Source organism: Candidatus Thiodiazotropha sp. AKIB8 (assembly GCF_058244675.1).
On sequence record NZ_JBSYOO010000041.1, the window covers coordinates 1 to 57,671 of the forward strand.

General features: G+C 48.2%; 43 protein-coding genes and 1 pseudogene (1 of these 44 running past the window's edge). 33 read left to right on the plus strand and 11 right to left on the minus strand.

All coding sequences use genetic code 11. The features are described 5' to 3' along the window. Positions 1-551 precede the first annotated feature (551 nt). Positions 552-1,073 carry an IPTL-CTERM sorting domain-containing protein gene (locus tag AC4IFB_RS13835; RefSeq protein WP_490780464.1) on the plus strand — a complete coding sequence of 174 codons (522 nt, stop codon included), beginning with the start codon at positions 552-554 and terminating at the stop codon, positions 1,071-1,073. A gap of 1,080 nt (positions 1,074-2,153) precedes the next feature. Here AC4IFB_RS13835 and AC4IFB_RS13840 read toward each other — a convergent pair. Next, positions 2,154-2,314, minus strand: a pseudogene (locus AC4IFB_RS13840) (transposase); the annotation flags it as partial. A gap of 249 nt (positions 2,315-2,563) precedes the next feature. Between AC4IFB_RS13840 and AC4IFB_RS13845 the strand changes: the two are divergent. Continuing rightward, entirely contained in the window at positions 2,564-3,001 is a 438-nt protein-coding gene (locus tag AC4IFB_RS13845) for a cupin domain-containing protein (RefSeq protein ID WP_490780465.1), read from the plus strand. A 146-nt stretch (positions 3,002-3,147) separates the two neighbouring features. Then, entirely contained in the window at positions 3,148-3,504 is a 357-nt protein-coding gene (locus AC4IFB_RS13850; protein ID WP_490780466.1) for a hypothetical protein, read from the plus strand. A 73-nt stretch (positions 3,505-3,577) separates the two neighbouring features. On the opposite strand, the gene AC4IFB_RS13855 is transcribed toward AC4IFB_RS13850, so the two are convergent. Further along, positions 3,578-4,504, minus strand: a complete 927-nt coding sequence (locus AC4IFB_RS13855) for a hypothetical protein (RefSeq protein WP_490780467.1) — start codon at positions 4,502-4,504, stop codon at positions 3,578-3,580. A gap of 424 nt (positions 4,505-4,928) precedes the next feature. Next, positions 4,929-5,552, minus strand: coding sequence for a hypothetical protein (locus AC4IFB_RS13860; protein ID WP_490776491.1), 624 nt, complete (start codon positions 5,550-5,552; stop codon positions 4,929-4,931). 1,067 nt (positions 5,553-6,619) lie between these two features. Between AC4IFB_RS13860 and AC4IFB_RS13865 the strand changes: the two genes are divergently transcribed. From AC4IFB_RS13865 to AC4IFB_RS13890, 6 genes are read left to right on the plus strand one after another with little or no spacing between them, the layout of a single operon-like run. Next, entirely contained in the window at positions 6,620-7,372 is a 753-nt protein-coding gene (locus AC4IFB_RS13865; RefSeq protein WP_490776492.1) for a B12-binding domain-containing protein, read from the plus strand. A gap of 24 nt (positions 7,373-7,396) precedes the next feature. Then, positions 7,397-8,764 carry a methyltransferase MtaB domain-containing protein gene (locus AC4IFB_RS13870; protein ID WP_490776493.1) on the plus strand — a complete coding sequence of 456 codons (1,368 nt, stop codon included), beginning with the start codon at positions 7,397-7,399 and terminating at the stop codon, positions 8,762-8,764. Between the two features lie 12 nt (positions 8,765-8,776). Next, the gene (locus tag AC4IFB_RS13875; protein WP_490780468.1) at positions 8,777-10,435 is read left to right on the plus strand and encodes a methylamine methyltransferase corrinoid protein reductive activase; all 1,659 of its coding nucleotides are present in this window, start codon (positions 8,777-8,779) and stop codon (positions 10,433-10,435) included. Between the two features lie 3 nt (positions 10,436-10,438). After that, the gene (locus AC4IFB_RS13880; RefSeq protein WP_490776495.1) at positions 10,439-11,227 is read left to right on the plus strand and encodes a DUF1638 domain-containing protein; all 789 of its coding nucleotides are present in this window, start codon (positions 10,439-10,441) and stop codon (positions 11,225-11,227) included. Next, positions 11,224-17,478, plus strand: a complete 6,255-nt coding sequence (locus tag AC4IFB_RS13885; RefSeq protein WP_490780469.1) for an AAA family ATPase — start codon at positions 11,224-11,226, stop codon at positions 17,476-17,478. The genes AC4IFB_RS13880 and AC4IFB_RS13885 overlap by 4 nt, the downstream gene beginning before the upstream one ends. 3 nt (positions 17,479-17,481) lie before the next feature. Beyond that, positions 17,482-18,513, plus strand: coding sequence for an HD domain-containing phosphohydrolase (locus AC4IFB_RS13890; protein ID WP_490776497.1), 1,032 nt, complete (start codon positions 17,482-17,484; stop codon positions 18,511-18,513). On the opposite strand, the gene AC4IFB_RS13895 is transcribed toward AC4IFB_RS13890, so the two are convergent. Beyond that, positions 18,497-18,718 carry a GGDEF domain-containing protein gene (locus AC4IFB_RS13895; protein ID WP_490776552.1) on the minus strand — a complete coding sequence of 74 codons (222 nt, stop codon included), beginning with the start codon at positions 18,716-18,718 and terminating at the stop codon, positions 18,497-18,499. The genes AC4IFB_RS13890 and AC4IFB_RS13895 overlap by 17 nt on opposite strands. 151 nt (positions 18,719-18,869) lie before the next feature. Next, entirely contained in the window at positions 18,870-19,577 is a 708-nt protein-coding gene (locus AC4IFB_RS13900; RefSeq protein WP_490776498.1) for a hypothetical protein, read from the minus strand. Between the two features lie 145 nt (positions 19,578-19,722). Between AC4IFB_RS13900 and AC4IFB_RS13905 the strand changes: the two genes are divergently transcribed. The 3 genes from AC4IFB_RS13905 to AC4IFB_RS13915 all read left to right on the plus strand — a co-directional run bounded on the left by AC4IFB_RS13905 (position 19,723) and on the right by AC4IFB_RS13915 (position 22,579). Continuing rightward, positions 19,723-21,150, plus strand: coding sequence for an MBL fold metallo-hydrolase RNA specificity domain-containing protein (locus tag AC4IFB_RS13905; RefSeq protein WP_490780470.1), 1,428 nt, complete (start codon positions 19,723-19,725; stop codon positions 21,148-21,150). Positions 21,151-21,302: 152 nt separating this feature from the next. Next, entirely contained in the window at positions 21,303-21,947 is a 645-nt protein-coding gene (locus AC4IFB_RS13910; protein WP_490780471.1) for a hypothetical protein, read from the plus strand. Between the two features lie 257 nt (positions 21,948-22,204). Further along, the gene (locus AC4IFB_RS13915) at positions 22,205-22,579 is read left to right on the plus strand and encodes a hypothetical protein (protein ID WP_490780472.1); all 375 of its coding nucleotides are present in this window, start codon (positions 22,205-22,207) and stop codon (positions 22,577-22,579) included. A 274-nt stretch (positions 22,580-22,853) separates the two neighbouring features. On the opposite strand, the gene AC4IFB_RS13920 is transcribed toward AC4IFB_RS13915, so the two are convergent. Continuing rightward, positions 22,854-24,674, minus strand: a complete 1,821-nt coding sequence (locus tag AC4IFB_RS13920; RefSeq protein WP_490780473.1) for a sigma-54 interaction domain-containing protein — start codon at positions 24,672-24,674, stop codon at positions 22,854-22,856. Between the two features lie 154 nt (positions 24,675-24,828). Here AC4IFB_RS13920 and AC4IFB_RS13925 point away from each other — a divergent pair, with 154 nt between their 5' ends. The 5 genes from AC4IFB_RS13925 (at position 24,829) to AC4IFB_RS13945 (ending at position 27,578) form a co-directional block, all read left to right on the plus strand. Next, positions 24,829-25,035 (plus strand): hypothetical protein, encoded by a 207-nt coding sequence (locus AC4IFB_RS13925; RefSeq protein WP_490776503.1) that lies wholly within the window; start codon positions 24,829-24,831, stop codon positions 25,033-25,035. 53 nt (positions 25,036-25,088) lie between these two features. Continuing rightward, on the plus strand, positions 25,089-25,826 hold the full coding sequence (locus AC4IFB_RS13930; protein ID WP_490780474.1) for a cysteine hydrolase family protein: 738 nt from the start codon (positions 25,089-25,091) through the stop codon (positions 25,824-25,826). A 38-nt stretch (positions 25,827-25,864) separates the two neighbouring features. Beyond that, positions 25,865-26,119, plus strand: a complete 255-nt coding sequence (gene grxC, locus AC4IFB_RS13935; RefSeq protein ID WP_490780475.1) for a glutaredoxin 3 — start codon at positions 25,865-25,867, stop codon at positions 26,117-26,119. A 193-nt stretch (positions 26,120-26,312) separates the two neighbouring features. After that, positions 26,313-26,789: a nuclear transport factor 2 family protein gene (locus AC4IFB_RS13940; RefSeq protein WP_490780476.1), complete on the plus strand. Its 477-nt coding sequence runs from the start codon at positions 26,313-26,315 to the stop codon at positions 26,787-26,789. A 258-nt stretch (positions 26,790-27,047) separates the two neighbouring features. Beyond that, a complete protein-coding gene (locus AC4IFB_RS13945; RefSeq protein WP_490780477.1) occupies positions 27,048-27,578 on the plus strand; it encodes a GNAT family N-acetyltransferase in 531 nt (176 codons plus the stop codon). A 102-nt stretch (positions 27,579-27,680) separates the two neighbouring features. Here AC4IFB_RS13945 and AC4IFB_RS13950 read toward each other — a convergent pair whose 3' ends face one another. Next, positions 27,681-31,385 carry a coiled-coil domain-containing protein gene (locus AC4IFB_RS13950; protein WP_490780478.1) on the minus strand — a complete coding sequence of 1,235 codons (3,705 nt, stop codon included), beginning with the start codon at positions 31,383-31,385 and terminating at the stop codon, positions 27,681-27,683. A gap of 871 nt (positions 31,386-32,256) precedes the next feature. Here AC4IFB_RS13950 and AC4IFB_RS13955 point away from each other — a divergent pair. The 4 genes from AC4IFB_RS13955 to msrA all read left to right on the plus strand — a co-directional run bounded on the left by AC4IFB_RS13955 (position 32,257) and on the right by msrA (position 36,871). Further along, the gene (locus AC4IFB_RS13955) at positions 32,257-32,961 is read left to right on the plus strand and encodes a P-loop NTPase family protein (RefSeq protein WP_490780479.1); all 705 of its coding nucleotides are present in this window, start codon (positions 32,257-32,259) and stop codon (positions 32,959-32,961) included. 288 nt (positions 32,962-33,249) lie between these two features. Continuing rightward, the gene (gene rsgA / locus AC4IFB_RS13960; protein ID WP_490776511.1) at positions 33,250-34,296 is read left to right on the plus strand and encodes a ribosome small subunit-dependent GTPase A; all 1,047 of its coding nucleotides are present in this window, start codon (positions 33,250-33,252) and stop codon (positions 34,294-34,296) included. A 166-nt stretch (positions 34,297-34,462) separates the two neighbouring features. Beyond that, positions 34,463-35,323, plus strand: coding sequence for an alpha/beta hydrolase (locus tag AC4IFB_RS13965; protein WP_490780480.1), 861 nt, complete (start codon positions 34,463-34,465; stop codon positions 35,321-35,323). A gap of 252 nt (positions 35,324-35,575) precedes the next feature. Then, complete coding sequence (gene msrA, locus AC4IFB_RS13970; protein ID WP_490780481.1) at positions 35,576-36,871, plus strand: peptide-methionine (S)-S-oxide reductase MsrA; 1,296 nt, start codon at positions 35,576-35,578, stop codon at positions 36,869-36,871. Between the two features lie 40 nt (positions 36,872-36,911). On the opposite strand, the gene AC4IFB_RS13975 is transcribed toward msrA, so the two are convergent. Both AC4IFB_RS13975 and AC4IFB_RS13980 read right to left on the minus strand, forming a co-directional pair. After that, positions 36,912-38,288: a sigma-54-dependent transcriptional regulator gene (locus tag AC4IFB_RS13975; RefSeq protein ID WP_490780482.1), complete on the minus strand. Its 1,377-nt coding sequence runs from the start codon at positions 38,286-38,288 to the stop codon at positions 36,912-36,914. Next, the gene (locus AC4IFB_RS13980; RefSeq protein WP_490776515.1) at positions 38,281-39,789 is read right to left on the minus strand and encodes an ATP-binding protein; all 1,509 of its coding nucleotides are present in this window, start codon (positions 39,787-39,789) and stop codon (positions 38,281-38,283) included. The genes AC4IFB_RS13975 and AC4IFB_RS13980 overlap by 8 nt, the downstream gene beginning before the upstream one ends. 212 nt (positions 39,790-40,001) lie before the next feature. Here AC4IFB_RS13980 and AC4IFB_RS13985 point away from each other — a divergent pair, with 212 nt between their 5' ends. The 3 genes from AC4IFB_RS13985 to AC4IFB_RS13995 all read left to right on the plus strand — a co-directional run bounded on the left by AC4IFB_RS13985 (position 40,002) and on the right by AC4IFB_RS13995 (position 43,276). Continuing rightward, a complete protein-coding gene (locus AC4IFB_RS13985; RefSeq protein WP_490776516.1) occupies positions 40,002-40,550 on the plus strand; it encodes a hypothetical protein in 549 nt (182 codons plus the stop codon). A 65-nt stretch (positions 40,551-40,615) separates the two neighbouring features. Beyond that, a complete protein-coding gene (locus AC4IFB_RS13990) occupies positions 40,616-42,604 on the plus strand; it encodes an SLC13 family permease (protein ID WP_490776517.1) in 1,989 nt (662 codons plus the stop codon). Positions 42,605-43,078: 474 nt separating this feature from the next. Beyond that, the gene (locus AC4IFB_RS13995; protein ID WP_490776518.1) at positions 43,079-43,276 is read left to right on the plus strand and encodes a putative motility protein; all 198 of its coding nucleotides are present in this window, start codon (positions 43,079-43,081) and stop codon (positions 43,274-43,276) included. A 70-nt stretch (positions 43,277-43,346) separates the two neighbouring features. Here the strand turns inward: AC4IFB_RS13995 and AC4IFB_RS14000 are convergent, their stop codons facing one another. Continuing rightward, entirely contained in the window at positions 43,347-45,716 is a 2,370-nt protein-coding gene (locus AC4IFB_RS14000; RefSeq protein WP_490780483.1) for a putative bifunctional diguanylate cyclase/phosphodiesterase, read from the minus strand. 97 nt (positions 45,717-45,813) lie between these two features. Beyond that, the gene (locus AC4IFB_RS14005; protein ID WP_490780484.1) at positions 45,814-48,699 is read right to left on the minus strand and encodes a proline dehydrogenase family protein; all 2,886 of its coding nucleotides are present in this window, start codon (positions 48,697-48,699) and stop codon (positions 45,814-45,816) included. 377 nt (positions 48,700-49,076) lie between these two features. Here AC4IFB_RS14005 and urtA point away from each other — a divergent pair, with 377 nt between their 5' ends. The 9 genes from urtA to ureC form a co-directional block, all read left to right on the plus strand. Next, positions 49,077-50,378 carry an urea ABC transporter substrate-binding protein gene (urtA, locus tag AC4IFB_RS14010; RefSeq protein ID WP_490776521.1) on the plus strand — a complete coding sequence of 434 codons (1,302 nt, stop codon included), beginning with the start codon at positions 49,077-49,079 and terminating at the stop codon, positions 50,376-50,378. 263 nt (positions 50,379-50,641) lie between these two features. Beyond that, a complete protein-coding gene (gene urtB, locus AC4IFB_RS14015) occupies positions 50,642-52,261 on the plus strand; it encodes an urea ABC transporter permease subunit UrtB (protein WP_490780485.1) in 1,620 nt (539 codons plus the stop codon). 98 nt (positions 52,262-52,359) lie between these two features. Further along, complete coding sequence (urtC, locus tag AC4IFB_RS14020; protein ID WP_490776523.1) at positions 52,360-53,448, plus strand: urea ABC transporter permease subunit UrtC; 1,089 nt, start codon at positions 52,360-52,362, stop codon at positions 53,446-53,448. After that, on the plus strand, positions 53,445-54,287 hold the full coding sequence (gene urtD, locus AC4IFB_RS14025) for an urea ABC transporter ATP-binding protein UrtD (protein ID WP_490780486.1): 843 nt from the start codon (positions 53,445-53,447) through the stop codon (positions 54,285-54,287). The genes urtC and urtD overlap by 4 nt, the downstream gene beginning before the upstream one ends. Positions 54,288-54,291: 4 nt before the next feature. Beyond that, on the plus strand, positions 54,292-54,987 hold the full coding sequence (urtE, locus tag AC4IFB_RS14030; RefSeq protein ID WP_490780487.1) for an urea ABC transporter ATP-binding subunit UrtE: 696 nt from the start codon (positions 54,292-54,294) through the stop codon (positions 54,985-54,987). Positions 54,988-55,010: 23 nt separating this feature from the next. Then, positions 55,011-55,199 (plus strand): hypothetical protein, encoded by a 189-nt coding sequence (locus tag AC4IFB_RS14035; protein ID WP_490776526.1) that lies wholly within the window; start codon positions 55,011-55,013, stop codon positions 55,197-55,199. Positions 55,200-55,262: 63 nt separating this feature from the next. After that, entirely contained in the window at positions 55,263-56,096 is an 834-nt protein-coding gene (locus AC4IFB_RS14040; RefSeq protein ID WP_490780488.1) for an urease accessory protein UreD, read from the plus strand. Between the two features lie 22 nt (positions 56,097-56,118). Next, the gene (gene ureA / locus AC4IFB_RS14045; protein WP_490780489.1) at positions 56,119-56,757 is read left to right on the plus strand and encodes an urease subunit gamma; all 639 of its coding nucleotides are present in this window, start codon (positions 56,119-56,121) and stop codon (positions 56,755-56,757) included. 3 nt (positions 56,758-56,760) lie between these two features. Beyond that, positions 56,761-57,671: the 5' portion of an urease subunit alpha gene (gene ureC / locus AC4IFB_RS14050; RefSeq protein ID WP_490780490.1), read on the plus strand. Its footprint extends 793 nt past the window's final position; 911 of the gene's 1,704 nt are visible here — the first part of the coding sequence; the start codon lies at positions 56,761-56,763; its stop codon lies off the right edge, out of view.

Here is a 57,671-nt window from a genome sequence, read left to right on the forward strand (position 1 = left end):
ACGCTTAACCTCTGACCTTACGGTCAGCGGCCCATGACTCGGGGGCCCGGCGGTTCGCTACACCTTTCCGGGTAGAGGACTTTCACCTCCAATCTCTTGCCGATTTAGCTCGGCGCACTGGGTGTCCAGATTGTTCTGGTTGGTGTCCAGATTGTTCAGTTATCGGTGGGTGTCCAGATTGTTCTGGCGCATTTCCAAACTATTAGAAAAAAATCAGATTTTTTCTAAAGTACAAGTTAACATTGCCGAAAAGGTGTAAACAGCCTTTATTTATATTTCAGATCTGTATGTTTTTAAAATGGAATTTAATCATCAATTATTAATTCCATATTTTTTATAACAACACTTATATTCTTACATTCATCATGTGTTGTTTGCACTGGAAGGAGTAATTGATGATTCACACTTGTAGCATCGCTCGATTCTTAATACGTGTTACCTCCCTGTGTATACTCTCTGCTACCGCAATCTCAGCGCCTTACTCCATCACGTACACTAGCACGATAAGTAATAGCGGCTATCCGGAAATTATTAATGGAGAGTCTTATACATTGACTTTCGTACTGGACAATGGCGGTACGACTGCGAACAGCCAAACCTGGAATATAACGGATCTACAATGCGCTCACTGGTCTATGAATGATGCCGGGAACGTACGTTTTGAGCACGACTTGTCGGGAGCGGGAGAGATCGCCGAGTTTTTAGGAGCTGTCGAGACAGACGCAGGTGGTGCCTTAATCGACAATTTCAGCCGTGTGATTGCCGATCCTGCAACGCCAGCTGCCTACACAGCGATTGGTTTCACACCACCCGATCCTATTGGCTGGTATGCAAATAGCAGCAACGGAATATTCTATTCTCCGACTTATGTAAATCACTTTGATGATCTTGCAGGTGGTGTTCTTATGGCGATTGGCAACTGGAGTAATCCTATACCTTATGCTGGAGTCGGCTGTGCTCTACCAGTGGTTGAACCAATGAGCGTACCCACGCTAACGGAGTGGGGCATGATCTTAATGACTGGCTTGTTGGGCATTTGCGCCTTATTCGCTATTCGGAGGTGTTCCGATTAAAAAAGCATCCGATCGGATAGTTAAAATCTGACCAATAACACCCGTCTTCTATGGCATTGAAGATAAAAGATAATGGTGTCACCCATCAGGATCAAGCTGTCTGTTGACAACCCTTGCTTCCGCTCCAGAATAATATCGGCACCATGCGCAGTCCAATGAAATAACAGATCTTGAGTCTCTATGTACCAACCTTCAGTGGCTCAACGCTGGGGTACATATTTTTAAACCCAGTTATGAATGAAAGAGCCGGACCAATCAAGTCGATTGGTTTCACCATCCTCTAAGCATGGCTCACCAGCACTTTCATGATCAACCAAAAACTAACGTTACGTCCAAACTAAACAAACACCCATACATATTCCTCCATTCATTCGAGCAAGCAAAACGGGATAGCCACCCCCTCTCGTCATAAATAATGGCGCTACCAGGGACTTGTTGAGTGAATAATGTACCTATCTTCAATTGTAAATAGGTACATTATTGGTATTTCTCAACATTAGATACACCGTCAGCCCAGCCCGCACTGACCTTTTCTATTTGGTATTTGAAAGAATGCGCAGGTGATAACTCTATAACTGCATCCAGAATAGGCGTTCATCAAAACTCCAGTTTGCGAAAAACCGCTTTAAGCACATGACTTGCACCTACCAGACCTTTGAATCGACTTTCGAAATGCTGCAACATTTAGATCCTATACTTTGAATCGATTTGCAATCTCTCAAGAATCGGCAATTGAGTGCTAGGACGCAGGAAGCAGTGATCCGGTTCGTACCTCACTACATCCTACGTAATCAGCTTAGCGCATGTTACGAGTTGAATGGCATCAAGCCAAGCTACAGGATTGATATTGAAATGCTCTGGGATGGATGAAAAATTTAACAGGTATGACACCTGACTTATCCTCTCTGATGGCTCGCCCAATCCAATTAGTAAGTTCAAAATAATCGACTAGACTAAATTAGACGATTTTTTCTTTCTCTGGATGCACACCACCGGTAAAAGGGAATAGGTTTTCAGGTGCTGCGGTTTGTACTTCTGTAGGGTTACTCATTTGACCGAGCTTATGATCGTACCTCATAGGTTCTTGAGTTGAAGTAAAGTCGGAGCTTTCTGGCGTGTCTGCACTCCCTGCCCGTATGGGATTGAGATCAACATAGGTCATACAGGTCAAAAGCGCTGCCTCATCAAGTAGCTCCTTACTTTTAAACCTCTCTTTCAAATAAACGGCCTGAGCAGCCATCCTAATTTCTCGTGGTCGCGTAATGAGGTGTCTACCGAATACCACAGCAGGGTCAGCATTGAGTGGCCATCTGACATTTGATTTTGATTAGGACGTAGGATGCGGTGAGGCACGAACCGCATCAATAACAGAATACAATGATTCATAAACATCAATGATGCGGTTCGCGCCTCATCTCAACCTACCTAATGAGCTTAGCGCACTTTACGAGTCACAACTTTTCATACCAAATAGCACAGGAACTCGAACTATGAACAATTACATCGTAACAACCCCCAACGAACGACCTTCACCACTCAATGTATTTGGAACTGATGTCACCGTACTGGCAGCAGCATCACAGATAGGTGGTTATGGGATAACACACCAACAGGGTGCAGAAGGAAGTGGCCCACCACCCCACAGTCATGGTTGGGACGAGGCATTTTTTGTATTGTCAGGCAAAATTACATTTCGATGTGGTGAGGAGACCTACTTATGCACACCTGGAACGTTAATCCATGTCCCTCGTAATACGACCCATGCATTCACCTATGGTACTGGCGGTGGGTCGATGCTGGAGATAACAAGTCTGGAAAGTCGATCGGCGGAAATGTTTACCGAAGTTGATGATGAGATTGATCCAACCAACCCTGACTTCGGAAAAGCACTGGAAATACTCGATCGAAATGGTGTTACGGTTGCGTAGTAGTAGGTATGCTAGTCTTGAATTCGAATTGACATAAGCCTATCAATAGAGTCGATCAGGACTACTCAAGGTTGCAGAGCTCGTTCCTTGTATACGGCTTTAGACATCTGAATCTTGTATAGGATAGTTCTCACTATGGAAGCGATGTGAATCTGAAGAAAAAAGCTTGGAAATATGCAACTGCAGTTGTTTTCGTTCTGATTATATTTAATCCGGAGATGATCGAACTTGCGCTGTTTATTGATGCGATTGGACTTGAAGTGTTCCTGATGCTGCTCGAAGTTCAGGTGTTAGCGATACTGGGTGCATTACTCAATAGCAAAGTCAGACCAGTCACTTCAACTTTAAAGCATTTCCTGGAAAAATCCTTTCGAGTCGATTCTTTAAAAAGGATAAAAGAAGGCGCAGAGAGTCTATTTTTTTCTTTGCCGAGTGAAGCTGCACTCATGCACCTATTGGTGATTTCTGCAGTAATCCAATGTGTATTCGGTATGCGATCGTGAAAGATCTACACAAGTAGCTCTAATCATTCACATTATGTGTAAATATCCAACAAAACACTTCCTCTACTTTACCCTAGAACTCAACCTCTATAGACCACTTCAATGTAGTGTCAGGTGTATTACCATTTAAACCGACCAACAATCCCACGCCGACTGAGACGGATGACTCTTCTTCAGAAGAATCAGCTCCCAGGCCTCCGCTGTAATAGAAAACAGGACCGATGCGATGTTGATCGTGATCACCAAATAATTGTGCCTCTTCGCCCATACTACCTGTATTACCAATCCGATCCACCGTGCCATAGGCCTCCAGGGCGATCTGCCAATCCCGATTCAGGCTATAGCCAACTTGGGTTGCATAGGCAAAATCGACCTTCTCATCTTGTGGTTCATCTCCACCCAGGTGTTTCACCAGATAGAGATTGATTATGCTAGACCACTCTCCCCTATCAACCTGAAAGATCGAACCGACGAGTAGCAAGCTTGCCTCCTCATCCTCCAGAGGCTGTTCATATTCTGACACCAGACCAAACCCAAAATCGTTCTCTTTGATGGGATCAACTACCCATATGACCTCCGCACCGATTTCAGACAACTCCAGGCCGCTAAATTCGTCAGCCTGCTCAGGGGTATCCGGTTCGTCCAAACGTTCTTTTTCATATTCGATACCAATACGTGACTTCAATCGGTTGGTAATACCGAATTCGAGTTCGAGCGCATGTCGCTGCTTCGTTACACTGTTGTCGTCATACTGGATCTCCCCACTGTCATTTCTCAAATCACGTTCAGGGTTGCCAAACATATGTGCATTCTGGGATTGGAATTCGATCTCTCCTGGTGTGGCGCTGAGATGTTTGACTTCGAACTGGCCAATTGCTGGTCCGCAGAGAGCGACTGAGCCACTAGTCAACACACCGATCACAACAGAGATTACCCTAACAAGGATCTGCCTAAGATATTTCTGCAGGGTGGAATATGCGTAATTTGAGCTTTTATGCATCTATTTACTCTACAATGGTGGCACAGCTGCACACTGTGTATATCAAGAATACGGAAAAACCAGAGCAGAGAAAAATATTTCTATCCTGGTGATCATTCCTCTCTGACCCACTTCAATCTACAGCTTCTTTAAATTATGGATATCTCTTTGGTTAACTACCATAACGGTCTGATGGTAGTCAGGTAAGAGCTGCTGTGTTGCCGGTGGTTGGGCGCTTTGTCAGGATTACCAGATGGATATTGTGTGATTGGTATCAAACCGAGATTACTCGCTAAGCCGAACTCTTAAGCTCCATGAGCCAATATACGATTTCATCGCAACACACCTGAGGCTCAAATAAAAAGGGGGGATGGATCACTCCATCCCCCCTTCTCAATAAAGCTGCGCTCAGCACCGTGTGTTTAGACCACGGGGGCGCTGATCTTTAAGCGGCGATCTCTTCCTTAGACTCTTCTTTAGATTCCTTAGTCTCTTCTTGCGCAGCCTCCAGCTCCTTGAGGCTCTGTTCGAGTTTCTGCTTTTCCTTGCGCAAGGTGGAGAGGGCCTGTTCAGCTTTTTTACGGGCCTCAGACTCATCCATCTTCTGCTTTTTCAATCCCTTTAGCTTCTTTACAACGTTTTCAGGCGTGTCAGACAGGGTTGTACTGATCGTTTTGATCGCACGCTCCTTCTCCGCCAGTTGCTCTTTGATCTTTTTCAACTGCTGCCCGTGATTGGCGCGCTCTGAAACAAGCTGCTGCTGAAGTTGCTGCACATTCGCTTCTGCCTCGGCAAGAGCGGCTTCAACGCTTTTCAGGGATTTTTGGCTCTCTGCCAAATCCTGTTCCACTGCGGCGACAGCAAGCTTGGCCTGCTCCTGGGCGCGACTCTTTTCAAGCTCAGCATCAATGGCGCGCTTGATAGTCGATTCGAGTGCGAGCTTGAGCTCTTCCGGGGCGCAGTTTTTTTCCAGTTTCAAGGCATCAGTCGCTGCCATCATTAACATCTGCTTGCTAATCGCGAGATCTTTCCAGACTTTGAGTTGTAGCTCTGCTTCGTTATCAGTCACATGTTCTCCTGGGATATTTGAAGGCAATATAAATTCTATAGTGTAGGTTAACCCCGCATCTTAACATACCTTACAATAAATATCATTTTTATTAAGCAGATTAAGACATCCTGCCTCTATGCAAGTAGAGCAATATAGCTGGATGGGATCAAAACACTGATAAATAGAACAAAAGATCCACTATTTGATCTCTCCAGGCACCCCAAAACGAAGATAATTCAGCCCTCTCGAGGAACAGAAATCGAGTAGTTGAAGCCAAACTGCTTCAGCCGGTAGATAAAGTTGAGCTGAAATAGCTGTATATTAAAGACCAATTCCACTCATCAATAGATCAACGAAAGAGCTATTCAACAGACTGATAGATTATCGACAGATATGCTTCAACGGTTTACAAAGCAGGTTGTAAATATCTGAGTAAGGTTTCAACAGATCGCGTGCCATCGAAAATAGTAGCAATCACTTTCACATGTACTATTTGTGCTGCCAAACGCCGCTAACTCCCTCTGACTCGGTAGATTATATGTTTAGCAGAATTGATAGATAAATTAGCATAACGCAGCAGAGGATGCGGGCCAGAAAAATCACAAACAAGAAAGTCTCTTATAGGAGGGTAGAGCAACCCCTCTCTCCCCCAACATCTCTCCCATCTGTATAGACCGGAGTCAAGGGAGAGAGGCTTGTAAACGACGTCCAAATTGCACACATGCGCGCTTGCCTCAGGGTTATTCGGAGTTAACGGAAAGCAGTGAAAAACAGTAGGAATTACTGGGTTTTTATCAATTACTGTCTAAATCGTTTCGTGTCGATTAACTCACCATCCCGACGTGTAGATTCTACCAGTAATTCAGTCTGTTTCTTGCGGATTAAGTATTAGATCATTCATTGACCCCGAGCATCTTCAGAGCCACTTTGACCAAAAATAGAGACTACACTGATAGGTAAGGCGTGCCTCGTGTGGGTCACAGATTAATCTCACGGGGAGGATATGGATGCCTGCGGAAACGGGAATGGGTTCCTGCACTTTTTAGAAGGAGTTGCTATCCCAAATCAAACCTGAAGGTTCTTAGATGAAGAAACCGCCGCATAACTCTCCTATATTCACACGATATGATCTTAATGTTGAGGATAGGCACCATCAGGGTGCACGAAAAGTCTCATCAGATCTCTTATTGCAGCGTGTGGCGGACAGCCTGGTAACCGGTGACGAGGATGAGACCTGCATGGCTGTATCTCAGGCACTGAACGCACACAAACCACTGGAGATCATTAACGAAAGTCTGATTCCTGGCATGCAGGAGGTTGGCAGACTCTGGGATCTTGGTAACTACTTCCTGCCCCAGGTGATCCTCTCATCTGATGCCATGATCGCTGGCATCACGCTCTGCGAAGAAGAGATGGGACACAGCATGGAGAGAAAGGCCAAGGTGGTTACCCACACTGCTGAGGGCGACATCCACGACATAGGCATGCAGATCGTCAACGCCCTGCTACGGGCCGGTGGATTCGATGTCATCAGCCTGGGGGCCGACGTACCGATTGAGGAGGTTGTCGACGCCTGCCGTATTCACAGACCGGTCATGCTGACCGGGACAGCACTGATGACCACCACCATGACTGCATTCCCTAGAATTGCCATGCGCTTGAAGGAGTCGGGACTGGATATTCCATTCGTCTGCGGTGGTGGCGCATTGAGTGAGGAGTTCGTAACCAGTTTCGAACTGGGCATCTGGGGCAGTGATGCTGCTCAGGCAGCAAGTATGGCCGAGGACGCCTTGAGTGGGCTCGACTGGCGGCAACTACGAGCCAAGTGGAACGGCTGATAAGGCAAGTTTAGAGGTAAGACAATGAAACTGACCGACTCAATGGCCTACAGCAATCCGCAGGAGATGATGTTCGGATTCGCGCAAAAGCCGGTGACAACAAGGCGCGGGCTTGTCATTGGCGGCGGTTCCGTCATCGCAGAGATCGTACCCCACCCCCGCCCCGGCAGTGAAAAGACGCTGCATACCCTGTTGCGGGAGTTCGAGCGCGCCAATGGTGATGCACTCGAGCGCTGCGTCGATATCGGCACTCCTAACCTGGTACTGGAAAATGAGCATGTTTTCCAGATGACCGATGATGCCCACTGGGGCAGGGAGATCGCTGCACTCTCTATTCGACAACTCGATGAGTTTGCGGAGCAGTATGGACTCAAGGCAGCCTACCGTGCCACCATCGCTGACTTGCGCAAACCTGACATGGTGAACATCCGGGACTCCGAACGTACCAGCAAGGTATTGGAGGCCTTCGATGCCTGCGCTGAATATGCGGATATCCTCTCCATTGAATCGATTGGCGGCAAGGAGATCTTCGACCACTGCATCATCCGCAACGATATTACCGGAATGCTCTTCGCCCAGGGGGTGCTCGGCAGCCGTGACATGGCCTGGCTGTGGCCCCAAATTGTCGAGATTGCCGATAAACATGGGTCGATAGCGGGCGGCGATACCGATTGCTCCCAGGCCAATACGGCAATGTTTATGGCTGGTGGTTTCACCGGCAAGGCTCTTTCCCACAGTCTGGCGGCACTCTCCCGTGCTATGGCCGTTGGCAACTCGCTGGTCGCCTACGAGTGTGGTGCCAGTGGGCCAGGCAAGGATTGCGCCTACGAGAACCCAATCATCAAGGCCATCACTGGCTTGCCGATGTCGATGGAAGGCAAGAGTTGCGCCTGCGCCCACTCCTCCCTCTGTGGCAATGTGATGGCAGCAGTATGTGACCTCTGGTCAAACGAGGCGGTGGAGTATCACCGCATGTTCGGCGGCAGCACATCTGCGGTGTTCAGTGAAATACTGAGCTACGATGTCGCTTCGATGAATACTGCCATTCAGCTGGGCTATCAGCGAGAGTATCAGGCCTGCATGGTCGCGTCGGATAGATATCGCAGTCTACAAGGTTTCATCCTCAGCCCTGACAACGCCTGGGCGATTGGTAAAGCGGTGGTCGACAACAACCAGAGCTACTACGCACGGACACTGGCGGCCGCCCTCACTTGTGGCGAGCTGATGCTCGCTGATCCGCAACTCTATTTCACCAGTTACGAAAAGGAGTCACTTGCTGGCTACATGACAGAACTGGAAAAGCTGCCTCAAGAGGAGGAGGATTTCATCGACCTGTGCCTGCACAAGTACGCTCAGGTAAAAGGCTTTCTACCACAAGCCTACGGTTTGTGAAGGCTTTTGTCTGTGAAGAGACGACTCGCCATCGCATTGGACTTGGGAACCAGCGGTTTCCGTGCTCAGGCACTCGATCTTGCGAGCAGTGAGGTGATCTCCACCGTTATCACCACCCGTCATCCGTTGCCTGGTGCCAACGTTATCGATCATCTCCACTTCGCTCTGGAGCTGGGTGTGGAGAGCACCCGTGACCTGATGCTGCAGGCAATCAACCAACTGCTGCAGAGACTGCAGGTCAGCCTGGGTGATGTGGTACGTCTGGCCGTCTGCGGTAATCCTACCCAACTCTCCCTGCTACAGGGCATGGAGATACGTGACCTCGCCTATGCCGGCTCACGCAAGTTACACACCCTTGGGGTTACAGCGCCGGAGAGAACGGCTTCAGTCTACTCCGCAGCAGCGCTACCTGGCCTTGCACTCAGCAGCAATTGCGACATTCTCATCCCGCCGGCGATACATGATCAAGTCGGTGCCGATGCCCTGGCCCTGATTATCCAGAGCGGTATCCGGGATTGCAGCGAAACTTCGATCGCTATCGACTATGGCACCAATGCTGAGATGGCGCTTTTCCACCAGGGACATTTCTACACCGGCTCTGCTTCCGCTGGCCCCGCTCTGGAGGGCCAGCATATCAGTTGCGGCTCCCTGGCAATGCCGGGGACCATCACAGACCTTAAAATGGAGGGCCCCTACCACCGTTTGCAGGTATTGGACGAGGAGATGCTGCCGGCTACGGGAGCGTTGATCGATCTACGTCTGGCGGGGGAGCTTGTTGAGAGTAGCGACCGGGAAGCGATATCCATCACCGGAACAGGCGTCATCGCCGCGTTGGATCAAGCGTTGTCAGATGGCATCATCACCCCGCCAAACATCCACACCATAGATGGGCAACTGCACTTCGGCCACAAGATCTACCTCAATGAAACAGATCTGGGTGAAGCGGGAAAAGCGATCGGAGCAATACGTGCCGGTTATGTCACCCTAGCGCTCGAAGCGGGCATAGTGCCCTCAGAGATCCAAACGGCCTACCTCGCCGGCGCCTCCGGCACCTACGTCGACGCTCGCAAGTCAGGACGGCTGGGCCTGATTCCCCCCGCCGTGCATCGGGTAATGCAGGTGGGTAATACCTCTCTTGCTATGGCCCGAGAGCTGGCGCTGGCTCCTTCCAGGCTGGATGAGATGTCCGATCTGGCCAGTGCTCTACGCCATAACCATACCCTGTTCGCCAAATCAAAGAGCTTTGCGAAACTTTTCCTGCTGGAGCTTTCACGCTGGACCGAAGGGATGCCGACGACGACCTATCGTGAGATGTTGCAGCGGTTTAACCTGCCCGATCTACCGCCTATGGACTCGATAGCAGAGATTGTGCAGACCGTGCAACGGGACATCGATGTGACGGGTAAACATGGCCTGAAAACTTTGCATTCCATTGGCAAAACAGTCGAACTGCAACTGCAGGGTTGTCATAGCTGCCTCAAATGCATACAGACCTGCCCGACTCAAGCGATTACTATCAATACCACTTCTCAGCCCGCCACCATCTCCATGGCGCATGCACTCTGCAATGGTGTTGCCTGTAGACGCTGCGAACCGGTATGCGAACCAAAGGTGTTCCATTTAAACGCCTTCTTCAACCCAGCGCGGGTCGCTGTCAGCGAGGAGGCTTGAGCAATGGCAGTACTCGGCATTATCACCTGCGAAATCCTTGAACTGGAGTTTGCCCAGCTATTGACTGATGACAGCGATGTCGGGTGCATCAATGTGCTGCAAGACAGCCACTCGGCACGCCTGATTGAACTGCTCAAGGCGCGTGGCCTGTCAAACCTCCGCTGTCTGCCGCATCCCCATGCATTCACCTCCGAACCGGGCGAGTCGCTGGAATTACTGATACGTGTGCTGGCACTGGGGTTACACCGTAATCGAAGGGTACTGCGCCACGCCCTTAACAGATCGGCACAAGCTCTGGCTCCACACATCGACGCCCTGTTGCTCGGCTACGGCCAGTGTGGCGGGGCAGTCGATGATGCCAGAAGCCTTTTAGATCTGGATATCCCCCTCTTCCAACCCATGGACGGTGATCGCCCGATGGACGACTGTGTTGCACTCTGCCTGGGAGGGCGCGAGCGATATTACGATGAGCAGCGCAAAATCGCTGGCACCTACTTCCTCACCCCGGGCTGGTCGAATCACTGGCGACAAATGATGGATAGCCATAGTGGCGAGGTATCACAGCCGGGGTTAAAACGACTACTTGCTGACTACGAACGGGGACTGCTGCTGCAATCTCCCGCCCTACCCAACGACGAACTGCAACAGCACGGTAACGAGTTCAGCCGCATGACTGGACTTCGACTGGAGACCGAGTGCGGAACCATGAAACCGCTGACAATGGCCTGGGATGCCGCCAAAACTGCCGTTAGATCGATGTCCGCTGAGCCCGCTTCTGGAGGCATGGGATGAAGATGACAGAGCTGACACAACGGGAGTTGGATACGCTCCCTACTCTGCATGAGGGCCAGAACTTTCGTCTGCGTATAAAAGCTGAGAGTGGTAAAGGACGAACCTTAATCATCAAGTCCTTGAAATCCGACGCAGGAGCGAGGTCTGAGGAGAGACTCGTCAATGAGTATCTGCAGACCGCCGACCTCCATCTACCCGGTATCCGCCATCCCCAGGGACAGCTGTTGGTAGCTGGGCGCCCTGCCCTCGCGCTGGATTATATCGAGGGTAAAGTGCTGAGTGATAGCCATGTCAGGCACCGACACCCCTTGTTGGAAAACCTGGAAGTAGCGATTGCCCTGACAACAGTGCTTGAGAGATTGCACCAACAGCAGCTGATACACCGTAACCTGGCCAGCGACCATATCATCGTATCGCTGTCGCCACTAAAAGTTACCTTGATCGGTTTCGGCGATGCAATAATCGAGAATGAGCATGAAATCCTGACAGAGGCCGACCTCTCATCAAGTATGCTGGCCTACATCTCTCCGGAACAGACCGGCCGGATCAACAGGCAGGTGGATCATCGTACCGACCTCTACTCTCTCGGCGCTGTGCTCTATGAAGTGTTTACCGGAAAAGCGCCGTTCGAGGCTGAAGATGCAGCCGATCAGATCTATTCGCACTTGGCCCGGAACCCTCTGGCTCCAGAGGTATTGAACAGTGGCGTGCCAGAAGCCATCTCCAACCTCATTCTACGCCTTTTAGCGAAGAATCCTGATCAACGCTATCAGTCGGCCTACGGAGTAGAGGTCGACTTGAAAGAGATACGACAGCAACTGCAGCAGGCAGGACGGATCGGGGATATTACCCTCGGTATCGAAGATTACAGCAGCAGCTTCCAGTTGCCAGAGCAGATCTATGGCCGCGAGGAGGAGCTGAAAACACTTCAAACGGCCGTCAGCAGAACCAGCGATGGCAGCGGTAGCCTGGTACTGATCTCCGGCCGAGCAGGAATTGGCAAGACCGCGTTAGTGGAAGCCCTGCGGCCATTCAGCGTGGATCAAGAAGCCTATTTCATTGTCGGCTCCTGTGAAAGCTCACAGCGTCATCTGCCTTACGTGGGTTTACGCCAGGCGTTTGATGAATGGATCGACCTGATCCTTACCGGCAGCACGATGCAACTGGCACAGTGGAAAGATAAGCTCTTGAAAGTGAGCGGTGGCAATATTGACAGACTGCTCGACCTACTGCCCCGGCTCAAGCTGATCATAAGCACCCAACCCTCTGCACCGGAGGTCGATCCCTCTCTCGTGCAGCCCCGCTTCCATCACCTGCTTCGCAGCTTTGTTCTCGCCTCTGCCCAGCAGGAACATCCATTGATTCTATTCCTCGACAATCTGCAGTGGGCCGATCACGCGACGCTGGAGCTGCTGGGTCAACTGCTTCCAGGGATCGACAGCCTGCCCATTGTCTTCATTGCAGCCTATCGGGACGATGAAGTGGGAAAGGGACACCCGCTCGCCGCACTGTTCGACAACCTTACAGCGAAAGTAAAAAAGGCCAACCCCATAAGCCTGAAACCCCTCACCCTCGATAGCATCAATCATCTCATCGCCGATGCCCTTAAAGCCGACGCTGCAGATACCATTTCTTTAGCACAACTGGTGTTAGAGAAGAGCAGTGGCAACCCGCTGTTCATTAGACAATTCCTACAGTCGTTACATGAAAATGGTCAACTTGTCTTCGAGGCAGATCGACACCACTGGAGCTGGGACAACGAATCAGTGCGACAGCAGGTTATCATCAGCAGTGCTGCTGAGATTATGGCCGAGAGAATCGGAAAACTGCCCGAGGATACCCGATCAACTCTTGCCTTGGCGGCCTGTTTCGATAGCCACTTCCTCGCCCGATCACTTGCTTCGCTGGCTGAGATATCTGAAGCGGAGTTGGCCGAACGACTGCAACCGGCAGTTGAGGCAGGACTACTTCAAATCACTGAATCGGTGTCTGTGACTAATGGCGATTCTGCTAGCGAATCTGAAGCTCTCTTTGGTTTTACCCATGACCGGGTACATCAGGCGGCCTATGCACAGCTACCTTTAAAACAAAGACGCCTCAACCATTTACGCATTGGGCGGCTGCTGCTGAATGAAACACCGAACAACAGGCTTGAGGATTTTGTATTCGAGATCACTGATCAGTTTAACGAAGGCTTCCAACACCTGAAGGACGAGCATGAGCGACGTCGCTTGGTTGACTTGAACCTGATGGCAGGTCGCAAGGCCAGACGGGAGGCCGCCTATCAGGCATCCATCCGCTACTTGAGTATGGGCATCGGCTTGCTGTCGTCGAATCGCTGGGAAGACCCGGAAGAGCCAGCGCTTGAACTGTTCATCGATGCTATCGAGGCAGAATACCTGAGTGCCAATTTCGAACGCGCCGCACTATTGTCGAAAGAGGTACTTAAACATACCAGCGATCTGTTTACACGCCAACGGGTCTATGAGCTGAGCATCCTCTTCCTCACTGCACAAAACCAGAATCACTCTGCCATCGATACCGGATTAACCGCACTCGGGGAACTTGGTATCTCCCTGACGCAGTCACCCTCCGACAAAGAGTGCCAACAGCTGGCAGCACTAACCAGCCGGGTCGAATCGCTTGCCCATCTGCCGGTAATGAATAACTCGCGCCACCTTGCCTCATTACGCATCATGATGCATCTCGCTGTACCGGCACTACGAATCAATCCCAACCTGTTGCAGACCCTGATCGGCAAAATGGTTTTACTCTCAGCGGAACATGGCAATTCACCCATAGCGGCATTCGCCTATGGTTGGTACGGCGCATTGCTCTGCGGCAACTCTAGCGACATCGAAACCGGCTACCGTTTCGGTCGACTCTCTCTGGAGATTCTGCAGCTGTTTCCGGCAGCGGAGCTGAGAACACGGGTCAGCCTGCTTTTCAATGCCTACGTGCGCCATTGGAAAGAGCCAATTCAGAAGAGCATTTCCCAGCTACAGATAACATTTCAACAAGGCATGGAGGCTGGTGACCTGGAATACACCAGCCTGGGAGCAGTTCACCACTGTGGTTATCTTCTCTACACCGGAGAATCACTGGGGGTCGTCCACAACAGACTGCTTGAATTTCAGCATACTGTAGATCGGTGGCGCCTGCCGTTTCAGGGACTGATGTTGCGCATCTGGTTACAGACCACGGCCAATCTCAGTGGCAGCGGTAAAAACCCCACCAATTTGAGCGGTGATTTTTTTGATGAAACGAACCTGCTTCCAGCACCGACCGGAGAGAATAACAATCTGCTTGTTTTTGCAATGCTCTGCAGTCGTACCCTGCTTCAATACCTCTTCGGTGACTTCTCCGCTGCAGTAGCAACAGGCCAGGAGGCGGAGAAGTACGCCAAATCTGCGCTAGGCCTCTACTATCGGGTGAGTCACTGCTACCACTACGCCCTGGCTCTACTGGCGCTACATGAAACAGTGGACGACAACAGACGCGCAGAGTGTCTGGAGATTGCCACCCCGCTTATCGACCAACTGCGTCGCTGGGCTGCACTGTCAGAAAGCAACTTCTCACACTACCTGGCCCTGGTCGAGGCCGAACAGGCACGCGCCATGGGCAACAACGGCCGAGCGATGGAACTCTACAGCCTGGCCGGACGTTTGGCGCAAGAGAATGGCCGATCGTTGGATATCGCACTAGTAAGCGAGCGGGAGGCAGCCTTCTACAGAGCCCTAGGCCGCGAGGACTTTGCGGGACTTGCACTACGTAAGGCAGTAGAAAGTTATCGTTCCTGGGGCGCACTGCGCAAGGTAGAGGCACTTGAACACCGCATCAAGCCGCAGATCAGTCACGAATCATCAATGTTGGATATGAGTGCAGTTCTAAAGGCATCTCACATGCTCTCCCAGGAGGTACATCTGCAGAAGTTACTGGAAAGGCTGATGCGTATCGTGATCGAGAATGCAGGCGCCGAACAGGGCCTGCTGATTCAGAGTAGTGCCTCAGGACTGATCATCCAGGCCCGAGGAGATACCCATAATGTGGAGACCATGCAAGCAGTAGCCGTGGAGAAGAGCAGTGAAGTGCCGCTGTCGGTGGTCAACTTCGTAGCAAGAACTCAAAACGAGGTGGTGCTCGGTAATGCGCATCGGGATCTCATGTTTGGTAACGACAGTTATATTGCCGAGCATCAGACACGTTCACTGCTATGTTTGCCGATCGTCTACCAGGGAAAACTCTCCGGCCTGCTCTATCTCGAAAACAACCTCTCCAGCGATGTATTCACTTTAAATCACCTGGAACTGCTCAAGGCCCTGGCATCCCAGGCGGCAATCTCAATTGAGAACGCCACCCTCTATGCAGAGTTAGAAAACAAGATTGCTGAACTGAGAGAGAGTGAACAGAAATTCCGCGTAATCTTCGATGAGACATTTCAGTTCATTGGTGTGATGGACACCAGGGGAAAAGTGCTGCAAGCCAATCGCACTTCCTTGCAATTTGCTGATATCAGGGAAGAGCAGGTGGTCGGCAAGGACTTCTGGGATACCCCCTGGTGGGCACATTCCACACAGTTGCAGAAGAAGTTGAAGCGTGCAGTGCAGCAGGCGGCGAAAGGTAATCTGGTACGCTTCGAGGCCACGCACACCTCACCAGACGGTCAGCCCACCTATGTGGACTTTTCAGTCAAGCCCGTGACCGACGACGAAGGCAAGGTCGTGTTGTTGATACCTGAGGGGCGTGACATCACCGAGCGCAAAAAGGCAGAAGACGAGTTGATGCGTTACAAGGAACACTTGGAGGTCACGGTAGAGCAACGTACAGAAGAGCTACGCCTGGCCCGAGATGAGGCTGAATCTGCCAATACCGCTAAGAGTACCTTCCTCGCAAATATGAGCCATGAACTGCGCACCCCGTTGAATGCTATCCTGGGTTTTTCTCACATGATGCAGCGGGATAAAAACCTGAGCAAAGATCAACACGAAACCCTCAATATCATTAACAATAGCGGTGAACACCTACTTAAACTGATCAACGATGTACTTGAGATCGCCAAAATCGAAGCTGGCAAGTTACAACTGGATATAGCCACCTTCGATCTGCACATCCTGGTGCGAGAGGTCAGTGACATGATGGGTCTCAGAGCGCAACAGAAGGGGCTCCAACTAGCACTCGACCAGTCATCGGATTTCCCACGCTACATCAAGGGTGACGAAGCCAGACTGCGGCAGATCCTAGTCAATCTGGTAAGCAATGCGGTCAAATTCACCGATGACGGAGGGGTGACAATTCGTCTGGGCATCAAAGACAACAACCATCGTCATCTGATCATTGAGGTTAAAGATACCGGCCCAGGTATCAGTAAAGCAGACCAGGAGAAGCTGTTCGAACCCTTCGAACAGTTGCACGAAGGAAAAATGCAAATAGGAACCGGGCTGGGCCTCTCAATAGTGCAACACACTATAAAACTGATGCAGGGTGAGATCACCATCGAGAGCGACCTTGGCAAAGGTAGCTTATTTCACGTAGAGCTACCTTTAACTGCAGCTGAAGAGACTGAAATCGTGCAACTGGACGACAAGAGCCAGGGTGAAGTCATCGGCTTGGCGGCGGGAGAACCCAGCTACCGCATCCTGATCGCCGAGGATCAGCGTGATAACCAATTGCTGCTGGTCAAGCTGATGCACAACATCAACATGAAGGTGAAGGTAGCCAACAATGGTGAAGAGTGTGTCGAAATCTTCAAGCAGTGGAAGCCCGACCTGATCTGGATGGACCGTCGTATGCCGGTGATGGATGGCGTCGAAGCTACCCGGCGTATACGACACATGCGTGATGGCAAGCAGGTAAGAATCGTCGCTGTAACCGCTTCAGCCTTTAAGGAACAAGAACCCGAATTAATCGATGCCGGCATGGATGACTATATTCGCAAGCCTTTCCTCATTAAAGATATTTACGAAAGTCTGTCGCAGCAATTGGGTCTCAAATTCATATATCGTAAGGAGAACAAAAAAGATAAGGAGTCGCAGAAAATATTGACACCGCAACTCTTGCACGCAATTAGTGAAGATCAACGCGAAGCCCTCCGTCTCGCAGTGGTATCACTGGACAGCGATAGCATTAATGCCATCATCAGCCGAATAGCTGCTACAGAATCCGAATTGGGACAGGTTCTTTCGCGCTTAGCCAATGAGTTCGACTACCCAACGATATTAAGCTCGATTGAAGCGCTATCGGAGAAGGAGTGAACAATGAGCAAGACTAACTCAGACTACATCCTCGCTGTCGATGATACACCTGCCTCCCTGCGCTTACTTACCGAAATATTAGCTGCTGAAGGTTATATGGTTCGCTCGGCAATCAATGGAGAGCTTGCACTACACGCAGCCATCGCCCAACCACCAAAACTCATACTATTAGACGTCAACATGCCAGGAATGGATGGCTTTGAAGTCTGTCAGCACCTTAAGCAGGAGCCCAGCCTGCGAGAGGTTCCGGTAATATTTGTCAGTGCTCTCTCAGAGATGCCAGATAAACTGAAAGGCTTTGAAATCGGTGGCGTTGACTATGTCACCAAACCCTTTCAACGGGAGGAGTTACTGGCCAGGGTACAAACGCATCTACAGCTTTATAAACTAACTCATCATTTAGAGGAGATGGTAGTTGAGCGGACCCGCTCACTCATGGAGAGTAAAGAGCAGCTGAAAGAGACCCTACTTAAATCTGTCTCCGCCGTCGCCGCCATGGTCGAGTTGCGTGACCCCTACACCGCAGGCCACCAACAACGGGTAGCAAAAATAGCAACCGCTATTGCCACCGATCTTGGTCTTGCAGAAACACAGATCGAAGGGATCAACCTGGCATCGGTCGTACACGATGTCGGCAAGATCAGTATACCCAGTGAAATTCTCAGTAAACCCGGGCAACTCAGCGATCTGGAATTTTCCCTGATCAAGCAGCATCCTGAGATGGGTTATGAGATTCTCAAGGAGATCGAGTTTCCATGGCCCATCGCTGAGACTGTACGACAACACCACGAGCGCCTGGACGGTTCCGGTTATCCGCATGCCCTGAAGGAGGGGAATATACTACTGGAGGCACGCATCCTGATGGTTGCCGATATCATTGAAGCCATGGCTTCTCACAGACCCTATCGCGCTGGTCTCGGTATGGATAAGGCACTGTCAGAGATTGAGCGAAACCATCACAACAGCTTAGACACCGAAGTGGTCGAGGCAGCATTAAGGCTTTTTCGGGAAAAGGGCTTCACCTTAGAGAAGTAAAATCACCGTTGTTTTCAACGAGGATTGCAAACTCCTCTCCTCCCCATCGCGCTACTGTGTCGATATTTCTGATCTGGGTTTGCACTAGATCTGCAATCTGTTTCAGAATCTCGTCGCCGTACAGATGTCCATAACGGTCATTCATCACTTTAAAATCATCGATATCCACCAGCGCAAGGCAGAAGGATTGATGGGGTAGTAAGATTTAGGCATCGATTCCTCAGAAATCCACTCTGCTTTTCTTGATCCCACTATCGCCAGAAAAGGGCAGCGGCCTACTGATCAGGTAATTTTCGTTTCAGTCTCGCATGATGCAGTAGTGCTCTGCTATCAATTGGGCGAAACAGAAACCCCTCCTACTCCTTGAGCTTTATTTTCAACTCGCCCTCTTCAACCCGAATATCCTCCACCCCTTCAGCAAAGCCTGCCCAGAAGCCCTGCTGATCGCCAAATTCACTGACCAGGTCGATATTTTTAAGACCTCCCAGCCAGGCGTTGGGGATAGGTATGCCCATAATGCTGACCCCTTTTAAAATCACTATCGGTTTGGCATCTCGAAATGCCATCTCCACCCCGGCGGAGATACGCAGGGTCTTTCCACCAAGGATTGGAAAGTCCTGATCAACAGGCACCAGCACTCTGGCACTAACGAGGTCATCACCCAGGTCGATGGCAAGCTTTTTAGCCATATCCTGATTGTTTGCCACCATCGCGTTGAGTTCTCTCTCACTGAAAAAAACCTCTCTCTTGGCACCTTTTTCGCTATACCGCTCCGCTCTCAGCCACTCTTCGTCGCTCTCCTTTGGTTGGGATTGCTGACTCGATTCTGTGGCAGGAGTTGGTTGGTAGCCGAGCTGTTTGAGTTTGCCATTCAACACCTGCTGTTCGGTGTGGCTGAGCTGAACTGGAGTGAAGTCTTTGGCGTAGATGTAGGTGCGCACCACCCAATAGGTAACAGCTGCAGTGAGCAACACGGTTGCGAGAACGATCCACAGGATATGGATACCGCGAAGGCCCCTCTTGGGTGCCGATTGTTCTAATTGCTCTGTATCTGCTGTCATCATGGCTACTCGAGGCGTTTGAATAAATTGAGGCTAGGATTATATGCCTTATCGAGAACGAGAAATGTTTAATTTTGTGGCGGGCAAAGCCCTAAGGCGTGTGGAGTGCCGGCTTCATGGTAAGCTCACTATTAACCTGGCAAGCATCTTGAACGATATTATCATCCTTGAAAGGGCACTCTCCATGCAAATTGAATTTTACGGCGCAACCAGCGGAATAACCGGTTCTTGTCATATTCTCAGAGCCAATAACGAGACTGTGTTACTCGATTGCGGTTTGATCCAGGGACGCAGGCAGGAGATGGAGAAAAACCGCCGTCCTTTTCCCTTCTCACCCGACGAGATCAGCGCAGTGGTCCTCAGCCACGGTCATATCGACCACTCAGGACGAATCCCGCTGCTGGTGAAACAGGGCTATCAAGGCCCGATCTATGCACAGAACGCGACTATGGAACTGTGCGATATCATGCTGCAAGACTCCGCCTTTCTACAGGAGAAGGATGCGCTCTATGAGAATAAGTGGAGAAAGCGTAAGAGAAAACCTTTCATCGAGCCACTCTACACTGTTGCCGATGCCCGGGAAGCCCTGAATAACATTGTCGGCCTGAAGTATCGGGAGAAACAGGAGATCCTGCCCGGTATATCGATACGCTTTCAGGATGCAGGACATATTCTGGGCTCTTCCAGCGTCGAAGTCTGGCTGAATGAAAACGGTAAACAGCAGAAGATTGTATTCAGTGGTGATTTAGGTCAGTACGACACCCCCATTCTGAACGATCCTGCGGTGATCGATGAAGCGAACCATGTAATTGTTGAGAGCACCTACGGTAACCGTCGCCATCGGGATCGCCAGGCCACCATAGAGGAGATCGGAGAGATCATCCGAGAAGCGGCCCATGAGAAAGGCAACTTGTTGATACCTGCATTCTCCATCGGTCGCAGCCAGGAGATTCTCTACTACCTGGGAAAATACTACGATGAGTGGGAACTGGGACGTTGGCAGGTATTTCTCGACAGCCCGATGGCAATCAGGGCGAGCAAAGTCTATTGGGACTACCCTCACTTGTATGACGAGGAGGCGACGAAGCTGCGTAAAAAAATCCATGAGATGCCCCACCTGCAGAATCTCAAACTGACCGCGTCACCCGAGGAGTCTATGGCTATCAACCGCATCAAGAGTGGAGCGATTATCATCTCTGCCAGCGGTATGCTCACCGGTGGCAGGATCGTGCATCACCTTAAGCATAATATCTCTCGTTCCGGCTCACATATTCTGATCGTGGGCTATCAAGCCAACGGTACTCCGGGACGTGCTCTGGTGGATGGGAAACCCACAGTAAAAATCCATGGTGACGAGTATCGGGTTAAGGCAAAGATTCACACGGTAGGTGGTCTCTCAGCCCACGGGGATGTGGATGATCTGAGCCGTTGGTTGGGCAGCTTTCGTGAAAGCTCACCCCATGTGCATGTGGTACACGGAGAACCTGAGTCTAAAAAAGATTTGCGGGATTTGCTGGAGTCTTCTTTGGGATTCAAAGCATCAGTGCCTGATGAGGGGGATATCCTGCAACTTTAAGTGCAAACCCTACCACTGATAAATTATGTTTAAATTCTAAAACCACTTGAAGACATACCATATTCTTCATAATTTGGGTATAAACAACAGGGTATGTGTATCTGAGAACCGATATGCAGAAGGAGAGCTGTAGCAATTAAGGAGAAGATGCTGTGAGAAAAGTCATTCCATGCCTGTTTCTGATTCTGTTTACTTCAAGGTTAAGTATGTTCACAGTTGCAGCAGCACTCACACTTCTTTTTTATTCAGGAGCCATCTTCGCTGAACCACCATCTGACACAGAAAATATTTATAAGGTGATGCAGGGTATTGGTATTAAATACATTATCAGTAATGACAGAAAGCTGCCAAAGAGTGACAGGAGTGCTTGGCAACTAAGCCTGGCAGATTATGTAGACTTCGATTCAGTTAACGAAGGTATGAGAGTTAATGTAAGAGAGGCGATTGACAGGCTCAGTGATGTCGAAATCGATCAAGCGACATCAACAGCTCTCGAGGATAAAGCTGTTCTATTTTTAGTCCCTAAAAAGCTATCAGGCTTTATGCGAGTCTACTTACAAAAGATGGATGGCGTTTTGATTCATCCTAAATGCCTTGATAGTAGAAAGCCTAAAGAGGCTAAGGCTTTTTTACTGTGCGAAGATAAAGTATCAAGTAACGAAACTGTAATTAGATTTCTGCATGTTTCTGGAGAGAAGAACGCTTTAATATTTATAAAATCAGATCGATGGTGTCTCTCCAGAATTGACACTGAGCTATCGGAAAAAACATTGAATCTTTTAGCTCGATGGAAGTAAGCATCTCCAATAGGGCGACCTAACTACCCCCTGTTCCTCTCCAATAGTCACCATCCAACGCGTGTAAACAGCGCCTTATTAGGTTTAATATGCTATTCGTTCCCGTATATCATGAATAACAGAATATTCTAATTGACTTATAATTAAACCTTATCTAATGTATGTGAATCTGAGTTGAACAGTCCGTGTATGCATGAATCATGCATCACCTATGAGCGTTGAATTCTCCACCCACCAAGCATTGACTTGAGCACACTATGAAGTACCTGAATCTACTCCTTACCATCACCTTGTCGACCCTTTCATCCCTGGCACTATGCGAACAGACGGTGATAGACACCCCCATGGCCGCCACAACCTTAAAGCTTGATGACCGATATGCCAGTGTCTTTTACACTGCGGATAAAGATGTTTTCAAAGTGGTGGTTGCGTTCTCTACCGGCAGTGACGATAACGAACAGTTGATAAGACAGTCCTTTCAACTTGCTGACAGGCAATCCTACAATCTCTCTATTGGTGGTTATGGGATAAACGAGCAAGCATCCACCATTAACCTGAAACGAAAGGGTGGACGTATTTTCGCTGAGATAGTGAGCTGCGAATCAAGAGACAAGATGGTGAACTGTATCTGATCCTGTAAGTAATTTTTAAGTCGCCTGTTTGAATCTTTTGCTGTCCTGCCAGGCGTTTAAGATCATCCTCTTTATTCTGCGAAGTTGTGTTTGAGAGAGAGTATTAACCCGGCGCTAAGTATGTCGTCTTCAGGGTTTCAAGCCTGCCCTTGATCAAGGCGCGGCTCACGCCCCGCAGGAAGTGCCCTTGGGGTGCAGGCAATGGTTGCCCCCCCCTAGTCAAGAGCCGCAACACCGAGCAAGGGCAAGCTTGAAACCCCTAACAATATGATTTTTAAAAGACAGGCTTTGTGACTCCCAGTACCTTCATTCGGTACGCCAGGGTTGAGGGCTTAACACCCAGCAGATCAGCTGCACCATCAGGACCCCATACCCGACCACCGGTGTGACCCAGGGCCGCAATCAGATTGACCTTTTCCAGTTCACGCATCTCAGCATCTGTCACGAACTCAGCCGCTTCACCCTGAGGGGGGCTGGCTAGATTCTCTGGATGACTTTTACTCTCATCCGGTAGCGCCAGATCAAGCCGTGCGCGATTCCCCGTACTGAGGATAACAGCCCGTTCAATTACATTTCTCAGCTCCCGGATATTCCCTGGCCAGCTGTGCTGTATCAGCTGCTTAACCTGCCGTTTCGAGAGACGCATAGGATCTCGCCCAAGATCTTTGCAGGTTCTCTCCAGGAAGTGTTCTGCCAGGGGGGCAATGTCCTGGGTTCGATCACGCAGTGGCGGCACTATGATCGGAAAGACACCCAGTCTGTAGTAGAGGTCTTCACGAAAACTGCCTTTTTCTATTTCGGCCTGCAGATCACGATTTGTCGCCGCCACCACACGCACATCGACCTTCACGGTTCGCTCGTGGCCCACCCGTTCAAACTCCCTCTCCTGTAGAGCACGCAGCAGTTTGCCCTGTAAGTCCAGTGGAATCTCTCCCACCTCATCCAGAAAAACAGTGCCTCCATCAGCCAATTGAAGTCGACCAATGCGATCTCGATGGGCACCGGTAAAGGCACCTTTCACATGGCCGAAAAACTCACTCTCAAACAGCTCTTTTGGAATGGAGGCACAGTTAACTTTGATCAACGGTTTGTCGGCTCGATCACTATTCTCATGGATGGCCCGGGCCACCATCTCTTTGCCCACGCCAGACTCCCCAAGAATCAGTACGTTTGCCGGTGTCACTGCGACAGCTGCTATTTGCGCCATGGTACGTTTCAAAGGCTCACTGGCACCTATCATCTCACCATAGTCGGATTCGCTTTTGATCTCGTCGCGAAGATAGTCCCTCTCCTGCTCCAACTGCTCCTTGAGTTGCTTAATCTCCTGAAAAGCCAATTCCCGTTGACGTTCGATCTCTATGCGTTCTGATATGTCGCGAAACACCACCACAGCACCCTGAATCTGATTCTCTTTTACTATCGGCGTACTGGTGTACTCCACCGGCACCGCTGAGCCGTCGACATGCCAAAAGACTTCGTTGTCCACCCGGTGAACCTCACCATCCTGCAGCGCTGCATAGATCGGACACTCCGTTTGAGGATAGCGCGAGCCGTCAGAATGGGAGTGGTGATGGATATCGTGGGATCGTTTGCCTATCACCTGCTCCGGTTTCCAACCAAGAATCTCTGTGGTGGCGGCATTACCAAAAGTTGCCATCCCCTCTGCATCAAGACCGTATATCCCCTCCCCTGCAGCATTTAGGATTAGCTCGTGCAGGGTGCGAAGATGTCTAAGCTCTTCAAGAGCCCGGTTCAGATCTGTACTACAGGTAGCTGCCAGCACCAGCATTTTTGATCCGATCTTGGTTTCAAATGTCCACGACGTCAAAAAGCCCTGGGTGATATCCCCCCCTCCCCGCAAACAGACCGGTAGGTCTTGCATTGCGCCATCACCATCCATGATCTGTAGAAGTTGCTGTTCAAATCCAGGCATCTCGTCCAAAAGAAATAGATCTGCAATGGACAGATCCTGCTCATCATCAGCATTCACTAAGCCAAGACGGCTCCGCCAGCCACTACTCAGGTTATGGCAAAGCAGCGACTGATCCACAACCGCAAGTAGTGTTGGCGCATCACGGAGCAACTTTTCCAACATCGCATTCACCTCAAATTTTTGATGATTGAGCCACAGTTTTTTGTGGAACACAAGTTCTTGTGGTTTATAGCAATCACTATCTCATTGTTTTTACAAGACTATCCTGCCTGGCACACCAATTGCGATAAACCAAGCGAACAACAGGAGAGCTGACATGAGTACCAGACAACAGAACCGACGCACAAATTTCAACAGGGAGCCGGTATTCACCCTACCCCTGGGTGAGCTACTAATGGACGCCCCTCAAGCTACCGACCAACATTGTGCAGCGATCCTCCATCTCTGGATATCACTGGCAACTACTCCCACTCCCACAAACCTAGCCTTGTTTAATCCGCCTCGCCCCTACCGACTGTTCTGAATTACCGAACAGCTGGGTATGCGTTTAAGCAATGACATTTAAGGAACCTGATCATGAAAAACACCATTAAGAGACTTCTCCTCGCCACCGCCATAAGCACTGCTTTTACTACCACCCATGCCGCTCTTCCTGATCCTGGCATGCTGATCAAAAAGGGGCGTACTGCGTTGGTCGTGACAGATCCCCAGAATGACTTCTTAAGCCCAAAAGGGGTTGCCTGGGCCGTCGTAGGTAAGAGCGTCGAGAACAACAACACAGTTGAAAACATTGAAACTCTCCTTAAGAGTGCCAAGGCACAGGAGATTCCGGTGTTCGTCTCTCCCCACTACTACTACCCCCATGACCACGACTGGAAATTCGAGGGCGCACTAGAAACCTTGATGCATAAGATCGGTATGTTTGATCGTACTGACGCACTCAGCGTGCATGATTTGAAAGGTTCAGGTGCAGACTGGCTGGATCGTTACAAACACTACATCAACGACGGCAAAACCATAGTGACCAGTCCGCACAAGATATACGGCCCAGAGAGTAACGACTTGGCACTTCAGTTGCGTAAGCAGGGCATCGACAAAGTCATACTGGCAGGCATGTCTGCCAACCTCTGCACTGAATCCCATATGCGGGAACTGCTTGAGCAGGGGTTTGAAGTAGCAGTGGTATCCGACGCCACAGCGGCCGCCCAGGTCGAAGAGGGGGACGGATATGCAGCAGCGCTTGTGAACTTCCGCTTTATGGCCAACACCGTCTGGACCACAGAAGAGACCGTCAAAGCTATGCAGGCGAAGTAGCAGTCACTATTTCAATCAAGCAATTGGAGCTAACAGCCATGAATCAAATCGAAGTCTACTCAACCAATCAATGCCCCTGGTGCACAAGAGCAAAGTCACTGCTGCATGCAGAAGGTCTCGAATTTGAAGAGATTGATGTGTCATCAGATGAAGAGCGCATGCTTGAAATGATAGATCGCTCCGGTAGACGGACAATACCGCAAATATTCATTGATGACGCACCCATCGGCGGATTCGATGAACTGTCAAAGTTGAATCTTTCACAGATAAGCACAAATAGCGAACACAAATGATGACCTTGATTGCGGCGTACTGCTGCTGATCTATTGTGCTTTAACAGTGAGAAGGTGATGGGAATTTATTGCCAACCCAATTGATTCACCATACCCCTCATCTTCTTTCTGAGGGAGAGGGTTTTCAATGAACGTTAGAGCAAATCACTTCTCCCGAACATTCAGTTTATTTTTACTACGAGGTAACTTCATCATGACTGCCATCACAACCAGACCACCAACACCACCATTCAATATTGAAACAGCAACCCAGAAAGTGCGTTTGGCGGAAGACGCCTGGAATAGCCGTGACCCGGGAAAAGTTTCATTGGCCTATACGACCGATAGCTGTTGGCGAAACCGGTCAGAATTTGTGCAAGGCCGTGAGGGAATAGTACAGCTCCTTCAACGCAAATGGGCCAGGGAACTGGACTACCGTCTTATCAAAGAGCTTTGGGCCTTCTCTGAAAATCGCATCGCTGTCCGCTTTGCTTATGAGTGGCACGATGACGCAGGAAACTGGTTCCGCTCATATGGCAATGAAAACTGGGAGTTCGATGTGAACGGATTGATGCAACTGCGTATCGCCAGTATCAACGATCTGCCTATCAGTGAATCGAAGAGACTCTACCACTGGCCACTTGGTCGTCGTCCAGAAGAGCATCCAGGGCTTAGCGAACTCGGTCTATGATATATTCAGGAGACTCAGCATGAGTAAGAATTTTACACGTTACGCCTTCACCGACAGCGTAAAACAGGCCCAGTCCCGCTACGGCACACGCAATGCATATGCACGTATTGAGCAATCGGGTGACAAATAGTAATGTTTACGCTTTAATTTCATTAAATGCTTGGCGCGCACCCTCTCCCATCAAGGGAGAGATGCCTTTATGGTGGCTTGCTGGGTAAAAACAAGTTAACAGCAGATTATTGAATGTAAGTAAAAAACATGCTAACCCGAATGGCAAAAAAGCAGGATATCAAAGAAATTCAAAGCATTCATATGCATGCCTTCTCTAAAGAAGAGAACAGACTTGTTTCTAAGCTTGCGATCAATCTGCTTTCGCGAAAGACAAAGCCCAAAACAATCTCGATAGTATCGGAAACAGACAATACGATTGTTGGCCATATCGCCTTCAGCCCAGTAACAAGCGATAAAGATGATAAGTTTCTGGGATATATTTTAGCCCCACTAGGGGTAGAACCCAGTTTCCAAAACCGCGGCATTGGTTCGAAACTGGTTGAAACCGGGATACATTTACTATCGGCTATGAAGGTCGACACACTCTTTGTGTATGGTGATCCTGACTATTACCGCAGATTTGATTTCAGTTCTGAGGAGGCCGTTAGCTACACACCACCTTACAAACTACAATACCCATCTGGCTGGCAGTCTCTGGCGCTCAGGGAGCATGACATTCCACACCCCCCCATACCAATAACTTGCGTTGACTCCCTATGCGATCCAGAGTTGTGGTAATCAACACACAACATCCGGTTTGGTTTGTGAGGAACAGGTTAAATAATTGATAACATACTGCGAGCTGGCATTAAACGACAATCTTGCGTAGTTAACAGATAATCAGTTGGACGCCTCTAATTTCTCCTGGTAACCACGCACTTCATCCTTCAGCCGACCATTCTCGCTGGCAAGTTCTGAGGAGTACCCGCGTACCTCCTCTAACTCTGCTGTCAGCTTTTGCTGCGCCTGAACCAGAGACTCTCTCTCTTTGGTTAGCGCATCCAATTCCTCATCCAGGATATTTATTGCACTTTCATGTATCTGGTTCTCACGTAATAGATGCTGGCTCTGCTGGGCAAGTTTATCTGCTTTTTTTAGTTTCATCTCAGTCGTCACAAGGGCGGCATGCAGTTGCTTAACCTCACTCTCCGGACTCTTGCTTATCTGACTCTCCATCTCTATTTGCACCTCCCGCAACCCTTCGACTTTGCGCTTCAGTGAGATGATTTCATCTTTTGCTCGTTGTAGTGCATCAGGATCATCAGATTGCGCCTTAACCGCATCAAGTTTCTGAGTTAAAGAATCCTTCTCATGCCGCTCCACTTCAATAGCTGCAGCAATCTCAGCGAATTTGATCTGTAGTTTTGAAAGCTCATCTTCCAGTTGCGACTTAGTCTCCTGGAGTGACTCTCGCTCACGATTCAATATAGTGATCTTTGAACTCTCATTTCTCTCCTCAGCTTTGCTCTCCTCAAGCAACTGCTGTAATCGACTATTCTCACGCTGAGTCGCTTCACTGCTCTGTTGTTGATTTTTTAGTTGTTCATGCAGACTGGATATCTCCTTTTCAAACTCACTTCTTAGAGAGACAAGCTCCTGCCTGGCAGCCAGCAATGCATCCTCAGATTCTACTGACTTTGTCCTTAATATCTCACTGGACTCGAAATCCTGTTGGAGTTCGGATAGAGATTCCTGAGCTTCAGTGGTTCTCTTCCTATTGATACTCAAAGCTAATTTTGCTGCTTTCAGTAACTTTTTAAGATCCTCAATTGTGTTGCGATCCTTCTGATGCTGAGCCTGCTGTGCAATCCGCAAATCACGCTGCTTGCATGCCTCAGCACGGATTGCTTGCAACTGCTCACTGAGTCTTTCTACATCACTCTCTAAGCGTGTCTGCTCATCTTTAGCATGCTGCTGCTCACTCTCAAGGGTCTGCTTCATCTCCTTTACCAATACCTGGGATTCTGCTTGCGCCCTCACCCTTACTTCATCTATTTCCTGATCAACCTTACCCTCTACCGATTGCAACTGTTGATTGAGCCTTTCAATCTCTGCATTCAGCTGTTTCTGTGCCTCAATAGCATCCAGCCTTTCAGCTTCAAAGGCTTGTTTCATCTGTATTTCTGTTTTTCGAGATTCTACCTCTGCCCTCTCACGCTCGTCTTGCAGTTGCCGCTTCGCCTCACTGCGCACCTCTTCCAGATGAGCATTGAGTGCCTCTATTGCTGCCTCCAAACGCTTCTTCTCCTTTCTCGAATTCTGTCTCTCTGTCTCCAGCGCCTGATTCATTCGACCCTGTAGCATCTGGGAACCAATATGCGCCTGCTGCCGCGCTTCTTCCAGTTCACTTTCAGCCTCGGTATGAGCCACCTCCAACTGTTGATTGAGCGCTTCGATTGTTGACTCTAGACCTGCCTGCACTTTTCTGTTTTGCTCTCTCTCTTTATCAAGGGCCTGCTCCCTAGCCTGGTTCATCTGCTTTTTTAGTTCCTCGGTATCAATAAGTGCATTCTGTTGAGCCTCCTGCAGTTGCAGATCCGCCTTGACACGGGTCGATTCCAACTTAAGATTTAGTTTTTCCACTACCGACTCTAAACGCCACTGCTTCTCTCTGCTTTTCTGTTTCTCTACTTCAGCAACCGACTCCATCTGCTTCTGCAGCTTCTCAATATCTGCAACTCTCTTCTGCCGCTCATCCTCAAGTTGCTGGTCAGCTTCTGTACGGGCCTCTTGCAGCTGTTTATTGGCACCTTCCAATGTCAGTTCAAAGCGTGCTTGCTCTCCGATGGCTTTTTGTTTCTGTGACGCTAGAGTCTGTTCAAACTGATCATATTTTTTCTGATATTCAGCCTCAGCCTGCTGTTTTGCTTCATTCAGTTCTATGGAAGCCTCATCACGGGTAGTTTCCAATTGCTGATTGAGCCTTGTGATTTCAGCCTCTAGTTTCTCCTGCGCCTCTAGACTCTTATGTTTTTCCACTTCAAGAGCCTGCTTCATCTGTTGTTGCGCTTCATCCAGTTGTCGACTCGCATTAATACGAGCATCTTGCAACTGTTGATTGACTCCTTCTATTTCTGACTCATGACGAGCCTGCTCCTCTCTGGCATTTTGTTTCTCGATCTCCAGGGCTCGATCCATTGCCTGGTTCATCTGCTCCTCGAGTTTTTTGGAATCAAGCTGTGCCTGCTGTAGCGCTTCATCCAGTTCTTGCTTCGCCTCTACACGGCTTCTATCCAGCTGCTGAGTAAGCTCTTTGATAGTGTTCTTTAAACGACGCTGCTCCCTTTGCGAATTCTGTTTTTCTGCCTCCAGCGCCTGATTCATCCGTCCCTGCAATATCCTGGAACCGGCCAGAGCCTGCTGTCGTGCATCATCCAGTTGACATTCAGCCTTTTCCCGATTTTTCAGCAACTGCTGATCTAGCTTTTCTATTGCCGTTTCCAAGCGCTTTTGCTCTTCTTTGGCATTTTGTTTCTCAGCCTCCAGAGCCTGCTCCATCCGTTCCTGCAGATTGAGGGAATCGGACTCCATCTGTTGCAAACTCTCTTGCAATTGCTGACTTGAATCTTTTAACGCTTCAATAGTGGCCTCTGCCTTCTCCAACTCACTCTTTTGGGCAGCAAGCGCATGGTTGTGGCGCTGCTCTGCATCTTTACCTGCCAGCTGCTCCGCCTTGAAAACCTTCTCCAAGGCCAGCTTATCCTCTTCCAATGACTGAATCTGGTGAGAGAACTCCAAATTGTTGGTGGTTTCAGTCTTCAGACAGTCCGCCAAAACTGTTTTTTCTTCCAATAGCTGCTGCATCGAAGACTCTTTGGTAAGGAGTTGCTGCTGTAAAACAGAGATTTCAGCTTCTGCCTGCTGCAGGTTTTCTCCAGCCGAGAGATTCGCTTCGTCCAGAGCGTTATGGTGTTGTAGTTGCTGTTGCTGATAGTTACTCTGAAGCTGTTCCAGCCTTTCCTGGCTCTGTTTAAGCTTCTCTTCAAGTGAGCTTTCACTTTCCCGGATTTGCTCTATCTCTCCATAAAGTGCTTCGAGTGTCCTCTCCGCTCTTTTATTTGCTTTATCGAGCTCAGCTTTGAGTTCCTGCTCTCTTCGATTCTTCTTTTCATACGCCTGGGCAAGTTCACCCCGCATCTCCTCTATAGAGGCTTGCAGAGCTTGAATCTGCATCTGTTCAATCGTGCTGTCGCCATAAAGCTGTTTTCGCAGTTGCTGTAGAGCGTTTTCAAGATCAGACCGTTGCTTATAAAGAAGGGTTTGTTCCTCCATCACTCTCTTTCGAAAGGCCTCACTACTCTCCTGCTGCTGCTTTAATTCTGCTTTTAATTCGAGACTCTGTTGCTGAAAGATTTCACGTTTCTCTAATACCTCAGTCAATGTATCATTGGTGGTTAAGAGGCGCTCCCTGGCGACTATCAACGTGCGCTTCAGTAATTCAATTTCGACATGTCGCTGCTTGAACACACTACCTAACTGCTGAGTTGAAAGAGCGGCATCTATCTCTGTAGAGTTATCTAAACAGATGGCATTATTGAGTGGCATATTCACTTGGATACCTATCAGGCCAGAGTGACCAGAAAGCTTTGGTCGGAAGTTATTCTGAGGGGGTTATGGTTGCCACTTTCCGTAAAAAGGCAGGAACAAGTGGCGAACTTAAATGACGCTCTACTATTTGCAGCTAAGGGGTCGACAGCCCTATGAGATCTGATAGTAGATGGTGGTTTATTGGTATCAACTGTACGAGCTTGTAAGTGATAATTTTGCCTGCCGGCTAAATACCTGAAGCTGAAATCGTCACTTTTCTCTACATCTGAGAGAAACTGACTATTCAGATAGGAATTAAATTGGATATTATTCTGTTCGCTGGCTTCCGGCAGAGAAATCCTTTCTTTGTATGCAGAGTGCATAACGATCCTCGTAATTCAAGCAACCTCATCCTGTTCCTTGTCGCCTTGATTGCGCTACTATCTATTTGTTATTTATTGTTTTTTTATCGAGCCATCTGGCCAACACTGTTAATTTGCCATATTCCCACACCTTTAGCAAGGGTTGAAGAACGCCTGTTATATTGATTTTTTGAGACCTAATACTAAAAAATACGCTCCAACCAAAGATTGGGGTTGCTTCTTTATACTGTTATCTGTTGAAGGCGAGAAATCTTTTTCCGCGTATAACGGGCGATTTCTACTATCAACATACCTCCCCGCTTCAAGCGAACTCTTCAAAACTGGTTTTATACACCCTAGGCAGATGGAACCCCGCACCATCATATTAGATTTAATCCCGCAATAGTCATCGACCTGCACCAGCAGAGTGCAACAATCTATGACGAGGCACACTAGACAGATCTATTTAGTTGGCCCGTTTCATGCAGAATAAAATCAGTTCATTAATCCAGATCAGGTAAATTTTAATGAGTATGATTCATTTTGTAGGTGGCGAAAAAGGCGGAGTCGGAAAATCAGTATTGGCGCGTTTACTTTCACAATATTTTCTTGACATGTCTGTTGCCTACACAGGTTTGGATGCAGATCAGTCACATCCAACACTGAGTCGATATTACGCAGATTACACCCAGTCAATTAATCTTGATCATTTCGAAAGCATAGACACGATAATGGAACTGTCACTGGAAGAGAATCGTAATGTACTGATCGATCTTCCTGCACAAAGCGAGCGTTTCATAGACCGTTGGATTGATGACAACGGTGTGATCGAGATGTGCGAAGAGGTGAATATTCGGTTGATCTATTGGTACGCTGTCGATGGCGGCCCAGACTCAGTTAATCTGCTCCAGAACTTTTTAGAAAAGTATGGCGATCAGTTCAATATCATTGTTGTAAAAAACCAAGGGCGAGGCTGTAATTTTTCAGATATTGAGGCAATATCTAATTTGTCAGATACAGGACTGGCCGGGAAATCTGTAAATCAGTTCTATCTGCCCGCACTACATGAACCAACGATGCACAAAATAGAAAAATATGGCTTTAGTTTCTGGGCAGCCGCAAACCTAAAAAACAGTGGTGCACAACATTTGAGTTTAATGGAACGCCAAAGGAGCAAGGTTTGGATCAACAAGATATATCAGACTTTTGACAGCTTGACTACTGACTTATAAAACAGAGCGCTCTGCAATGGATGCTGTTCCAGTAATCCTGGGTCACTAGAGGACTGCGAGGTTAAACATGCCAATAGCAAGATTCAGTTGAATAAGCCTTGCCATTCTGTTACTTTTTGAAAAGTAAACCAATGAAACCGGAGGGTACAAATGATTGTAGTCAACATCCCCCGGGCAGCAAGAAGTTAGCACACTTCATCTAATCCTTCTGCCCGGTTTTTAAGCCGGGGCACACGCCCCAAGAAGATACTATCTTTATTTCGATGCCACCATGCATCAGGGGCACTTATGCCAAAAAATAGATCATTAAGCCAATTGGGTTGGTCACCTTTTTTCCAACAACAAATGACATTAGAAGAGTTGGAACAACTTACAATCGGGCGCATCATTGAACATCATCGATCAATGATTGCAATAGAGACAGAATCAGGACGAAAAAGCCTGCCAATCACTTCATCCACATCTCTCCTAACTGTCGGTGATTGGGTTCTGTTAAATAATGCGCAACAGTTTGAGCGTGCATTGGAACGCTTAACACTTTTCTCCCGAAAAGCGCCAGGCAGTAAAATTGAAACACAACTTATCTGCTCTAACGTCGATACACTGTTTATTATCAGCTCACTCAATGAAGAGTTTAATCTCAATCGGATTGAGCGATATCTTGCTATAGCTGCTGAAGCAGGCGTAGAACCTGTTGTTGTACTGACAAAGGCGGATCTCTGCGAAGATGCAGAGCGCTATGTTTGTCAAATTCATGAAATCAACCCTATGTTAAGTGTTGAGACTGTTGATGGACAAAGCAGTGTCAGTGCCAGCACCTTAAACTCTTGGTGTACCACCGGCAGAACAATTGCATTCTTAGGTTCATCTGGTGTTGGCAAGTCAACCTTGCTCAATACGCTAATGGGTAAATCACTGCAGTCTATCGGAGCGATAAGAGAAGACGACAGTAAAGGCAGACACACTACTACTGCCAGGTCACTTCACTTCATGCCATCAGGAAGTATACTGCTCGACACGCCAGGCATGAGGGAGTTGCAGCTATACGACTGTGAACAGGGTATAGAGGAGAGTTTCTCCGATATAGCCACGCTTGCAAAGCAGTGTCGTTTTTCCGATTGCAGCCACGATAGTGAACCAGGTTGCGCCATACAGAAAGCAATTAAAGAGGATAAATTGGATCACCGCCGTTTGGCTAATTACCAAAAATTAATGCGTGAACAAGCCTTGAATAGTGCAACCATTGCTGAGAAACGCGCCAAAGATAGAGCACTGGGTCGATTCTATCGTACAACCCTGAATGCCTCTAAGAGACTAAAGAGAGGAACTTACTAATCCAGAACTGAAATGCCAGGGAACCTCTGATCTCTGATATGATCAGAGGTTACCCTGGGCTTTAGAAATATCGATTCAACTCATCGCGACTTTAGATCAGGAGATCACCCTCAGAACCACGTTTTGATCAACCACTATATTCATTAACCAACTATAGAATTATATAATGAGTCTTATCGTCCTAAGTTGCATTCTCATTTTCGCAATCATCATTATCTTCCCAACCATACTTCACCTGGTCTACCGTGCTCCACGAGTGGTGGAAACAGGAACACCAGATGCCTTTAAGCTGCCTTACTCTGAGCACAAACTAAAAACTATTGGTGATAAAAACCTTTTTGCATGGCATATAACAGCGCAAGGGAGTAAGGCGACGCTTATCATTGTCCACGGTTGGGGCGGTAATGCAGAGATGATGCTGCCACTGGCACAGCCCTTTCACAAAGCCGGCATGGATCTACTACTTTATGACGCGCGCAATCATGGCAAAAGTGACAGTGACAGTTTCTCATCTCTACCTAGGTTTTCTGAGGATCTTGATAGTGCAATCACATGGATCAAACAAAAAAGTCCAGAACATAGGCTTATAGTTCTCGGCCACTCAATAGGTGCTGCAGCCGCTATTTTGTCAGCCTCAAAAAGATCAGATATCGATAGCGTAATCGGCGTTTCAGGTTTTGCTCACCCTAACCTGGTAATGAATCGACACCTCGACAAGCCCTGGTTACCTCGGCCTCTACGAGAAATCATAATGAGTTATATCCAATGGGTTATCGGGTTTCGTTTCGATGACATTGCCCCAATGAACCGAATCGTCGATGTCCGTTGTCCGGTTCTGCTTGCCCATGGAACCGACGATAGGGTTGTACCCATCAGTGATATGAAATTGATTGAAGCCAATGCTACAAAAGAGCGACCGATAGAGGTCATCGCCATTGAAGGCGCACAGCACGACTCTGTCGATTGCTTCCATGACCATGCTGATATGCTGGTTAGCTTTATACATGACAACGTGGATGAGCTGTAAAATCGATTCAGATCACTCAATTGGGATTCCTGTGGGGTATGGCACCACCCTACCCGAGATCACGACTATGACTTAAGGTCACCTCTATTAACTTGTGGAACCTCGATCTTTATTATTGGTCTGTATAGAGTCTGGTATTTTACATATCCTCTGTGTTGTTATGTTTTGTTATATTTACGTGATGATTCCACACTGCTCTGTAACCTACACTTCAAGCTATGAAAATTGATCAATAGCAATACAGGTTCTGTTATGAAAGCCCTATTTCATCTCATTCTGATCACCGCCATTTTAGCCCTGATACCTTTTTTTCACTCTTTTGCAGACAATCAGAAAAAGCATACAGATTCCATTATTCTCGGTATGGGCTGCTTCTGGGGAGCTGAAAAACGCATGTCTGCATTACCTGGGGTAGTCGATGTTGAAAGTGGCTATGCGAATGGTGATATCGAGGCAACCTACCGCAGCGTTCTCTCCCATGAGTCCCTGATCAAACTTGGTCTGAGCAATAAGCGTAATCATGCAGAAGTGGTAAAGGTCACTTTCAACACAAATGAAACTGATCTGGAATCTGTATTGATTGGATTCTGGGAAAACCATGACCCAACCCAGGGTGACAGGCAGGGCAATGATATTGGCACAAACTATCGTAGTGCGATCTATACTCATAACATGGCGCAGTTTGATACTGCCACCAGGACGCGTAATACCTATCAACAAGCATTACACGAAAAGGAGTATGGGAATATCACTACAGAGATTGCACCACTGACCAACTACACTTCAGCGGAGACATACCATCAGGATTATCTGGCAAAAAACCCAAACGGCTACTGTGGCCTGGGTGGTACAGGTATAGATTATCCTGGTAAATTACAGAAGATGAATAAGGAGTCTTCTATGCCTACTCAGCTCGACCCAACCACGCTCAATCACTCTCGACAACTCATCGTCTTTGAGTCTGATGATTGCGCTTTTTGCAAACAGTTCAAGTTGGAAATAGTTGATAACTGGCGCTCTGAGCTGGATATAGCCCGCACCACAAATCCGCAGCCACCATCTGACTGGCGTCTTGAAAAGAGACTCTTCGCCACACCAACCATAGTACTCTTTGAAAATGGCAGTGAGATCTCAAGATATACAGGTTACGATGGTGATAAAGCCAGATTTTGGCAGTGGCTTGGCTACCAACTCCTAACCCCTGAACAAAAGAATATCGCTTTCGAACAAGGTACAGAGCGGGCCTTCACAGGCTCTCATCTGGATGAAAAGAGAGCAGGTACGTTTGTTGACCCAATCACTGGAGCAGCCCTGTTCCGAAGCGACTCTAAATTTGAGAGCGGTAGTGGTTGGCCAAGCTTCTTCAATCCGGTGGAGGGAGCAATCACTCTGTATGAGGATAACAGTCACGGTATGCGGCGGGTTGAAGTACGTAGTGCCAGTTCCGGGATTCATCTAGGTCATGTCTTCGATGATGGCCCGGCACCAACCCACAAACGCTATTGCATCAACGGTAATGTTTTAAAGTTCACGCCAGATGGTGGTTGAGTTATTTATGAGACAGATAGACCGACAATAGCAAATAGCTCTATTCTGCCTCTTCCATGCCATACTTCTTTAGTTTCCGCCATAAAGAAACCCGATCAATACCAAGAATTTTTGCTGCTTTAGTGCGATTGTCTTCGCTTCTCTCTAATACATAGGTGATATAGTCTGCCTCCCTTTCAGCCAGGGTTGGCAGGCGCCCAGCTTTTTCCCTTACTACATGCACTGACCGTTCCACCAGTGCAGCGGGTAGATCTGCTGTAGAAACGGTTTTTTCATGGGCAAGTACAATTGACCGCTCTATGATATTTTCCAGCTCTCGGACATTACCCGGATACTCATATTCGGATAGCGCTGAAAGAGCCTGCTCATCGATATCATCCACCTCTCGCTGCATACGTGCTGCATGTTTACGCAGAAAAAAGTATGCCAACATTGGAATATCACTCTTTCTTTCCGAAAGGGGTGGAAGATGCATACCCACCACAGCCAGGCGATAGTAGAGATCCTGCCTGAATCGCCCGGCAGCGACCTCACTCAGCAGGTCTCTATGGGTTGCGGTTATCAGACGAATATCTACAGCAACTGCTGTGGTTGAGCCAAGACGCTGTACCTCCCTCTCCTGAATCACGCGCAGCAGCTTTACCTGCATTCCCAGCGACATCTCGGCTATTTCATCCAGAAAAAGAGTACCCCCACTCGCCGCCTCAATCAGACCGGTACGAGACTCAGTGGCACCGGTATAGGCCCCTTTCTCGTGACCGAACAGTTCATTTGCCAGCAGGTCTTCTTGAAGTGAACCACAATTCAATGCCAGAAAAGTCCCTTCACTTCGAGGGCTGTAGGCATGAACATATCGTGCCATTAACTCTTTACCTGTGCCGCTCTCACCAGTCAGAAGAACACTCGAATCGCTTACTGCTACTTGACGCGCCATCTCAAGCATACGTAGTACAGCTGCATCCTGAGTGATAAAAACAGGTCCAGAATTACTTTCTCCAAGCTTACTTTTCAGGCTGCGGTTTTCACGCTTCAGAAAGACAAATTCAATTGCCTTGCCAATGACTTCACGCACCTCATCCAATCTAAACGGCTTTGCTATATAGTGAAAGGCACCCGCCTTCATAGCGTTAACTGCAGAATCCAGTGTTGCAAAGCCGGTTATGAGTATCACTGCAATGTCAGGATCGATTTCACCGGCCCTGCGAAGCACCTCCATACCATCGATTTTTTCCATTCTTAAATCGGTAAGCACAAGATCGACAGCTAACGACTCAAGCACTTCAATAGCCTCGGCCCCACTGGTTCGAGTGGTAACTTCATGCCCCAGTTTGCGGCAAACATGGGCCAGATTTTCAACTGCAGTGACCTCATCATCAACAATGAGAATATGTGCTTTTTCCATCATCTCATCAGGCATCACTCATATCTCCCTGAGGGAGCAGCACGATCACCTTGGTGCCTTCACCTGGCTTGGATGCTATCGCAAGACAACCACCATGCTCTCGTACAATCTCTTGGACAATAAACAAGCCAAGCCCAACACCATTCCCCGGCTCACTCGTTGTATAAAAAGGATCATAAACTTTTGACATGGCTTCACTGGAAATTCCCGGGCCATTATCACTGACCATGATCTCTACAACTGACATATCATTATCTGTTGCGCATTTAACTTCACCAGCAAAAACAGCCTCATCAGGTAACATCAACATACCCTTTTCACATACAACAGCACTAATCAGAATAGTTACTCCCTCTCCTCCAGCATGCAATGCATTCTGAATCAGGTTTATGAAAAGTTGTTGTATCCGCTGTTTATCTATAGACAGCAGCAAGTCATCAGGAATATTCGTGGTCAACTTACCCGAATAGTGATTTATACTTTTTTCGATCAGATATCTTGTCTCTTCAATTAGTGAGTGAAGTGCTATTGGTACTTTTTGGAATACTCGTTGTCCGCCAAAGTCCAGCAGGGTTTTTACTATCTGCCTGCCACGCTCTGTTTCACTATCAATCTGTTTCAACCAAATATTGAGCTGTTCCGGGTCTGCTTCATTCAACTCTTCAATCAGTAATTGGCAGGATGAAGAAATATTCGAAAGTGGATTATTCAACTCATGCGCCACCCCGGAAGAGAGTATCCCTAGCGAGGCTAACTTCTCTGACTGCAGCATGCGACGCTGGCGAATCTCCAGCTCTTTAAGCATCCGATTGAATGCATCTGTAAAAGTAATAAATTCACGATCCCTGGATGGTGAATGCATACTATCAAATCGCCCTTCAGCAATCGGCTTCATACGCGACTCAAGCTTTTTAAGGGGGGTAAGTACAACCTGTTTGAGCTGCCTACCCACAACAAAAATTGCAAGACCGATGATCATTAGAAATAGCAGTAAAAACCACTGAGACTCCTGAACTGCATCCTCCAGCATACTCCTTTCAAGCGTGGAGAGAGACTCAACTGTGAGATAAATCTGGTGACCTATGGTTCTGATTTCCTCTTCCAATTCTGATCGCCGTTCACCATTTGATAGCTTCCAGCGATGCAACTGATTTCGGTACGAGTCTATTTTCTCAACCATGCTGGCGTGCTTGGTGGTGAGAAAAATAGCCGCCAAAGCCTGCTTATGTTCATGCAGTATGGTAAGAGCTGTCTCAGAAGATAGATCAGCTTTTGCCAACGCCTCATTATCTGTATAGAGAAAGAGGTTCTTCTCTTCCCTACGCATTTCCAAAACCGCATCTTTTAAATCTGACACGACTTCTCCCTCCCGAACCTGTCGCTCGAGAAACAGCAGATCAAGAAAAGCGATTACGGCAAGCATCAGGGTCGCCGCTACTAACACCACGTAGGCCGTTGTGATCTTGCCTCGCAAACTGGAGAAGTCGAATTGAACTGTCATTACAAAACGCAACATACCGTTTCAAATTGAAACAACTCTATCAGATGCCGCTAAACCCTGCATTAACGAAGATCAGATTAATCATCACTCAAATGATATTGCATATTGCAACGCACAAACCAAATACATAGATAATTATTAGTTGTTAATTCAGTTACTTATCGATTTATCACTCTTGGCACATATCCTGCTCTAAGTGAGTAATGATGTTTTTTTGGACAAGTGACATGACTAAACTCAACGACGATTTAAAAAAAATCTTAGCCGGACTGGCTCTCCAGAACGCGGGAGAATATCTTCCTCTCAGCACAAAAAAAAACCTATTAGGCGTAGGTGCCAAATCTGAACCACACTCTAATAAGCAACCTTCGCTTGCTAAACAGGCATCACATCGTGTTGCCTTATTAACTGATGGCAAGGGTGTAGGAGCTGCGCTCGACTACGCACTCGAAAGTTGCAGCAAACAGGGCGCTAAAATCGATCTGCTTGTCCACAATCACGCGATCAAATCAGATATATCCGCAATACAGGAGCGGGCAAAAGCCAGCAATCTGGATTGCCATGTTATTACGCTTGGCTTATCTCCTGTTGAGGATATCTGTAGCTATATCATTAACCACCCCTCCCTCATCTTTCTTGTCTCAACACCGGCAGATAAATCTGCCAATGAGTTGATTCGAGATGTAATACCAAATCAGAAAAGTCGTATTTACGTCCCATTAGTTCTTATAGAGGACAAATCACCAGAGTTGACGGCAAAGCAGACCGCCGCATAGAGCAGGCTTTTTTCTACCTGATGACCGATTAGATGACCACTTGATACGATAAAAAGAGCCTTAGAATGAATAAATTAGCAGATGAAGAACAGACTATTGCCTATACAGGCATGCTCACAAAGAAACAGATTATCGCCGGAATATTGTTTGCCATTATGGCGCTTCTACTCTCAACCGTAGTACCAACAGTTGAGATTGCATGGGTGGCAGCAGTTCTTGTTTTAACAATCTACCTTTTTGCCTTTGAAATTGTTGGTGTAGATGTTGCGGCAGCCACGGTAATGGTATTACTCGGATTAACCTCACTCTTAGCACCTTTTATGGGTCTGGAACAGGGATTGGTCAATAACAACCACCTTTTTGATGGCTTCTCATCAAATGCTGTGATCTCAATTATTGCGGTTATGATTATCGGCGCCGGCTTGGATAAAACAGGAATAATGACGAAAGTTGCTTCTTTTATCCTCCAGGTTGGTGGTACGACAGAGTCTCGTATCATCCCCATTATTTCTGCAACAGTAGGATTTATCTCTTCATTTATGCAGAATGTTGGTGCAGCAGCTCTCTTCCTTCCTGTGGTATCAAGGATCTCTGCTCGGTCAGGTTTACCCATGTCGCGTTTACTGATGCCGATGGGTTTTACAGCTATCCTGGGCGGCACAATGACAATGGTTGGATCAAGTCCATTGATTCTTCTAAATGATCTTATTCTAACTTCCAACAAAGCACTGCCGGCAGAGCAACATATGGATACATGGGGTCTATTCTCTGTAACGCCGGTTGGTATTGCTCTTATAGCCACGGGCATCATCTATTTCGTAGTGGCGGGACGCTATGTATTGCCAAAAACCTTAAGTGAGAGCAGCACTGTTGGCTCTGATTCATTACAGTATTTTCACGATGTATATAATGTAGATTTTGCAATTAACGAAGTCGTTGTAAAAGATGATAGTGAACTGAGTGGCGTCCGTCTTGATGATGTTGAAACGGCTTATCGAATCAGAATAATTGGTAGCAAACAATCCGGTGAAGAGGCCAGAGTCGGACCAGGGACGATAGCCAGAGACACAGAGTTTAAAGCTGGTATGGTACTGGGCGTTGTAGCAAATCCCCACGATCTTTCACACTTCGTTGAACGCTTCAACTTAAAACTACGCAAAACACTACGCACCTTCTCTGAATCTCTATCAAGCCGCAAATCGGGTATTGGTGAAGTGGTCATACCACCAGGTTCCTCCCTGATTGGCAAAAGCGCACGTGACGTATGGATGAGAAAGACCTATGGCCTGGCCATGATAGGCCTTCATCGTAATGGTGAAACCATGAGAGAGGGAGACGATATACGTAATTTACCTTTGCAAGCTGGTGATACCCTGGTTGTTCATACTGCGTGGAATGTATTGGAACGCTTAGAGAAAGATCGTGATTTTGTTGTTGTTACCACTGAATACCCTCGCGAAGAAGAGTTACGCCCAAACAAGATTTTACCCGCAGCCATTTTCTTTGGTATCGCCCTGTTCATGGTTCTGTTTACAGATATCCGCCTCTCTGTCGCTCTGTTGACTGGCGCCATTGGTATGGTATTAACCGGTGTTCTTAACATTGAAGAGGCCTATGATGCTGTGAGTTGGAAAACAGTCTTCCTACTCGCCTCACTCATCCCATTAGGACTGGCTGTGGAGACATCCGGCACAGCAAAATGGATAGCCGAACAGGTCTTATTTGTAGTAGGCGATATGCCACTGTGGGTCATACAGGCTTCTATAGCTGTACTGGCAACCTTTTTTACCCTGGTTATGTCAAATGTAGGTGCAACAGTTCTTTTGGTTCCACTTGCAGTCAATATCGCAATTGGTGCCGGTGGCAACCCGGCAGTATTTGCTTTGACTGTGGCCATTGCTACCTCTAACTCTTTTCTGATACCAACACATCAGGTCAACGCCCTGATCATGGGACCTGCTGGCTATCGAGTGGCTGATTTCATGAAAGCCGGCGGAATTATGACAATACTGTTCCTGGTGGTAATGATGGCCATGATGTCTTTAGTATTCTAAGCAACCGCTGAACAGGTCATGGATCGACATCTTACCGCCAGAATGGGCCGCATGTGCGGTGCGAATCTTCATATTAACCCGGCTATTACGAAGATTCGTGCCTTGCATTGCACCACTTTGTTTGTCCCAGACTTATTCAGTGGCTCCCTTGTTCTATTGTCACCAGCTGCCCCGTTATCACAATATTTATTGAAGTTAATAGTAAAACTCAACTGAATTTTATAAGTTTAATTACTAAAATAAGAATGACATGTACATTTGTGTTAAATCTATCTTCGCTTGGGCTTGATTACTTCAGCATTCAACACAAATATTATTCCTTACTTTCAACCACTTAGTGGACTTCACTTCCAATTTCCACTGAAATACCATAAGCATAATCTCTATTTTCAGCGCTTCAGCCTCACTAAAGAAACCAGCTGATATGCCGCCATTCAATACTGAGTCTTACATATTATCTTCCGGAGTTATGCTATGGATATTTCTGGTGTCAGTTCCAACGCAATCAGCATGATTGCAAACACTGGAACCCAAACTGGAGTCGCCACACAGAAGAAAGTGATGGAGATGCAGGAACAGACTGCTACTAAATTGATTGAGTCGATTAAGCAGAGTCCACAAATGCCAAGCCCCTCAAGCACTATTGGTGGCAATATCGACGTAAAGGCTTAGCGCATCCCTGTCACTTCCTGTAAATAATCGAATCTATCATTATCAGATCATATCCAGAGTTCATGAGCATTTAACTTACCGGCCTCATGAACTCTGGTGTATTCTTAATATTGTCTGCATTTTTTTCCAGAAATTCCAGGAACTGATTATTTGCCAAAGGCCTGGCAAATAGAAAGCCCTGTCCTTCATCACACCCTTCGTTCTGCAAAAACTGCAACTGATCCGGGTTTTCTATTCCCTCAGCAATAACCGTCTTATTAAGAGTACGTCCGAGTGCTATTATGGTTCTGGAGATCTCTGCATTCTGTTTATCGTTGCAAACATTGGTGATGAAACTGCGATCTATTTTCAGTTTATCGACGGGTAAGGCGGCCAATTGAGCTAAAGATGAAAAGCCTGTACCAAAATCGTCAATGGCAATAGTGATGCCTATATCTCGCAAATCGGATAGACTGCTTGCTGAATCTTCTGTATCACGCATCAATACATTTTCAGTAACTTCCAACTCAAGTAGTTCGGTGCTGAGGCCTGTTTTTAACAGTACTCTTTTAACCACCTCCCTGAGACTGTCACTCTGAACCTGAACCCCTGACAAATTCACAGCAACACGTCCAAAATCAAGACTCAATGATCTCCATTGTTGCGCATCCCTACAGGCCTGGAATAGAACCCACTCACCTATGCCTCTTATTTGTCCAGACTCCTCTGCAATCGCGATAAACTCGTCTGGCGATATCATACCTTTTTCCGGATGCCGCCAACGAACCAATGCTTCCACTCCTGTAACCCGACCACTCAACAGCTCAATCTTTGGTTGATAGAAAACTTCAAATTGCTGTTGATTTAATGCACTGCGCAGTCCAGATTCAATTGTGTAGTGCTGAAGCGCTTTTTCTGTTAACTCCTGTGTATAAAACTGAAAGCCTCCCCTTTCAATATTTTTAGCCTTATACATCGCGGCATCTGCATTCTTCAACAATGTTGCAGCATCATCGCCATCATTGGGGTACATTGAAATGCCTATACTTGCACTAATATAAAATTCATTATCTTGCACCAGAAAACTTCTTTCAAAACAGCTCTGTATTTTCGCCGCTAAAAGTACAACATTGTGTGGATGCTGAACATTTTCAACCAATACGGCAAATTCATCGCCTCCCAGTCGCGCTAAAGTGTCTTCTTCTCTAACTACCTTTCGCAGACGCTTGGCAATCATTTTCAATACTTCATCGCCGGCGGGATGCCCAAAACTGTCATTGATATTTTTAAAGCGATCAAGATCTAAATACAAAACACATAACTGGTGCCCACCGTATTTGCTTTGAGTTATGGCATGAGAGATTCGGTCACTGAACAGCAGCCGGTTTGCAAGCTTTGTCAATCTATCAAGATAGGCAAGCTTCTTAATCTTATTCTCAGCTTTTATACGCTCTGTTACATCGACATTCACACCTGTAAGACGTGTCAATTTCCCATCATTGTTCTTAGTTGGTGTTGCTCTAGAGAGAATACACCGATATCCACCATCTTTATGTCGTAATCTGAACTCTTCTTCCCAGCTGTTGCTAGCATTTAAGATATATTCATCCAATTTATTTAACAGTTTATGCCGATCCTCTGGATGAAGCAGACTCTTCCAGGAATCGAGTTCATTCTCAATTTCACTATCCTTATAGCCAAGCTGAGCCTTCCAGCGAGGCGATAGATAAAAACTGTTTTTATCGAGATCCCACTCCCAGAAACCATCCAATGATGTTTCAAGTACATTGCCAAACTGTTGTTCCGCAGTCTTCAAAGCATGCTCAACACTCTCCAGATGCCGTGATCCAGAAGATAGTTCATTTTGTAAAAACTTGTGTTCAAACGAGAGATGTATGCTTTCAATCTGCTGGTTATAGAATTTTTGTGCGACAAACAACATGCCAGTTGCAAACAGCATCAGCAGCACCCCAAGAATCGATAGCGATAAATCACCCCGGGAAAAGAGTTCTATCTCCAATGGCAACAAGAGGGGAATAAGGAAAACCACATAGACTTCCAGAACAGCGGCATAGGCAGTAATACTGAAAGCTGCCAGGCCGGTCAGCAACATAAAAAGCATCACTTGGTGAGTCGTAGACCAGGCAGGGTCATAGGCGAGACTCAGCAATCCCCAGATCAGTCCACTAAAAAATGTTGTGATCAAATGTCGGCGTAACCATATACCAAGCTTTACCTGGTTTTTGTTAATCTGCTTAAAACTATGCAGAAGAAAGAGCCTGGCAAAATTCAGTCCCAGTAATGCAAAACCCCATAGCATCAACCAGAGGCTATCGATAACAAAAGAGTAGTAGATCCATGCAAAACAGCCGACCAATATCCCTGGTGCTACTACTGAACCACTGTAGGAAAAAAGAAGGTCTATCTGTTTATCAAGAACCGCTTGTTTAATTGATTTCATAGTCCATTTCGTCTGCTGTCAGACTCTCCTATCAGTCCATGATATTGTACACACCATTCAACAAAAAACTAATACCGACAATAACATAGTTACACAATCACTCCAGATCAGGTGAAAACCCTTTACGTAACGTATTTTCCGTAACATTTTTTGCTTGAAGGAATTGCAGTAAATAATCAGGACCGCCTGCTTTGAATCCTGTTCCACTTAGCTTGAAACCTCCAAATGGTTGCCGGTAGACGTTAGCTCTTGTAATTTTTCTGTTTATATAAAGGTTACCTACAGCAAACTTTTGTTTAGCACGATTTAGATTCCCTGGAGAGCGACTGTAGACACCACCAGTCAGGGCGTAGGTCGTATCATTGGCAATATCTATCGCCTCCATAAAGTCCTTAGCTTTCATTAACACCAACACAGGGCCAAAGATCTCTTGTTGTGCGAGCGGCGAATCCTGCGTTACATCTTTAAAGATCATCGGTGGTATGTAGTGGCCAGGCAACTCAGATGGCAGATCACCTTTCGCAATAAGTGTTGAAGAGCGTTCACACTCACTGACGAAACGCTCTATTCGCTCTTTTGAAGCAGCAGAGATGAGCGGCCCTAATCTATTTTGCGGCTTTGATGGATCCCCTATCTTTAAACTTGCAACTGCATCAATCAACCTGGCTGTAAACCGTTCATATATCTCTTCTACGCAAATCACCCGTGAGCAGGCACTACACTTCTGCCCCTGATAACCAAATGCAGATTCAAGAACACCATTCACAGCCTCATCCAAGTCTGCATCCTGATCAATGATGATGGCATTTTTACCCCCCATTTCAGCAATCACTTTTTTGATCTGGCGCTGGGATTCAGATAGTTCTGTCACCACATTCAGTAGATGAAGACCAACATCCTTGGATCCTGTAAATGCGACAAATTGTGTTCTTGGATCACGCACCAAGGCTTCGCCTAATACTGCGCCACTACCAGGAAGATAGTTCACTATTCCGTCAGGCAAGCCTGCTTCTTGCAATAGTTTACAAAAATACCAGATAACCACCGGAGTCTCAGAGGATGGTTTCAAGACAACGCTGTTGCCACAAACAATGGCAGCAGCGACCATACCGACAGGTATCGCCAGAGGAAAATTCCAGGGCGGCAATACCACACCAACACCCAGGGGCATATATTCCAACCGGTTTAATTCACCTGGGAGATGAGGCTGAATGATGTTGTCGAACTTCACAGCACATTGTGCGTAGTAGCGGAGAAAGTCTATCGCTTCAGCAACATCCGCATTTGCTTCCTGCCACCCCTTTCCTGCCTCTTTTACTTCCCAGGCTGCAAATATCTCCTGCTCTTCAACCAGTCGATTTGCCGCACGTTGCAATAGTTCTGCTCTTTCCTGGAAAGTACGGGCACCCCATGCTGGCTGTGCTTCAACTGCCTCTCTCAATACCGCTTCTGCATCATCTTCCCCAGCTCTAACCACTTGTCCAATCACTTCACTTGGATTCGCAGGGTTGGTGGACTCAAGATATCTCTCCTCTATGGCCAGGTGCCCTGCCACTAAGAGTGGATAAGTGTTGCCCATATTCTGCTCAACACGTTCCAGAGCAAGCGTGAAATTTTCTCGTTCTGACTGTTGAGTAAATCTATGTAATGGATGGTTAAAAAACTCAGATTCAATACCATCCGACTCACAAGCCTCTACCACCGGCGGCGCTAACATCAGCTCAACATCGGCTTTGGCCAGTACCGGCAATATGGATTGATCCGAGGTATTTTCAAGTAAACGTCTGACTAAATAGGCAATGCCAGGCAACATCTCCCCAAATGGCATATAGAGTCTTAACTTCAATCCGCGATCTGTAATCAGAGTTTCCAGCTCAGCAGACATGCCATACAACATTTGAAACTCATAACTATCCTGAGCACGCTGATTGTGGTTAGCAAACACTATGGCACAGGCCAGGCTACGTATATTGTGAGTAGCAATAGCTGGATAGATCAGGGCTGACTCAAACAGCCGCTTTAAGCACCGCTCATAACAGGCATCGGTTTCACCCTTGGTTTCCCACACCGGTATGGGCCACCCCTGCTGTCTGGCTATAACAGTCTCCATATCCCAGTAGGCGCCTCGCACCAGTCGAACTGAAACGGCTACACCCCGTTTCTCAACCCACTCAATAAGATCATTTAAATCCTGGTCACTCTCTTTAAGGTAAGCCTGAAGCACCACCCCCAAACCCTGCCACTCCCGATAGGCAGGCTCCATCGCAACCCTTTTGAAGAGTCTGAGAATGATATCTTTGTAGTCGTACTGCTCCATATCGAGACAAAGGGTCAGTTCAGCATCCTTTGCCGCATCACATATTGGTCTTAACCTTGCCATTAAAATTTCTATGGCGCCGTCTGTGTCGACGGGCGCTATTTGAGAGTAGAGGGATGTGACTTTTATCGATAGGTTTAGACCCTTGATCCCTGATGAGGAGATTTGTTTGATCAAATCGAGGTAGGCATTCTGATAGTGATACGCCTCTCTTTCACTCACTGTGGCTTCGCCAAGGAGGTCAAGGCTGGTGTTAACCCCCCTGCTTTGTAACCTGCTTATGGAGTGCAAAATCTCAGTCGCATTATTACCACCGACAAATCGATGTGCGACACCTTTAACTGCACTCCTGATAACAGGCGCCACAAGTTTTGGCATACTGTTTACCGATATACGCCGGATTCCCCAGTTGACCAATGAAGGTAAACCTCGGCTATCAACCTCACTAAAGTACGCTTTGAAATGATCGATCAGGATTTTGTCATCGGTCAGCATGGGCACTGCATCTATAAATCTAAGTGCCTGTGTACGAAAATGATTATCGGCTACCAGTTGTGCCAGCAATCTATCAATCCAACCTGTTCGGCTGGATGCTCCCCTCGCCTCCCGCTCCTGCCACATCTGACGGCCAACCCTTTGAATTTTATCTTCAAATGATCTATCCACCTTCAGCTCCTCAAACTGCTTTTACCTAAAGTCTAGACCGGATCATTTATCCAGGCTCAGTGGACAACCCCCTCCCATCAAGGAATAGGGGCTTTAACTTAGCAGGAGAGCCGTAACTTAAACGGAACATTAAAAAGATGCGGAACAACGCCATGCATCTTTCTGGTGCTTCACTATTTACCGCCTCGCACTACCTTGGAGCAGAGAGATATAGAACAGCACTCATTAAGCGCCAAAACTGTGCGCGCCAAATCTACAAACTATGCCTTCAAGCGTTAACCATCTGTTTTTAGATAAGAATAAATAGTTGGCACAGTACATGCCCTATCCCTCTTCAGACCAAAACGTTGACTCTAACGAAATAGGACGAATAACAGATGAGCATATCGAAACATAAATTAAAAAATTTAGTTCTTGGCACAGCTACAGGTCTTGCACTCTCTTTCACCTCTCTCGCGCAGGCATCCGATACCATCAAGGTTGGTATTCTGCATTCACTCTCTGGCACCATGGCCATCAGTGAAACCACACTGAAAGACACCATGCTGATGCTGATCAAAGAGCAGAATGCGAAGGGCGGTGTGCTAGGTAAAAAATTGGAGCCTGTGGTAGTCGACCCGGCTTCCAACTGGCCATTATTCGCTGAAAAAGCCCGCGAATTACTGAGTAAACATAAAGTCTCTGCCATCTTCGGTAACTGGACCTCGGTGTCCAGAAAATCGGTACTTCCAGTTGTCGAGGAGTTGAATGGACTGCTCTTCTATCCGGTTCAATATGAAGGTGAAGAGTCATCCAAGAATGTCTTCTACACGGGTGCCGCACCAAACCAGCAGGCAATACCTGCTGTTGACTACCTGATGAATGAAATTGAGGTAAAGCGTTGGGTATTGGCAGGCACCGACTATGTCTATCCACGTACCACCAACAAGATTCTTGAGGCCTATCTGAAAGCCAAGGGCGTTGCCGATAAGGATATAATGATCAATTACACCCCCTTTGGTCACTCTGATTGGCAGTCTATTGTCTCCGATATCAAGAAATTCGGCTCAACCGGCGTGAAGACTGCAGTAGTCTCAACCATCAACGGTGATGCCAATGTTCCTTTCTATAAGGAACTTGGTAATCAGGGCCTCTCTGCAGAAGATATTCCTGTCGTCGCATTCTCAGTTGGTGAAGAGGAACTCTCCGGTATCGATACAAAACCACTCGTCGGTCACCTCGCCGCCTGGAACTATTTCATGAGTGTGGACAGTGAAGCCAACGACGAATTCATTAGTGCCTGGAAAGCTTTCATCAAGGATGACAAGCGTGTCACCAATGATCCTATGGAAGCCCATTACATTGGTTTCAATATGTGGGTAAAAGCGGTTGAAAAGGCGGGCACTACAGATTCCGACGCTGTGCAGGAAGCGATCATCGGCGTCTCAGTTCCAAACCTGACAGGTGGGCTATCTGCAATGATGCCTAATCACCACGTTACCAAACCCGTGCTGATTGGTGAGATTCAGGGAGATGGCCAGTTTGAGGTCGTCTGGGAGACATCAGGTCTGGTGGCCGGTGATGCCTGGTCCGACTTCTTGCCCGGTTCAAAGGATATTATCTCCGACTGGAGAGCGCCTCTCTCTTGCGGTAACTATAACGTCAAGAGCAGCAAGTGTTCGGGTCAGAACTACGAATAACTTTCAGGGATTAATCACTGGATTGGACTCTATATCTCGGCTCCAGGGAGGGAGCTGATTAACCCAATCGGTTGAGTTATATCGTAAGGCATGGCTCAGCCGCACCAATCTATCCGATTGAAGATATAGGCCGTCGGGAAACTCTGTTCCATTTTTTTAAGCCAGCCTGATGCGTCAGGGCAGCACCCTGTGTCCAGGACACTCCTAATATTTATTGTTATCGACATGAATTAGACAATATCTATACAACTGACAGAAAAACCATGACCATCTCCCGTAAATTTAAAAGGTTACTCATACTGCTGACCCTGATTCTGATCCCCGCTGCGCCTATTTATGGCATGACGCCGGATCAGAACATAGAACAAGCAGTTGAACTGCTGAAAACCAAGCGGTTTGAACAAAAGTATCAGGCCATAGATCTGCTGGCTGGTTCTGCAGAACCTCAGGCTCAGGTCATTCTAAAAGCGCTGTTGGAACGTCGTCTCTATAAGCTGAAAAAAGACCAGCAGATAGTCATCGCAGAAAAACAGGGAAAAGAGTATTTCATTCAACATGCTGTCACAGAGGAGCCCCTTGGCAAGGTTAAAAAACGCGCCATTAAGAAAATCTCCGTAAATAACAGAATGCGCACAAAGATCCGTGGTGCGCTGGCAAGTTTCGATCTGAAGAGCCCGGATAGAGAGAAGCGGCTTGCCGCTGTTAAACAGATCCTGGATCAGGCTGATATCCAAAAGGCAGAGTTCGTGCGCCCACTGCTGAAAAAGGAGCAGGATGCTGATATCCGCGAAGCGATGTCCATTATTATCGCCCTCTCAGATCTTACTGAAGGTAACCCTCAACAGCGCAACGAAGCTATCGACTTTCTCAGTGGCAATATTCATCCTTCGGTGCGGAATGCATTGAATCGTCTCCAGCAACAGACCGAGGATGAAGCACTGACCAGCAGTATTAAGCTGGCACTGGACAATATCGATGCCAAACTTCAGTTCTACAGTGTTATCGAAAACCTCTTTTTCGGACTCAGTCTCGGCTCTGTGCTGGTGTTGGCGGCAATTGGACTGGCTATCACTTTTGGTGTCATGGGGGTGATCAACATGGCCCATGGCGAGCTGATAATGATTGGGGCTTATACCACCTATGTGATTCAACTCTTAATGCCTGACAGTATCGGCGCAGCAACACTTATTGCCATACCTACCGCCTTTCTGGTCTCTGGCCTGGTTGGTATCGCTATTGAGAGAGGGGTGATCCGCTTTCTTTATGGCCGCTCCCTGGAGACGCTGCTGGCAACCTTTGGCATCAGCCTGATCCTGCAACAGACTGTTCGCTCGATCTTCTCCCCACTGAACCGTTCCGTTGAAACCCCCTCCTGGATGAGTGGCGCCTGGGAGATCAACTCCGCCCTCTCTCTTACCTTGAACCGGCTCTATATCATTGTCTTCTGTCTGCTGGTCTTTGCCGCACTGTTTTTTGTTTTGAAAAAAACTGCGCTCGGCTTACAGGTCAGAGCTGTATCACAAAACCGTGCCATGGCGAGAGCCATGGGAGTACGTTCTGAATGGGTCGACGCGATGACTTTTGGCCTCGGCTCAGGAGTAGCCGGTATTGCCGGTGTAGCACTGAGTCAATTGACCAACGTGGGGCCCAACCTGGGTCAGTCCTACATTATCGATAGCTTCATGGTGGTGGTGTTCGGCGGTGTTGGAAATCTTTGGGGAACACTGGTCAGCGGCATGTCGTTAGGTGTTGCCAATAAGTTTATTGAGCCTTGGTCAGGTGCCGTGCTGGCAAAAATCCTGGTACTGGTATTCATCATCCTGTTTATACAAAAAAGGCCAAAGGGACTCTTTCCTCAGAAGGGCCGGGCAGCGGAGAGTTAACGTAAGGTAATGAAATGCTGGATCAATTAATGAATCTCATCCTCACCCGTTGGGTGAACCCAATAAGGCTACAAGAATTACGGATTCCAGGTTAAATCATGGCTCTATTTAACATCTTTAAGGCAGATCGCGGTGGGCTGATATTTCTTGCCCTGTTACTGTTGGTTGCGATTGTGGTGCCGATCCTCAACCTGCTCACCGAGCCAACCAATCCTATACATATCTCAACCTATACCGTGACCCTGCTGGGCAAATATCTTGCTTTTGCTCTGCTTGCCGTCGCAGTGGATCTGGTATGGGGTTATCTGGGCATACTCAGTCTTGGACATGGCGCTTTCTTCGCTCTGGGTGGATATGCCATGGGCATGTATCTGATGCGCCAGATCGGTGAGCGGGGTGTCTATGGCGATCCGTTATTACCCGATTTCATGGTCTTTCTGAACTGGGACAGTCTGCCCTGGTTCTGGCATGGTTTCGACATGTTCTGGTTCGCAATGTTGATGGTAATGGTAATACCTGGAGTATTGGCATTTGTCTTCGGCTGGCTGGCTTTCCGATCACGGGTAACCGGTGTCTATCTCTCCATTATCACCCAAGCGTTGACCTACGCACTGATGCTCGCCTTTTTCCGCAATGAGATGGGATTTGGCGGAAACAATGGACTAACTGACTTCAAGGATATCCTCGGATTCAGCCTGCAGGAGGATACAACCCGTATCGCCCTGTTTGTCACGTCCGCTTTGGCATTGGCCCTGGGTTACATCGCCTGCCGGCTGATTGTCACTTCACGCCTGGGTCGGGTTGCAGTAGCTATTCGGGATGCGGAGGACAGAACCCGTTTTACCGGTTATAAGGTAGAGCATATCAAACTGGCAGTGTTCACCTTTTCCGCTGTGCTCGCTGGGATTGCCGGTGCCCTCTATGTTCCCCAGGTAGGGATTATCAATCCTGGTGAGTTTTCACCATTGAACTCTATAGAGATTGTTATCTGGGTCGCGGTGGGTGGCCGGGCAACCCTCTACGGTGCCGCTGCCGGCGCTCTGATGGTGAATTATGGAAAAAGCTATTTCACTGCTGCACTTCCGGAAGTCTGGCTGTTTGCCCTTGGCGCACTCTTCGTTCTGGTGACGATATTCCTCCCCAAAGGGGTAATCGGCCTCTTCAAGGCCAAGGATAAAGCTTCATGAAGGCCCTCGATCAACTACGTGACTCCATGCGCCGTGACCGGGTGTTTGATTTCATGATGCAGACATCCGGTCTTGAGGTGGATATCTCCCACGGTACCATTCTCTATCTGGAAGATATCTCTGTGAGCTTTGATGGCTTCAAGGCGATCAACAACCTCAATCTCTATATCGATGCCGGAGAGCTGCGCTGCATCATTGGACCCAATGGCGCAGGCAAGACCACCATGATGGATATCATCACTGGCAAAACCCGGCCCGATAGCGGCAGCGCCTTTTTCGGACAGAACATCGATCTGTTGCATCTCAGTGAACCGGAGATCGCCCAGGCAGGTATCGGACGAAAATTTCAGAAACCCACTGTATTTGAATCCCATACACTGTTCGAAAACCTGGAACTCGCGATGGCCGGTGACAAGCGTGTCTGGCCGACCCTGATTGCTCAGCTGAATCCGCAGCAAAGGGAGCATATCGAAGAGGTGCTTGAAACCATCGGCCTTCAGCAGAACCGGCATCAACTGGCCGGCTCCCTCTCCCATGGTCAGAAGCAGTGGCTGGAGATTGGCATGTTGCTGATGCAGAACCCTAAATTACTGCTGGTCGATGAACCCGTTGCAGGAATGACCCACCAGGAGATGGATCGCACTGCAGAGTTACTTACCTCCCTGGCTGGACAACATTCAGTGGTGGTAGTGGAGCATGATATGGACTTTGTGCGATCCATTGCACGTAAGGTAACCGTACTACACCAGGGCAGTGTCTTGGCTGAAGGGAGTATGAATGAAGTACAGAACGATCCCCGGGTGGTAGAGGTCTATCTCGGCGAGCAGGGGGAGGGTTGATTCCATGTTGAAGATTGAAAAACTCAATCAGTTCTATGGTGAATCTCATACCTTGTGGGATCTGGATCTGGAAGTACCACAAGGCCAGTGCACCTGCTTGATGGGTCGTAACGGAGTAGGCAAGACCACACTGCTGCAATGTGTCATGGGGCTACTGCCGATCAAATCCGGTGAAATCCGCTTCAGTGGCGATAACATCAGTAGACTGATAACTGAGCAGAGGGCGCCGATGGGCATTGGTTATGTGCCACAAGGTCGGCAGATTTTTCCCATGCTCACTGTAGAGGAGAATCTGCGCATTGGATTGCCTGTACGTAAAACAGACAGAAATAAGGTGCCCGATTTTATCTTTGAACTCTTCCCAGTACTCAAAGAGATGCTCGATAGAAAGGGAGGGGATCTCTCAGGTGGTCAACAACAGCAGCTGGCAATCGGACGTGCCTTGGTTATCGATCCAAAACTATTGATACTTGACGAGCCAACTGAAGGAATTCAACCTAATATTGTACAAGAGATTGGTGATATCATAATCAGACTGAATCGGGAGATCGGTTTGACGGTATTACTGGTTGAACAGAAGCTTCCATTTGCCCGCAAGGTGGCTGATCGATTCTGCATTCTGGATCGAGGACGTCAGGTTGCCACAGGGGAGATGGAAAATCTCAACGATGACCTGATTCGACAATATCTGACTGTTTAACGCCTTTAAGGAGCCTGATTATCATGAAGAACCTTGGCATGCTCTACCTCACACTGCTCGCCCTTTTCAGCAGCGCAGCGATGGCACATCACGGCCCATCTTCAACGGACCATTTCATTGAACACCTGTTGCTCGTGCTGGCCATCGGCTTGCCTCTCTTCTTTGGATTCAGGCATCTGCTGGCAAATAAGAAGCGGGACGAGGATCGCTAAAAACAACCGCAGCCCCGTCCATTCAGACTTGGTTCGACACTGCCAGCCAGGACAGAGAGCAAGATGCAAAGTGCATTAAGTAAAACAGCCCCTGGTTGGCAGGCTCGACTTAGACTTGGATTTCGTAGCACACCGAACAAAACCATACTGGCCGAACGCTACCGGCACGGCCCACTGTCGGTACAACGGGCCTTCTATCCTGAAGAGGATCTCTGTCATGTCTATCTACTCCATCCACCTGGTGGTGTAGTGGGTGGTGACACCCTGGATATTCATGTCGATGTAGCAGACAACGCCAATGCCCTGATCACCACCCCTGGTGCTGGCAAGTTCTACCGCTCCTGCGGCCCGACTGCACAGCAACAGCAACACCTCAATGTCTCAGGCGGGTCACTTGAGTGGTTCCCGCAGGAGAATATTCTCTTTCCTGGTGCTGAGGTGACCATCTCTACTCAGGTCAGGCTGGATAGCCAGGCACAATTTATCGGCTGGGAGATAAATTGTCTGGGTCGTCCAACAATCAACGAACGATTCGATCATGGAGAAGCGATTTTCAAATTCGCTCTATGGCGGGATGACCACCCTCTGTTGATTGAACGGATGGCAGTTCAAGGCGAAACTGGTTTGACTGGTTGTGCCGCTCTTCGGGGAGATCCGGTTGTAGCTTCCCTCTATGCCACAATGGACGATGCCACATTGACCAACAGAATCCGTACCCTGATCGATGCTGATGAGAATCGGCGACTGGGTATCACTCACACCGATGGCGTGTTGATCGCCCGCTATCTCGGTGACTCTACCGAACAGGTCAGGAATCTTTTCAAACGAATTTGGAAAGATCTAAGACCCATCATACTGAACCGACCTGCCTGCGAACCGCGGGTCTGGAACACATAACCCGACAATCGAGGAGCGCAACGTGGAGCTTACTCCCAGAGAAAAAGACAAGCTGCTGCTGTTTACTGCCGGACTGCTGGCGGAGCGGCGTAAAGAGAAGGGCCTCAAACTCAACTATCCGGAAGCGATGGCCTATATCAGCTGCGCCATCCTGGAAGGTGCAAGAGAGGGGCAGACCGTTGCCCAGCTGATGGACTTCGGCCGCACCCTGTTAAGCGGCGACGATGTGATGCCAGGCATCTCTGAGATGATCCATGAGGTTCAAGTGGAAGCCACATTTCCAGATGGCACCAAGCTGGTAACCGTCCATGATCCCATCCTCCCCTCTGCCAGAGGTCAGGAGGACACTATCGTCCCAGGTGAGACCATCACCATGCCTGGAGAGCGGCAGCTGAATGAAGGGCGGGATAGGGTCACGCTCTCAGTAGCCAATACTGGAGATCGCCCGATACAGGTCGGATCCCACTACCACTTTGCCGAAACCAATCCAGCCCTCAGCTTCGACAGGGCGCAGGCAAGAGGTTACCGGCTCGATATCGCAGCCGGAACAGCGGTACGCTTCGAACCAGGTCAAACCCGGGAAGTCACCCTGGTAGCCTTTGCCGGCAAGCGAGAGGTATATGGCTTTAATGGCGCCGTCATGGGTCCACTGGAGGAGTAATATATGAGCAGCATCAGCAAAAAAGCCTATGCGGAGATGTATGGCGCTACCGTTGGAGACCGGGTTCGCCTTGGGGACAGCGAGCTCTTCATAGAAGTGGAACAAGACCATACCCAGTATGGTGACGAGGTAAAATTTGGTGGTGGTAAAGTTATCCGCGACGGCATGGGGCAGAGCCAGCTCAGCAGCGCCGAGACCGCAGATACAGTCATCACAAACGCCCTGATCCTCGATCACTGGGGGGTTGTAAAGGCCGATATTGGCATCAAGAACGGACGTATCAGTGGCATCGGCAAGGCGGGTAACCCGGATATCCAACCCGGCGTGAATATCATCATTGGTCCTGGCACCGAGGCCATTGCCGGAGAGGGCTCCATCCTCACTGCCGGTGGCATCGACTCCCATATTCACTTCATCTGCCCACAGCAAGTGGAGGATGCGCTGATGTCCGGGGTGACCACCATGCTCGGTGGCGGAACCGGACCTGCAACCGGCACCAATGCCACTACCTGCACACCTGGTCCCTGGCATATCCAACGCATGTTGCAAGCCTCTGAAGTGTTGCCGATGAATCTGGGTTATCTGGGTAAGGGTAATGCCAGTCTCCCCGCTGGCCTGAATGAGCAGATCCTGGCTGGCGCCATCGGACTTAAGCTGCATGAAGATTGGGGCACCACCCCTGCTGCTATCGATAACTGTCTCACTGTCGCCGACAACTATGATGTCCAGGTTGCGATTCATACCGACACCCTCAATGAATCCGGTTTTGTAGAGCACTCCCTGGCGGCCATGAAAGGGCGCACCATCCACACCTACCATACTGAAGGTGCTGGAGGTGGCCATGCACCGGACATCATCAAGGCCTGTGGTCACGCCCATGTTCTGCCCTCCTCGACCAATCCAACGCGACCCTA

What these genes read in the sequence shown, in the direction of transcription:
- AC4IFB_RS13845 (WP_490780465.1), top strand. Translation starts at nt 2,564, where the DNA reads ATGAACAATTACATCGTAACAACCCCCAACGAACGACCTTCACCACTC.
- AC4IFB_RS13855 (WP_490780467.1), bottom strand. Translation starts at nt 4,504, where the DNA reads ATGCATAAAAGCTCAAATTACGCATATTCCACCCTGCAGAAATATCTT.
- AC4IFB_RS13865 (WP_490776492.1), top strand. Translation starts at nt 6,620, where the DNA reads ATGAAGAAACCGCCGCATAACTCTCCTATATTCACACGATATGATCTT.
- AC4IFB_RS13870 (WP_490776493.1), top strand. Translation starts at nt 7,397, where the DNA reads ATGAAACTGACCGACTCAATGGCCTACAGCAATCCGCAGGAGATGATG.
- AC4IFB_RS13880 (WP_490776495.1), top strand. Translation starts at nt 10,439, where the DNA reads ATGGCAGTACTCGGCATTATCACCTGCGAAATCCTTGAACTGGAGTTT.
- AC4IFB_RS13885 (WP_490780469.1), top strand. Translation starts at nt 11,224, where the DNA reads ATGAAGATGACAGAGCTGACACAACGGGAGTTGGATACGCTCCCTACT.
- AC4IFB_RS13890 (WP_490776497.1), top strand. Translation starts at nt 17,482, where the DNA reads ATGAGCAAGACTAACTCAGACTACATCCTCGCTGTCGATGATACACCT.
- AC4IFB_RS13900 (WP_490776498.1), bottom strand. Translation starts at nt 19,577, where the DNA reads ATGATGACAGCAGATACAGAGCAATTAGAACAATCGGCACCCAAGAGG.
- AC4IFB_RS13915 (WP_490780472.1), top strand. Translation starts at nt 22,205, where the DNA reads ATGAAGTACCTGAATCTACTCCTTACCATCACCTTGTCGACCCTTTCA.
- AC4IFB_RS13920 (WP_490780473.1), bottom strand. Translation starts at nt 24,674, where the DNA reads ATGTTGGAAAAGTTGCTCCGTGATGCGCCAACACTACTTGCGGTTGTG.
- AC4IFB_RS13925 (WP_490776503.1), top strand. Translation starts at nt 24,829, where the DNA reads ATGAGTACCAGACAACAGAACCGACGCACAAATTTCAACAGGGAGCCG.
- AC4IFB_RS13930 (WP_490780474.1), top strand. Translation starts at nt 25,089, where the DNA reads ATGAAAAACACCATTAAGAGACTTCTCCTCGCCACCGCCATAAGCACT.
- grxC (WP_490780475.1), top strand. Translation starts at nt 25,865, where the DNA reads ATGAATCAAATCGAAGTCTACTCAACCAATCAATGCCCCTGGTGCACA.
- AC4IFB_RS13940 (WP_490780476.1), top strand. Translation starts at nt 26,313, where the DNA reads ATGACTGCCATCACAACCAGACCACCAACACCACCATTCAATATTGAA.
- AC4IFB_RS13945 (WP_490780477.1), top strand. Translation starts at nt 27,048, where the DNA reads ATGCTAACCCGAATGGCAAAAAAGCAGGATATCAAAGAAATTCAAAGC.
- AC4IFB_RS13950 (WP_490780478.1), bottom strand. Translation starts at nt 31,385, where the DNA reads ATGCCACTCAATAATGCCATCTGTTTAGATAACTCTACAGAGATAGAT.
- AC4IFB_RS13955 (WP_490780479.1), top strand. Translation starts at nt 32,257, where the DNA reads ATGAGTATGATTCATTTTGTAGGTGGCGAAAAAGGCGGAGTCGGAAAA.
- rsgA (WP_490776511.1), top strand. Translation starts at nt 33,250, where the DNA reads ATGCCAAAAAATAGATCATTAAGCCAATTGGGTTGGTCACCTTTTTTC.
- AC4IFB_RS13965 (WP_490780480.1), top strand. Translation starts at nt 34,463, where the DNA reads ATGAGTCTTATCGTCCTAAGTTGCATTCTCATTTTCGCAATCATCATT.
- msrA (WP_490780481.1), top strand. Translation starts at nt 35,576, where the DNA reads ATGAAAGCCCTATTTCATCTCATTCTGATCACCGCCATTTTAGCCCTG.
- AC4IFB_RS13975 (WP_490780482.1), bottom strand. Translation starts at nt 38,288, where the DNA reads ATGCCTGATGAGATGATGGAAAAAGCACATATTCTCATTGTTGATGAT.
- AC4IFB_RS13980 (WP_490776515.1), bottom strand. Translation starts at nt 39,789, where the DNA reads ATGTTGCGTTTTGTAATGACAGTTCAATTCGACTTCTCCAGTTTGCGA.
- AC4IFB_RS13985 (WP_490776516.1), top strand. Translation starts at nt 40,002, where the DNA reads ATGACTAAACTCAACGACGATTTAAAAAAAATCTTAGCCGGACTGGCT.
- AC4IFB_RS13990 (WP_490776517.1), top strand. Translation starts at nt 40,616, where the DNA reads ATGAATAAATTAGCAGATGAAGAACAGACTATTGCCTATACAGGCATG.
- AC4IFB_RS13995 (WP_490776518.1), top strand. Translation starts at nt 43,079, where the DNA reads ATGGATATTTCTGGTGTCAGTTCCAACGCAATCAGCATGATTGCAAAC.
- AC4IFB_RS14000 (WP_490780483.1), bottom strand. Translation starts at nt 45,716, where the DNA reads ATGAAATCAATTAAACAAGCGGTTCTTGATAAACAGATAGACCTTCTT.
- urtA (WP_490776521.1), top strand. Translation starts at nt 49,077, where the DNA reads ATGAGCATATCGAAACATAAATTAAAAAATTTAGTTCTTGGCACAGCT.
- urtB (WP_490780485.1), top strand. Translation starts at nt 50,642, where the DNA reads ATGACCATCTCCCGTAAATTTAAAAGGTTACTCATACTGCTGACCCTG.
- urtC (WP_490776523.1), top strand. Translation starts at nt 52,360, where the DNA reads ATGGCTCTATTTAACATCTTTAAGGCAGATCGCGGTGGGCTGATATTT.
- urtD (WP_490780486.1), top strand. Translation starts at nt 53,445, where the DNA reads ATGAAGGCCCTCGATCAACTACGTGACTCCATGCGCCGTGACCGGGTG.
- urtE (WP_490780487.1), top strand. Translation starts at nt 54,292, where the DNA reads ATGTTGAAGATTGAAAAACTCAATCAGTTCTATGGTGAATCTCATACC.
- AC4IFB_RS14035 (WP_490776526.1), top strand. Translation starts at nt 55,011, where the DNA reads ATGAAGAACCTTGGCATGCTCTACCTCACACTGCTCGCCCTTTTCAGC.
- AC4IFB_RS14040 (WP_490780488.1), top strand. Translation starts at nt 55,263, where the DNA reads ATGCAAAGTGCATTAAGTAAAACAGCCCCTGGTTGGCAGGCTCGACTT.